The sequence below is a fragment of the Bradyrhizobium centrolobii genome (assembly GCF_001641635.1).
Lineage (GTDB): Bacteria > Pseudomonadota > Alphaproteobacteria > Rhizobiales > Xanthobacteraceae > Bradyrhizobium > Bradyrhizobium centrolobii.
Map to the genome: position 1 here is coordinate 1 of NZ_LUUB01000102.1, position 42,276 is coordinate 42,276.

31 protein-coding genes and 5 pseudogenes are annotated in these 42,276 nt (G+C 64.5%); 22 read left to right on the plus strand and 14 right to left on the minus strand.

The window, feature by feature from the left end:
- Nucleotides 1-455, plus strand: a pseudogene (locus AYJ54_RS37105) (transposase); the annotation flags it as partial.
- Nucleotides 456-801: 346 nt separating this feature from the next.
- On the opposite strand, the gene AYJ54_RS37110 reads toward AYJ54_RS37105, so the two are convergent.
- A complete protein-coding gene (locus tag AYJ54_RS37110) occupies nucleotides 802-2,403 on the minus strand; it encodes an alpha-amylase family glycosyl hydrolase (RefSeq protein WP_063707135.1) in 1,602 nt (533 codons plus the stop codon).
- A gap of 169 nt (nucleotides 2,404-2,572) precedes the next feature.
- Between AYJ54_RS37110 and AYJ54_RS37115 the strand changes: the two genes are divergently transcribed.
- Complete coding sequence (locus tag AYJ54_RS37115; protein ID WP_063707136.1) at nucleotides 2,573-3,241, plus strand: MBL fold metallo-hydrolase; 669 nt, start codon at nucleotides 2,573-2,575, stop codon at nucleotides 3,239-3,241.
- 3 nt (nucleotides 3,242-3,244) lie between these two features.
- Here AYJ54_RS37115 and AYJ54_RS37120 read toward each other — a convergent pair whose 3' ends face one another.
- Nucleotides 3,245-3,619, minus strand: a complete 375-nt coding sequence (locus AYJ54_RS37120) for a winged helix-turn-helix transcriptional regulator (RefSeq protein ID WP_063707137.1) — start codon at nucleotides 3,617-3,619, stop codon at nucleotides 3,245-3,247.
- Between the two features lie 142 nt (nucleotides 3,620-3,761).
- Between AYJ54_RS37120 and AYJ54_RS37125 the strand changes: the two genes are divergently transcribed.
- Complete coding sequence (locus AYJ54_RS37125; RefSeq protein ID WP_245329222.1) at nucleotides 3,762-4,064, plus strand: hypothetical protein; 303 nt, start codon at nucleotides 3,762-3,764, stop codon at nucleotides 4,062-4,064.
- Nucleotides 4,065-4,453: 389 nt separating this feature from the next.
- On the opposite strand, the gene AYJ54_RS37130 is transcribed toward AYJ54_RS37125, so the two are convergent.
- A complete protein-coding gene (locus AYJ54_RS37130) occupies nucleotides 4,454-5,641 on the minus strand; it encodes an extracellular catalytic domain type 1 short-chain-length polyhydroxyalkanoate depolymerase (RefSeq protein WP_063707166.1) in 1,188 nt (395 codons plus the stop codon).
- Nucleotides 5,642-5,781: 140 nt separating this feature from the next.
- A complete protein-coding gene (locus tag AYJ54_RS37135; RefSeq protein WP_063707139.1) occupies nucleotides 5,782-7,194 on the minus strand; it encodes an MFS transporter in 1,413 nt (470 codons plus the stop codon).
- A gap of 390 nt (nucleotides 7,195-7,584) precedes the next feature.
- Here AYJ54_RS37135 and AYJ54_RS37140 point away from each other — a divergent pair, with 390 nt between their 5' ends.
- Complete coding sequence (locus AYJ54_RS37140) at nucleotides 7,585-8,820, plus strand: LLM class flavin-dependent oxidoreductase (protein WP_063707140.1); 1,236 nt, start codon at nucleotides 7,585-7,587, stop codon at nucleotides 8,818-8,820.
- 141 nt (nucleotides 8,821-8,961) lie between these two features.
- Nucleotides 8,962-10,340 (plus strand): annotated as a pseudogene (locus AYJ54_RS37145) (cytochrome P450).
- Nucleotides 10,341-10,459: 119 nt separating this feature from the next.
- Here AYJ54_RS37145 and AYJ54_RS37150 read toward each other — a convergent pair.
- Both AYJ54_RS37150 and AYJ54_RS37155 read right to left on the minus strand, forming a co-directional pair.
- A complete protein-coding gene (locus AYJ54_RS37150; protein WP_063707141.1) occupies nucleotides 10,460-11,014 on the minus strand; it encodes an ActR/PrrA/RegA family redox response regulator transcription factor in 555 nt (184 codons plus the stop codon).
- A gap of 103 nt (nucleotides 11,015-11,117) precedes the next feature.
- On the minus strand, nucleotides 11,118-12,440 hold the full coding sequence (locus AYJ54_RS37155; protein WP_063707142.1) for an ActS/PrrB/RegB family redox-sensitive histidine kinase: 1,323 nt from the start codon (nucleotides 12,438-12,440) through the stop codon (nucleotides 11,118-11,120).
- Between the two features lie 124 nt (nucleotides 12,441-12,564).
- Between AYJ54_RS37155 and AYJ54_RS37160 the strand changes: the two genes are divergently transcribed.
- The 4 genes from AYJ54_RS37160 (at nucleotide 12,565) to AYJ54_RS37175 (ending at nucleotide 16,694) form a co-directional block, all read left to right on the plus strand.
- The gene (locus tag AYJ54_RS37160; RefSeq protein ID WP_063707143.1) at nucleotides 12,565-13,371 is read left to right on the plus strand and encodes an ABC transporter ATP-binding protein; all 807 of its coding nucleotides are present in this window, start codon (nucleotides 12,565-12,567) and stop codon (nucleotides 13,369-13,371) included.
- The gene (locus tag AYJ54_RS37165) at nucleotides 13,368-14,186 is read left to right on the plus strand and encodes an ABC transporter permease (protein WP_063707144.1); all 819 of its coding nucleotides are present in this window, start codon (nucleotides 13,368-13,370) and stop codon (nucleotides 14,184-14,186) included. The genes AYJ54_RS37160 and AYJ54_RS37165 overlap by 4 nt, the downstream gene beginning before the upstream one ends.
- Before the next feature lie 121 nt (nucleotides 14,187-14,307).
- Nucleotides 14,308-15,636, plus strand: a complete 1,329-nt coding sequence (locus AYJ54_RS37170; protein WP_063707168.1) for a polyhydroxyalkanoate depolymerase — start codon at nucleotides 14,308-14,310, stop codon at nucleotides 15,634-15,636.
- 218 nt (nucleotides 15,637-15,854) lie between these two features.
- Entirely contained in the window at nucleotides 15,855-16,694 is an 840-nt protein-coding gene (locus tag AYJ54_RS37175; protein WP_063707145.1) for a M48 family metallopeptidase, read from the plus strand.
- Between the two features lie 279 nt (nucleotides 16,695-16,973).
- On the opposite strand, the gene AYJ54_RS50930 is transcribed toward AYJ54_RS37175, so the two are convergent.
- The 3 genes and pseudogenes from AYJ54_RS50930 to AYJ54_RS37190 form a co-directional block, all read right to left on the minus strand.
- The gene (locus AYJ54_RS50930) at nucleotides 16,974-17,732 is read right to left on the minus strand and encodes a calcium-binding protein (protein WP_063707146.1); all 759 of its coding nucleotides are present in this window, start codon (nucleotides 17,730-17,732) and stop codon (nucleotides 16,974-16,976) included.
- 373 nt (nucleotides 17,733-18,105) lie between these two features.
- A pseudogene (locus AYJ54_RS37185) lies at nucleotides 18,106-18,770 on the minus strand (hypothetical protein).
- A 514-nt stretch (nucleotides 18,771-19,284) separates the two neighbouring features.
- Nucleotides 19,285-21,501 (minus strand): transglycosylase domain-containing protein, encoded by a 2,217-nt coding sequence (locus tag AYJ54_RS37190; RefSeq protein WP_063707147.1) that lies wholly within the window; start codon nucleotides 21,499-21,501, stop codon nucleotides 19,285-19,287.
- A gap of 167 nt (nucleotides 21,502-21,668) precedes the next feature.
- Between AYJ54_RS37190 and AYJ54_RS37195 the strand changes: the two genes are divergently transcribed.
- The gene (locus tag AYJ54_RS37195; protein WP_063707148.1) at nucleotides 21,669-22,094 is read left to right on the plus strand and encodes a DUF1330 domain-containing protein; all 426 of its coding nucleotides are present in this window, start codon (nucleotides 21,669-21,671) and stop codon (nucleotides 22,092-22,094) included.
- Between the two features lie 283 nt (nucleotides 22,095-22,377).
- On the opposite strand, the gene AYJ54_RS37200 is transcribed toward AYJ54_RS37195, so the two are convergent.
- The 3 genes and pseudogenes from AYJ54_RS37200 to AYJ54_RS37210 all read right to left on the minus strand — a co-directional run bounded on the left by AYJ54_RS37200 (nucleotide 22,378) and on the right by AYJ54_RS37210 (nucleotide 25,544).
- Complete coding sequence (locus tag AYJ54_RS37200; protein ID WP_063707149.1) at nucleotides 22,378-23,604, minus strand: ABC transporter substrate-binding protein; 1,227 nt, start codon at nucleotides 23,602-23,604, stop codon at nucleotides 22,378-22,380.
- 223 nt (nucleotides 23,605-23,827) lie between these two features.
- Nucleotides 23,828-25,054, minus strand: a complete 1,227-nt coding sequence (locus AYJ54_RS37205; RefSeq protein ID WP_063707170.1) for an ABC transporter substrate-binding protein — start codon at nucleotides 25,052-25,054, stop codon at nucleotides 23,828-23,830.
- 134 nt (nucleotides 25,055-25,188) lie between these two features.
- Nucleotides 25,189-25,544 (minus strand): annotated as a pseudogene (locus AYJ54_RS37210) (DUF1304 domain-containing protein).
- Between the two features lie 93 nt (nucleotides 25,545-25,637).
- Here AYJ54_RS37210 and AYJ54_RS37215 point away from each other — a divergent pair.
- On the plus strand, nucleotides 25,638-26,168 hold the full coding sequence (locus tag AYJ54_RS37215) for a methylated-DNA--[protein]-cysteine S-methyltransferase (protein ID WP_063707150.1): 531 nt from the start codon (nucleotides 25,638-25,640) through the stop codon (nucleotides 26,166-26,168).
- 138 nt (nucleotides 26,169-26,306) lie between these two features.
- On the opposite strand, the gene AYJ54_RS37220 is transcribed toward AYJ54_RS37215, so the two are convergent.
- Nucleotides 26,307-29,096: a [protein-PII] uridylyltransferase gene (locus AYJ54_RS37220; RefSeq protein ID WP_063707151.1), complete on the minus strand. Its 2,790-nt coding sequence runs from the start codon at nucleotides 29,094-29,096 to the stop codon at nucleotides 26,307-26,309.
- Nucleotides 29,097-29,284: 188 nt separating this feature from the next.
- Here AYJ54_RS37220 and AYJ54_RS37225 point away from each other — a divergent pair, with 188 nt between their 5' ends.
- The 5 genes from AYJ54_RS37225 to AYJ54_RS37245 all read left to right on the plus strand — a co-directional run bounded on the left by AYJ54_RS37225 (nucleotide 29,285) and on the right by AYJ54_RS37245 (nucleotide 33,680).
- Nucleotides 29,285-30,259, plus strand: a complete 975-nt coding sequence (locus AYJ54_RS37225; protein WP_082906024.1) for an aliphatic sulfonate ABC transporter substrate-binding protein — start codon at nucleotides 29,285-29,287, stop codon at nucleotides 30,257-30,259.
- Between the two features lie 248 nt (nucleotides 30,260-30,507).
- Nucleotides 30,508-31,353: an ABC transporter permease gene (locus AYJ54_RS37230; RefSeq protein ID WP_063707153.1), complete on the plus strand. Its 846-nt coding sequence runs from the start codon at nucleotides 30,508-30,510 to the stop codon at nucleotides 31,351-31,353.
- A gap of 4 nt (nucleotides 31,354-31,357) precedes the next feature.
- Entirely contained in the window at nucleotides 31,358-32,143 is a 786-nt protein-coding gene (locus tag AYJ54_RS37235; protein ID WP_063707154.1) for an ABC transporter ATP-binding protein, read from the plus strand.
- 54 nt (nucleotides 32,144-32,197) lie between these two features.
- The gene (locus tag AYJ54_RS37240; RefSeq protein WP_063707155.1) at nucleotides 32,198-32,707 is read left to right on the plus strand and encodes an OsmC family protein; all 510 of its coding nucleotides are present in this window, start codon (nucleotides 32,198-32,200) and stop codon (nucleotides 32,705-32,707) included.
- A 172-nt stretch (nucleotides 32,708-32,879) separates the two neighbouring features.
- Nucleotides 32,880-33,680, plus strand: a complete 801-nt coding sequence (locus tag AYJ54_RS37245; RefSeq protein ID WP_063707156.1) for a hypothetical protein — start codon at nucleotides 32,880-32,882, stop codon at nucleotides 33,678-33,680.
- A gap of 97 nt (nucleotides 33,681-33,777) precedes the next feature.
- Here the strand turns inward: AYJ54_RS37245 and mutS are convergent, their stop codons facing one another.
- Nucleotides 33,778-36,516: a DNA mismatch repair protein MutS gene (gene mutS / locus AYJ54_RS37250; protein ID WP_063707157.1), complete on the minus strand. Its 2,739-nt coding sequence runs from the start codon at nucleotides 36,514-36,516 to the stop codon at nucleotides 33,778-33,780.
- Between the two features lie 339 nt (nucleotides 36,517-36,855).
- On the opposite strand from mutS, the gene pcaF reads away from it, so the two are divergent.
- From pcaF to AYJ54_RS50145, 6 genes and pseudogenes are all read left to right on the plus strand, one after another.
- Nucleotides 36,856-38,064, plus strand: a complete 1,209-nt coding sequence (gene pcaF, locus AYJ54_RS37255; RefSeq protein ID WP_063707158.1) for a 3-oxoadipyl-CoA thiolase — start codon at nucleotides 36,856-36,858, stop codon at nucleotides 38,062-38,064.
- A gap of 156 nt (nucleotides 38,065-38,220) precedes the next feature.
- Nucleotides 38,221-39,114 carry a dioxygenase family protein gene (locus AYJ54_RS37260; RefSeq protein ID WP_063707159.1) on the plus strand — a complete coding sequence of 298 codons (894 nt, stop codon included), beginning with the start codon at nucleotides 38,221-38,223 and terminating at the stop codon, nucleotides 39,112-39,114.
- Between the two features lie 124 nt (nucleotides 39,115-39,238).
- Complete coding sequence (gene pcaH / locus AYJ54_RS37265; RefSeq protein WP_063707160.1) at nucleotides 39,239-39,940, plus strand: protocatechuate 3,4-dioxygenase subunit beta; 702 nt, start codon at nucleotides 39,239-39,241, stop codon at nucleotides 39,938-39,940.
- Between the two features lies 1 nt (nucleotide 39,941).
- Nucleotides 39,942-40,532 carry a protocatechuate 3,4-dioxygenase subunit alpha gene (gene pcaG, locus AYJ54_RS37270; RefSeq protein WP_063707162.1) on the plus strand — a complete coding sequence of 197 codons (591 nt, stop codon included), beginning with the start codon at nucleotides 39,942-39,944 and terminating at the stop codon, nucleotides 40,530-40,532.
- Nucleotides 40,533-40,798: 266 nt separating this feature from the next.
- The gene (locus AYJ54_RS37275) at nucleotides 40,799-41,860 is read left to right on the plus strand and encodes a phosphotransferase (RefSeq protein ID WP_201724307.1); all 1,062 of its coding nucleotides are present in this window, start codon (nucleotides 40,799-40,801) and stop codon (nucleotides 41,858-41,860) included.
- A gap of 227 nt (nucleotides 41,861-42,087) precedes the next feature.
- Nucleotides 42,088-42,276: pseudogene (locus tag AYJ54_RS50145) on the plus strand (IS110 family transposase); the annotation flags it as partial.

A 42,276-nucleotide genomic window follows, 5' to 3' on the forward strand; every position in this document is an offset into this window, starting at 1 on the left:
GCGATCGAGGCCAAGCTTCTGGCCTGGCACCGCAACGATGCCATGAGCCGGCGCCTGGCGCAGATCCCGGGGTCGGGCCGGTCACGGCCGCCGCGCTGGTGATGAAGGCGCCGGACCCGCACGCCTTCCGCTCGGGGCGGCTGTTTGCCGCCTGGCTCGGCCTGACGCCGAAGGACCATTCCACCGCGGGAAAGACCAGGCTCGGCAAGATCACCCGGGCGGGCGACGAGCGACTGCGTCAGCTGCTGGTGGTGGGAGCGACCTCGGTCGTTAAGCAAGCGATGACAAACGCTCGTGGGCCGCGCTGGCTCATCGAGCTCTTGAAGCGCAAGACGCCGAAGCTTGCCGCGGTGGCACTGGCCAACAAGATGGCCCGCATCGCCTGGAAGCTGATGACGACGGGAGAGCAATATGACAACGCGCGGCTCGATATCCAAATGGCCGCCACCGCGTAGTTGAGGGATTCGGCCGACCGGCGGGGGCTAGCCCACCGGCCGAACCGGAGCTGCAAGAGCAGAGGAGATGGTGCGATCGATCGTTCAAAGATGCGAGCAAATCCGTGGGACCCATCGGCCGAACGAGGTCGCGTGGTTGATTGGAACTCGCGTCGCGGAAACCATCTTGGCCAGCGGCCCAACACGCCGCACCAACAGGCCGGACATATGGACGCAAGCGATCCGATCAAACCTCACAAAGCTCTTGTGCCACGGGGGCCGTCCACATATGGGTCCCGGATCTGCGCTCCGCTACGGGACAGCGCTACGCGCTGCCCGGCGCTGCGCTTGTCCGGGACGACGAGATTTAATGCGGCGGCACGACCAGGACGCCTTCATTGCCTCGCAAATCCAGCACGCCTTCGAGCCGTTCCCCTTCACGATCCAGAAACGTCGAAATCAGGATCTCGCTGCCGAAGCGGATGGCGCTGGTGGTGACGGCGATCGGCTCGGGGCCGAGATTGAGCGCGACGATCACCGCTTTACCCTCGAACTGGCGGCGATAGAGCAAGAGGTCGCCTTGCGCCGAGATCGGAACGTAATCGCCCGATACCAGCGGCGGGCAGGCTTTCCGCAAGGCGATGAGGCGCCTGTAGAGATTGAGGATCGAGCGTGCGTCGGCTTCGAAATTGGCGACGTTCTCATGGATATGATCCTCCGGCAGCGGCAGCCACGGCCTTGTGCCGGAGAAGCCGCCGGCCGGCGAGGAATCCCACTGCATCGGCGTGCGGCAACCGTCGCGGCCGACGCCGATGCCGGGCACGTTCTTCTCGAAGGGATCGCGCACGTCGTCGGGTGCGATCGCCACCTGATGCATGCCGATCTCGTCTCCATAATAGAGCGTCGGCGTGCCGCGCAACGTCAGCAGCAGCATCGCGGCGACGCGGGCCTGCTCCGGACCGACGCGGCTTGCAACGCGCGGGCGATCGTGATTGCCGAGCACCCAGTTCGGCCATGCGCCCTTCGGCAGCGCCTTCTCGTAATCCTCGACGATCTTCTCGATCGAACGCGCGCTCCAGAAGGTCGAGAGCAGCGCGAAGTTGAACGGCATCTGCGCGCCGGTGAGATCGTTGCCGTAGTAGGCCATGAGCCGGTGCAGCGGCAGATAGATCTCGCCGATCAGCACGCGCGCATCATAGGCGTTGGTGAGGTGCCGCATTTCGGCGATAACGTCATGCACCTCCGGCTGGTCGGTGGAATATTGTGTGAGGATCTTCTCATTCGGCGGCCGTCCCTCGACGTAATGCGGGTTCGGCGGGTTGTCGCGGAATTCGGCGTCCTTGATCAGGTGCCAGATCACGTCGACGCGAAAGCCGTCGACGCCCTTCTCGAGCCAGAACCGCATCACGTCGTAGATCGCGGCGCGGACTTCCGGATTGCGCCAGTTGAGGTCCGGCTGCTGGGCGAGGAAGGCGTGGTAATAGTATTGGCCGGTCGTCTCGTCGTAGGCCCAGGCACTGCCGCCGAACTCGGACAGCCAATTGTTCGGCTCGCTGCCATCAGCGCCGGGGTCGCGCCAGATGTACCAATCGCGTTTGGGGTTGTCGCGCGAGGATCGGCTCTCGACGAACCAGGGATGCCGGTCTGAGGTGTGGTTCGGCACGAGATCGAGGATGAGCTTCAGGCCGTTGTCATGCGCGGCGGCGAGCAGCGCATCGAAATCCTCCATCGTGCCGAACAGGGGATCGATGCCGGTGTAGTCGGAGATGTCGTAACCGAAATCGGCCATTGGCGAAGCGAAGATCGGCGACAGCCAGATCGCGTTGACGCCAAGGGATTTTACGTAAGGCAGCCGCCGGTGGATGCCGGCAAGATCGCCGACGCCGTCACCGTCGCTATCCTGAAAGGAGCGCGGGTAGATCTGATAGAAAATGCCGTCTCGCCACCAATTCTCGCAGCCCTGAGCCATTGGAAATACCATCCTGAGATCTGCCTTGCGCGAAAGAACGCGGAAGGAACTTCAGGGTTCAGACCAGCAAGCCATTGGGACGGCCGTGTGACCGCCCGAGTGGCTGTTTCCTGGGTCCGGGCACAAATCTTTTGCTTGGCGGCCTGGCAAAAATCGGCATTGTGCGGCCATGACCGAGCAAAATGACAACAAAGCCAAGGCGGGCGCGATCATCGTTCCCGTGACGCTGTTCGAGCAGAATTGCACCATCATCTGGGATGAGCCCGGCAAGAAGGCCGTGGTGATCGATCCCGGCGGCGACGTGCCGAAGATCCTGGAGGCGATCAAGCAGACCGGCGTCACCGTCGAGAAGATCTGGCTGACGCACGGCCATATCGACCATGTCGGCGGCGCGGCCGAACTGCGCGATGCGCTGAAAGTGCCGATCGAGGGCCCGCATGTCGCGGACAAATTCCTGCTCGACAATGTCGTTGAGAGCGGCGCGCGCTTCGGCATGACCGGCGGGCGCAATTTCACTCCCGACCGCTGGCTCGACGAGGGCGACACCGTGTCGATCGGCGGCCTGCAGTTCGATATCCTGCACTGCCCCGGCCATTCACCCGGCAGCGTGGCGTTCTTCAACAAGGAGCTGCGCTTCGCCCATGTCGGCGACGTCCTGTTCAACGGCTCGGTCGGGCGCACTGACCTGCCCGGCGGCAGTCACGCGACGCTGATCAACTCGATCAAGACCAAGCTGCTGCCGCTCGGCGATGACGTCGGCTTCATCTGCGGCCACGGCGCGGGCTCGAGCATCGGCCAGGAACGGATGACCAACCCGTTCATCACCGGCGAGCTGTAAGACCTACTCGGCGGCGTCCGCCAGCGCCGCCGCCTCGCCGAGGTGGCGCTCGCCCCACTCGCGGATCGCGGCGACGACCGGCACGAAGCTCTTGCCCTTGCGGGTCAGGCGATATTCGACCTTGGGCGGCACCTCGCCGAAATCCTTGCGGTCGATCAGGCCGCTCTCCGTCAGCGCCTTCAATTCGCGGCTGAGCACGCGCGGGGTGATCTCGGCGCTGCCGCTCGCCCCACGCAAGAGGCCGCTCCGGATCTCGCCATAGCGGCGCGGGCCGTCCTTCAGGTCCCAGACGATCCGGAGCTTGTACTTGCCGCTGATCATCTTCTGAAAGGCCGCTACGGGGCAGGTGCGCACCGGGGCCGCTTTTGTCTTCGCCATGTCGTCTCCTCCATGCCGCAGCCAGCTTGTGGCCGAGGATAGGAGCGACGGCGAAAAAGTCCATACTATCAATTTTGTCCATACTTGCAGGACCGCGCGCAAGCAGCAGATGATGACGCACATGACGAACAGGGAGCGTCACATGAAGCACTTCATGATCAAATATCAGTTCAAGCACGGCACGACGGAGGCCTGGCACCAGGAGATCGGCCGCTTCATCAAGGCGATCAACGACGATCCGGAGCTGAAGGGACGGATCGGCTATCGCTGCATGAAGAACCGCGACGACGGCAACTATTTCCATCTCGCCAGCGTCACCGACGACGTCGCGCAGAAGACGCTGCAATCGCGCGACTTCTTCAAGCACTATACCGAGATGACGCGGAAGGTCGCCGGCGGCGAGGTGACGGTGACGCCGATCGAGGTGATCGATCAGACCGCGTAATTTGGCTTTGCTTGCTCGGTGTCGTCCTGGCGAAAGCCGGGGCCCCCGCGCGAGCGCTTGCGCTCGTCGCGATGACCCCAGGGAGATGTTGTAGCGTGAGCCGGCAACAGCCAATCTTCGCCAAACTACAGCCTGTGGTCATGGGTCCCGGATCGGCGCTCCGCTTCGCTGCGCTTGTCGGGGACGACATTTTTTTGGATGAGCGGCGTCGCACCTTCTCGGTGTCGTCCCGGCGAAGGCCGGGACCCCCGCGCGAGCGCTTGCGCTCGTCGCGATAACCCCAGGGAGGAGTTTGGCGAAGAGTCGTCGTTCGGTACTCCTGCCGACAACATCGACAGATTCCGCGGTATGGGTCCCGGCCTTCGCCGGGACGACGAGTGGGGTAGGAGCTACTTCATCAGTCCCGCAGCCGTGAGCGCCCGCGTGATGACAGCGCCGATATCGAAGCCGCGGCCTTGCTTGCGCTTCGGCTCGGCCGGCTGTTCGGCCATGGCCGACTTTATCGATCGCGCGAGGTGCGGTGCCGGCGACAACGCCGCGGCCGGCTTCGCGGCAACGGCCGGCTTTGCCGTCGGCTTCTTCGTCTCGGCACCGCGGATCCAGTCGGTCAGGCCGAAGAACTTCGCGATGTGATAGGACGAAGAGATGCCGGCCTCGATCAGGAACGCGCCTTCCATGCCGTAGCGATGATCGTTGTCGGCGATGCCGAGCGGGGTGCCATGCGCCATGTCGGTGATGGTGTAGGACTCGACGAGGGTCTCGCCGTTCCTGTTCCACCAGGCCTGGCGCGGATAGCCATCGACATTGGTCTCCGCCATTGGCACTTCGGGCAGATCATGCAGGTCGAGCCACTGCTTGACGATCTCGTTGGCATTGCCGGGATTGACGGTGCGGTCGGCGCTGCCGTGCCACACCGAGATTTTCGGCCAGGGCCCGCGATGGTTCGATGCCTTCCGCACGAGATCGCCGAGCGCGGGCGCCGGCCGCTCCGGCGAATGGAACATGCCGTCCAGCGCCTCGCGCAGGTTGGACGCGATGCCATAGGGAAGTCCGGCGATCACCGCGCCGGCCGCGAAGATTTCGGGATAGGTCGCGAGCATCACCGACGTCATGCCACCGCCGGCGGACAGGCCGGTGATGAAGACGCGCCGCGCGCCGATGTCGTGCTTCTCGACCATGTGCGCGATCATCTCGCGGATCGAATGCGCCTCGCCGCTGTCGCGCGCGGTGTCCTCCGGATTGAACCAGTTGAAGCAGGTGTTGCCGTTGTTGACGCGCTGCTGCTCCGGCATCAACAGCGCAAAGCCGTAGTGACATGCGAGCGTCGACCATCCCGCGCCGAGATCGTAGGAGGCCGCGGTCTGGCCGCAGCCATGCAGCACGACGACGAGCGCGCGCGGCTGCTGCAACTGTGCCGGCACGAACGCGAACATGCGCAAATTGCCCGGATTGGCACCGAAGCCGGTGACTTCTTCCAACGGGCTGGATGAATCAGCGCTCCGGCCGAACTCGGCGAGGCGCAGACCGTCCCGCTTTGGCAGACGTCTTAAGAGATCGACATTTCTAGCTAACGACACGGCAACTTCCTGGTGGGCGACTTCAACGTTCACCCAAACCAAATAGTTGCTGCAGCGCAAAATAAAAAGACCGTGTGCTGTCGATACACTCGAAATCGCAGGAAAACCCGCAAGAATTCGCAAGTATTAACCGCAGTGCCTCAACTTCGTGCAGATGCGCGGCGCATCCACGCCAGAAATGCGGCGCAGATCGTGATTAACGTCGCAAACATGGCAAGCGACACGAAGAATCCTGCGCGCGCTGATTGCAGTGACTCGATTGCGAAGAAGACTGCGCCGATTGCGGCCACTCCGGCCGCATTTCCGATCTGCGCAGTCGTGCCATACATGCCGGATGCTGAGCCCGCGGCAGCGGGCTTCACTGTCGAGAGCACCGCGCCGGACAGCGGCGCCATCACGAGCCCCTGGCCATAGCCGAAGATGATCATGGTGAGCGCGAGCCAGATCGGCGTCGGCGCGTCGACATAGCTTGCAACGAGCGCAAGCGCCGCGAGCCCTACAATCTGCAACGCGCAGCCCTCGATCAGCACCTTGGTGCCACGGTGCCGCGCTCGCGCGCCGCTGTGGCGCGACGCCACCACGAAGGCGAGCGCAAGCGGAATGAAGGCCATGCCCGCCCACAGCGGCGGGATCTTCAACCCTCTCTGCATGAACAGCGTCATGACCAGATAGAACGAGAGATTGGCGACGAAGAAAAAGAACGCTGCGCCAAGGCCACGCAGGAAGCCCGCATCCGACAGCAGCGTCAGATCGATCAGCGGCGTGCCGCCTGCGCGCGCAACCGCATGTTCGAGCTTCAGGAACGCAGCGAGGATCACGCCGCCGATCGCCATCACGGCCCATAGCCACGGCGCCCAGCCGACATCGTGCCCGAACAGCAGCGGCCCGATCAGGCACAACAGCCCTGCGAACAGGACGATGCTGCCCCTGATGTCGAGCCGGGTCGTGGCGCGGCGCGGCACCGACGGCATGATGCGCCAAGCGGCGGCGGCGATGACGAGGCCGCACGGCACGTTGACGAAGAACACCGAGCGCCAGCCGGTGCCCGCAAGATCAATCGTGACGAGAAGGCCGCCGAGCAGGAAGCCCGCGGCGCCCGCAAGCCCCAGCACGATGCCATAGATGCCGAAGGCGCGGCTGCGCGACTCGTCCGTGAACAACAGATGCAGCGTCGCCAGCACCTGCGGCACCATCAGCGCGGCGGTGGCGCCCTGCGCCAGCCGCGCGATGATCAGCTCTGCACCGGATTGCGCGAGCCCACACCACAACGACGTGACGGTGAAGCCGAGCACGCCGGCCAGGAATATGTTCTTGGTGCCGTGGATATCGCCGAGCCGGCCACCGGTGACGACCAGCGTGGCATAGGCGATCAGATAGATCGCGATCACGGATTCGATCTGGGCGGGGGTCGCATGCAGATCGACCGCGATGGTGGGGATGGCGACGTTGACCACGAAGGCATCGACACCGAACATGAACTGGGCGGCCACCACGATCGCCAGCACCCACCAGCGGCGGGCTGAATCGATTTGTTGTGTGACGATCTGATGCATCGGTGCAGCGCTCTCCGAATTTCACGACCCGGATGGTCTCAGATCGAATACAGCGCCGCGATTACCTCGGAGGTAGGATTCGCGCGCTGTTCGACCCCGCCGCGGTCCCTTCGCCTCACCCCGCTTGCGGGGAGAGGCCGGATTGCATCGAAGATGCAATCCGGGTGAGGGGGAGCTTCCGCGAGTCCAGCTGTCACTGATTTTGCGGAAGCGGCCCCTCGCCCCGACCCTCTCCCCGTAAGAACGGGGAGAGGGAAAGGAAGCACCGTCGCTCTCGCCTCCCTGCATGCCCGCATTCCGCTGCGCGGGACATCGCGCGATTGCCTTCGCATCCGCCAGCACGTAGCCTCGCGCGGCCAACAAACAGAAAATCAAGCCGGAGAGAACGCCATGGCGCGCCTGAAATTCGGAGCCTTCCTTGCCCCGCATCACCCGATCGGGGAGCATCCGATGCTTCAGTTCCGGCGAGATCTCGACCTGGTCGAGCAACTCGATGCGCTCGGCTACGACGAATTCTGGTGCGGCGAGCACCATTCCTCCGGCTGGGAGATGATCGCCTCGCCCGAGATGTTTTTGGCCGCGGCCGGCGAGCGCACCAAGCGCATCAAGCTCGGCACCGGCGTGGTGTCGCTGCCCTATCATCATCCCTTCAACGTCGCCCAGCGCATGGTGCAGCTCGACCACATGACCGGCGGCCGCGCCATCTTCGGCTCCGGCCCCGGCGCGCTTGCCTCGGACGCACACACGCTCGGCATCGATCCGATGACCCAGCGCGACCGCCAGGACGAGGCGATCGGCGTGATCCGCCGGCTCTTCAGCGGCGAGCGCGTCACCGCCAAGAGCGACTGGTTCACCATGAACGATGCCGCGCTCCAGATCCTGCCGCTGCAGGAGGAGATGCCGTTCGTCGTGGCCTCGCAGATCTCGCCCTCCGGCATGACGCTCGCCGGCAAGTACGGCATCGGCATCATCTCGCTGGGCTCGATGACGACGCAGGGGCTGATGTCGCTGCAGCAGCAATGGCAGTTCGCCGAAGACGCCGCGAAAAAGCACGGCACCACGGTCAGCCGTGCCGACTGGCGCGTGCTCCTGACCTGGCACATCGCCGAGACCCGCGAGCAGGCGCGCCGCGAGGCCGGCGCGGGTCTGATGCGCTGGCACAACGAATATAATGTCGGAACGCTGATGCGGCCCGGCCTGACCGCGTTCTCCTCGCCCGACGAGGCCGTGGACAAGACCGCTTTCGTCGAGGGCGCCGCCTCCACCATCGGCACGCCCGATGATCTCGTCAAAACGATCAAGAACGTGATGCAGGTGTCAGGCGGCGTCGGCGCCGTGATCGGCTTCGTGCACGACTGGGCCAATCCGGAGAACACGCGCCGCAGCTGGGACCTGGTCGCGCGCTACGTGGTGCCGGAGATCAACGGCTATATCGACGGCCTGCGCAAGTCGCAAAAGTTCGTGATCGAGAACCGCGCGATCTTCGAGCGCGCAGGCCAGGCCGTGATGGCCAAGATCATGGAGAACGAGAAGGCCGCCGAGGCGCTCAAGGTGACCGGGCCCGGCCGCGTCGCGATTCCGGCCGTGAACGCACCGGATTTGCAGAAGGAAGCGGCGAAGCGGTAGGCAAGATCGCCGTCACGCGCGTGGCGGCGATCACACATGACAATGGCGGCCTGTGCTATGTTGCTCGCGGCAGCGTGGCGCGGGCCGCAATAAAGCCGCGGTCGCGCCGTTCCGTTCCGCCCGCCAACCGGAGCACTCGTCATGTCGCTGCAGAACGTCGCCTCGCCTGCGCTCGGCTACACCGCGCCGAGGCGCAACGAGCTGACGCATATCCCCGGCGATGAGGGCTGGCCGATCATCGGCAAGACCTTTCAAGTGCTGGCCGATCCGAAGGGGCATATTGAGCGGAACGGCGCCAAATACGGCCTCGTCTACCGCACCCCCATATCTTCGGCGAGACCAACATCGTGCTGCTCGGGCCCGAGGCCAACGAGCTCGTGCTGTTCGACCAGCAAAAGCTGTTCTCGTCGACCCATGGCTGGAACAAGGTGCTCGGCCTGCTGTTTCCGCGCGGCTTGATGCTGCTCGATTTCGACGAGCACCGCCTGCACCGCAAGGCCCTCTCGGTCGCCTTCAAGTCCGGGCCGATGAAATCCTATCTCAGCGATCTCGACCGGGGCATCGCGGCGCGGGTCGCGCAATGGAAGGCGAAGCCGGGCGTGATGCAGCTCTATCCGGCGATGAAGCAGCTCACGCTCGATCTTGCCGCGACGTCCTTCCTCGGCGCCGATATCGGGCCGGAGGTCGCCGAGATCAACCGTGCCTTCGTTGACATGGTGGCGGCCGCCGTCGCGCCGATCCGCCGGCCGCTGCCGGGCACGCAGATGGCGCGCGGCGTGAGAGGACGCAAACGCATCGTTGCCTATTTCCGCGAGCAGATTCCGCTTCGCCGCGCCAGGCAAGGCGGAGAGGACCTGTTCACCCAGCTCTGCCACGCCACCCATGAGGACGGCGCGCTGCTCTCCGAGCAGGACATCATCGACCATATGAGTTTCTTGATGATGGCGGCGCACGACACGCTGACGTCATCGCTCACATCCTTCATCGGCGAGCTCGCGGCTCACCCCGACTGGCAAAGCAAGTTGCGCGAGGAGGTATCGGCGCTCGGACTTTCCGCCGGCGCACCGACGAGCTTCGATGACCTGGGAAAGATGCCGCTGTCGGAAATGGCCTTCAATGAGGCGCTGCGGATCAAGCCGCCGGTCCCCTCGATGCCGCGCCGCGCCATGCGCGATTTCACCTTCGGAGGCTTCAGGATCCCCGCCGGCACGGCGATCGGCGTCAATCCGCTCTTTACGCACCACATGAAGGAGATCTGGCCGGAGCCGGATCGCTTCGATCCCCTGCGTTTCACCGAGGAAGCGCAGCGCAGCCGCCACCGCTTCGCCTGGGTGCCGTTCGGCGGCGGCGCGCATATGTGCCTCGGCCTGCACTTCGCCCACATGCAGGCCAAATGCTTCGCTCGGCATTTCCTGCAAAACATCGAGGTGTCGCTGGAGCCCGGCTACAAGCCGGACTGGCAGATGTGGCCGATCCCGAAGCCGAAGGATGGGCTGCGGGTGGTGGTGAGGGCGGCGTGAATTCGCCACACGGACAGTAGATCGTAGGATGGGTAGAGCGAAGCGAAACCCATCACTTCCGACGCAATCTGCGAAGAAGGTGGGTTTCGCTTCGCTCTACCCACCCTACGAGCCGAACGTTACCGCGGCGCGCGCTTCGCCAAAATGCGCTGCAGCGTGCGGCGGTGCATGTTGAGGCGGCGCGCGGTTTCCGAGACGTTGCGGTTGCACATCTCGTAGATGCGCTGGATGTGCTCCCAGCGAACGCGGTCGGCCGACATCGGATTCGCCGGCAGCTCTGACTTTTCCGTGCCGGTCGAAAGCAGCGCGGCGACGACGTCGTCGGCATCGGCGGGCTTGGAGAGATAGTCGATCGCGCCCATCTTCACCGCGGTCACGGCGGTGGCGATGTTGCCGTAGCCGGTGAGCACTATCGCGCGTGCGTCGGGCCGCTTCTTCTTCAGCGCGGAGACCACGTCGAGACCGTTGCCGTCGCCGAGCCGGAGGTCGACCACTGCGAACGCGGGCGCTGCCTTTCCGATCTGCGCCAAGCCGTCGGACACGGTGTCACACGACGTCACCGTAAATCCGCGCGTCTCCATGGCACGCGACAGCCGCTCCAGAAACGGCTTGTCGTCCTCCACGATGAGAAGCGAGCGGTCGGTCTGTTCATCCAGTTCGGCGATGGCGTTCAAGGTTTTGTCCTCTCTCCAGCGCGTCTACATATGGCGTCGCAATCAGGCAGTGCCAAGGCCGCCGATGGTCGATCGGCGGTCCTGTGCGACGCAAGGTCGCGGTCTATCCTATTGTTTCTTCAAACGTCTCGATAGCCTCAAAACGCTGCCTCGGCCACGCAATGTGCACCACTGCGCCGTGTTCCGGAAAGGTCCGATTGGTAAACGAGACCTTGGCGCCGGTGCGTTCGAGCAGGGTGCGCGCGATGAACACGCCAAGTCCGAGGCCGCGGCGCTCGCCGCCGATGTCATCCTGGGTGCGGCGCCGCGACAGATAGGGCTCGCCGATCCGGTTGAGGATGTCGGGCGGAATCCCGGGGCCGTCGTCGGAGATCACGAGCTCGATCGTCTCCTTATTCCACCAGGCATTCACCTCGACCGTGGTGTGAGCGAAGTCGACGGCATTCTCGACGATGTTGCCGACACCATAGAGGATTGCCGGATTGCGTGAGCCGACGGGCTCGGCCACGGCGGCAACCGCGATCCGCACTTTGATCGCGACGCCGAAATCGCGGTGCGGCGCCACCACCTCCTCGATCAGCTCCGACAATTTCATGCGGTCGAATGGTGCGCCGGTGGAGGAGAGCTGGGTGATCTTGCTCAAAATGTCGCGGCAGCGCTGCGTCTGCTCGCGCAAGGTTTTGAGATCGGCGGCAAAGCCCGGATCCTTCACCGTCTTTTCCAGTTCGCGCGAGATCAGGAAGATCGTCGCGAGCGGCGTGCCGAGCTCGTGCGCGGCGGCCGCAGCCAATCCGTCGAGCTGGGTCAGATGCTGCTCGCGCGTCAGCACCAGTTCGGTTGCAGCCAGCGCATCGGCAAGCTTCCGTGCCTCCTCGGTCACCTGGAAGGAGTAGAGGCTGGTGACGCCGATCGCGAGCACGATCGAGAGCCAGACGCCGACCAGGTAGATCGGCGGCAGCACCAGGGGATCGCCGGAGTCCCAGGGCAGCGGCAGATGGAAGAAGAACAGGATCGAGGCGCAGGCAACGGCAAGCAATCCAAGTCCGAAGGTGAGGCGAGCCGGCAGCGCCGTGGCCGAGATCAGCACGGGGGCAAGGAACAGAAACGAGAACGGGTTCTGCAATCCGCCGGTGAAGAAGAGGAGGCCGGCCAGTTCCACGATGTTCAGGGCCAGCAGTGCTGCTGCGTGAACCGGCTGCAGCCGCTGCATCGGATTGACCGCGGTCTGGAGCGCCAGGTTGAGCGTCGCCGACAGGGCGATGATGCTGACGCAGGGGATGATCTCGACGTTGAATTCCAGCCCCTGCGCTACGATGAAGATCGCGGCGAGCTGGCCAAGCACCGCGAGCCAGCGCAGCCGCAGGATCGTATCCAGGCGGATATGTCGCTGCGCGTGGCGAAAGTCGGAATCGGCAGTCTCGGTCATCTCGGCCAATCTAACGATGCGCGGGCCCGATCACAAACTGGCCGGCTCGCGCATTCCATCCGGTTACAAGCCCCCTACATCAAGCCTTGCGCTCGACCGCGCAATAGCCGAAGAACGGCCCAGCATGACCGGGAATGACAATGCTTCAAGCCGGCCGACTGTCGCGGATGGCGCGCCGTCCGCGGCGATCACGGTCGACCGTCTCGTCAAGGTCTACAAGCAGACCCGCGCCGTCGACGACATCTCCTTCTCGCTTGCTCGCGGCAGCATCACCGGACTCCTGGGCGGCAACGGCGCCGGCAAGACCACCACCATCGCCATGATCATGGGCCTGGTGCTGCCGACCTCCGGTCGCGTGCGCGTGCTCGGCCACGCCATGCCCGAAGAAAGCGCCGAGGTATTGGGGCGGATGAATTTCGAGAGCCCCTATGTCGATATGCCGATGCGACTCACCGTGCGGCAGAACCTTACCATCTTCGGCAAGCTTTATGCGGTGAAGAACCTGTCCGACCGCATCGCCATGCTGGCCGAGGATCTCGATCTCACCGACTTCATCGATCGCGCCAACGGCAAGCTGTCCGCCGGGCAGAAGACCCGCGTCGCGCTCGCCAAGGCGCTGATCAATCAGCCGGAGCTGCTGCTGCTGGACGAGCCGACCGCCTCGCTCGACCCCGACACCGCCGACTGGGTTCGGGCGCATCTTGAGCGCTACCGGAAGGACAACAACGCCACGATCCTGCTCGCCTCGCACAACATGCTCGAGGTCGAGCGGCTCTGCGACCGCGTCATCATCATGAAGCGCGGCCGGATCGAGGACGACGACACGCCCGATGCCATCATGACCCGCTATAATCGCTCCACGCTGGAGGAGGTGTTTCTGGACGTCGCGCGCGGCCGGGTGAACGGCCTCCGGGAGGAGGCGGCGCGATGAGCTCGCTCGCGCTTCACCGCGGCCTGTCGATGCAACGCATCGGCGCGATGATCCTGCGCTACTGGTACCTGCTGCTGTCGTCCTGGCCGCGGCTCCTGGAGCTGCTGTACTGGCCGGCGCTCCAGGTCATCACCTGGGGTTTCCTCCAGCTCTATATCGCGCAGAATGCGAACTTCTTCGCGCGCGCGGGGGGCACCCTGATCGGCGCCGTCATCCTTTGGGACATTTTGTTCCGCGGGCAGCTCGGCTTCTCCATCTCCTTCCTGGAGGAGATGTGGGCGCGCAATCTCGGTAACCTCATGATGAGCCCGCTGAAGCCGATCGAGTTTCTGCTCGCGCTCATGATCATGAGCCTGATCCGGCTCGCGATCGGCGTCATTCCGATGACGCTGCTCGCGCTGTTCCTGTTTCAGTTCAATGTCTACAGCCTCGGCCTGCCGCTGATCGCCTTCTTCTGCAACCTGATCTTCACGAGCTGGGCGGTCGGCATCTTCGTCTCCGGCCTGGTCCTGCGGAACGGGTTAGGGGCCGAGAGCATCGTCTGGACCCTGATGTTCGGGATCATGCCGCTCGCCTGCGTCTATTATCCCGTCAGCGTGCTGCCGGTCTGGCTGCAATACGTCGCCTGGTCGCTGCCGCCGACCTATGTATTCGAGGGGATGCGGGCGCTCCTGATCGAGGGCACCTTCCGGACCGACCTGATGCTGCATGCGCTGGCGATCAACGCCTGCCTTCTGGTGGCATCTTTTGGGGCATTTCTTGCCCTTTTGCGCAGCGCCAGGAAGCACGGTTCGCTGCTCTCGGCCGGTGAATGATGTAACTTTCTCGTGGATTCAGGCTGATTTGGTCGTTCCGGCTACGTAGATGTACGGAAGCATGCATTGACGCAATATTACGCATTCGGCAGTATGCTGCGATGCGAAGAGGAACATGACGATGCCCATTGGTGAGTTTGGCGGCGCACCTCCCCTGGCGACCGAAGGCAGTCCGGTCCTGACGACGCCGATGTACTGGATGTACGAGATGGCGCACGCCTCTCTCAATCCGGCGCGTGCCGTCACCGACGCCACCAAGATCCTGTTTCAGAATCCCATGAACCCCTGGGCGCACACCGAGGTCGGTAAATCGGTGGCTGCGGCCTGCGAACTGTTCGAGCGCACCACGCGCCGCTACGGCAAGCCGGAATGGGGCATCGACGACACCGAGGTCAACGGCATCCGCGTCCCCGTCGAGATCCGCCCGGTCTGGGAAAAGCCGTTCTGCAAGCTGCTCTATTTCGATCGCAAGTTCACCCGCCCGCTGCGCAGCCCGCAGCCGCGCGTGCTGATCGTTGCGCCGATGTCCGGCCACTATGCGACGTTGCTCCGCGGCACGGTCGAAGCTTTCCTGCCGGCGCATGAAGTCTACATCACCGACTGGGCCGACGCCCGCATGGTGCCGCTCAGCGAAGGCCGCTTCGATCTCGACGACTATATCGACTACGTCATCGAGATGCTGCACGTCCTCGGCGGCAACACCCATGTGATGGCGGTTTGCCAGCCTTCGGTTCCCGTCGTCGCAGCTGTCTCGATCATGGAAGCGCGGCGCGACCCGTTCGTGCCGACCTCGATGACGCTGATGGGCGGCCCGATCGATACCCGCCGCAATCCGACCGCGGTTAACAAGGTCGCCCAGGAGCGCGGCATCGACTGGTTCCGCAACACCGTCATCACCAAGGTGCCGTTCCCGCATCCGGGCATGATGCGCGACGTCTATCCGGGATTCCTGCAGCTCAACGGCTTCATCAGCATGAATCTCGACCGGCACATGGATGCGCACAAGCGGCTCTTCGCCAATCTGGTGAAGGGCGACGGCGACCTCGTCGACAAGCATCGCGACTTCTACGACGAATATCTCGCGGTGATGGACCTCCCGGCCGAGTATTATCTCCAGACGGTCGACACCGTGTTCGTGAAGCACGCCTTGCCGAAGGGCGAGATGACCCATCGTGGAACACGCGTCGATCCCTCGAAGATCACGCGTGTCGCGTTGATGACGGTCGAAGGCGAGAAGGACGACATCTCCGGTCTCGGTCAGACTGAAGCAACGCACGGATTGTGCAGCTCGATTCCCGATCATCGCCGCGTTCATTACGTCCAGAAGGGCGTCGGACATTACGGTGTGTTCAACGGTTCGCGATTCAAGTCGGAAATCATGCCGCGGATTCATGACTTCATGGTCTCGGCCGCAAATCCGAAGGCAGCGTTGGCTCTCGCTGCCGAATAGGCCGCGTTTTTCGGCTTTCCCGCTGGAAATTCGACCCCTTTTGGAGGGGTCGACAGGGGCGAGTTCCCGCCAGATTCGCGGTATTTGGATAGCTTTATAGGAGTGAGTCTTCCCTCAGCTCTTGGGGAGGCTGCATGCGCCAGGCGGGGGCGAAAAATTGGGGTTCCAACCCCAGTCTGTAGGGTCTCCCGGACGCCAGACCCCTGTATATTGGGCAAATGATTTGTTTTTGCGCCGAGCGCTTTCCCTGGCGGCGGTTATGGCAGAATCCGGGCGAACTCCTCCTCCCCGGACTGACAGACATGGCCACTCGCGCTCTCCTCTATCGGCGGCCCCACGAACCAAAGACCCTAGTGATCACCCACGGATCGCAATTTTTTGCGATCCGACTGCGCCGGCACCGCCGCGCGCGCCGCTACACGCTCAGAATTCATCCGAGCGATCGCGAAGCCATCCTCACCATGCCGCCGCGGGGCACGCTCGTCGAAGCGAAAGACTTCGCGCAGCGCCACGGCGCGTGGATCGCGGCGCGTCTCGGTCGCCTGCCGAAGGCAGCGCCCTTCCAAGCGGGCACAGTGATACCGCTTCGCGGCGTTCCCCATCGCATCGTGCATCGGGCCGGCATCCGCGGGACGGTGTGGACCGAGGTGCGCGATAGCGGCGAGCGCATTCTTTGTGTCGCCGGCGGCTTCGAGCATATCGATCGCCGCGTCCACGACTTCCTCAAGCGCGAGGCGCGCCACGATCTCCAGAGCTCGGCGGAAGCCTATGCCGCCGAGCTTGGCGTCAGGGTCAAGCGGCTCTCGATCCGCGATCAATCGAGCCGCTGGGGCTCCTGCACCTCGGCGGGCTCGTTGTCGTTCTCCTGGCGCCTGATCCTCGCGCCGCCCTACGTGCTCGACTATCTCGCCGCTCACGAAGTTGCCCATCTCGTCGAGATGAACCACTCGGCGCGGTTCTGGCGCGTCTGCGCCAGGATCTGTCCATCCGTCGAGCGCGCCAAGAAGTGGCTCGATACCCACGGCAACGATCTGCACCGGTATGGGATCGACGATTAGGCGAGGTCAGCGGAGGCATCGGCGCCGCTTAGGCCCCGTTGCCAGCCCAGCAAACACTGTCATCGCCCGCGAAAGCGGGCGATCCAGTATTCCAGAGGCCGTTGTTGTTAAACCGAGACGCCGCGGCGTACTGGATTCCCCGCCTTCGCGGGGAATGACAGCGGAGAATGAGGCGATTTCTGCGCGCTCGCGCATCCGGCCCTGCGTTCTGAAACGCCAACGACCGGCCAATCGGAGGGATTGGCCGGTCGCCGGGATTCGCAGATCGTATTCTCGCGGCTAGATCAGAAGATCGTGCTGTAGCGGGAGCGCGTGCAATTGCTGGACCTCCTGACCTCCGAATGAGACAGAGGTGTGGTCCGCCAAGGCAGCCTGCGACCCAGCCGCCTGTGCCTGAGGCGACGGCGACAGCAGCGTCCTCAGGTCATATCCGGCCCCGTCGCTGCCGATGGCGTATTCGATGACGTTGTTGCCGCCCAGGAAAAAGTTGTAGATCGACACGCCACTGTTGATGACTCCATCCGCGACGTCGGCCGCGTTGGTGACCAGCAGATCGTTGCCGTTCTGATACAACATCAAGGTCGATCCCGCACTGTCCAGCACGTGGATATAGTCCGCGGTTCCCCCGCCAAAGCCCGTAGCATTGGCGGCGCTGAGATCATCGGCGGCGGTGTCGATGCCGGCATTGCTGATCCGGATTTGGTACTCGTCGTCGCCTTGATTGCCGCGCACGACGTCGCTGCCGGCTCCGCCATCAAGGACGTCGTTGCCTGTCCCGCCGGTCAGGTTGTCGTTGCCGCCGTTACCGACCAGTGTGTCATTGCCGTCGCCGCCGAGCAGGATATCGGAAACGTTGCCGCCGGTGACTCGATCGTTACCGGCCCCGCCATCGATGATATTCGAAAGCGTGTTGCTCCCTTTGATCTGATCATCGCCGCCAAGACCGTTCATCGAGTGCCCGGTATCGCCGGTTCCATCGAGCGGATGCGTGCTCCAGTCGATGAGATCGTTACCACTGGTTCCAGTCCATACTGCCATGTGACCCTCATTTGCGAGTGACCGTGCAGTGGCTGGCACTTGCAAGCGCCCGATCCGAGGTGAAGTTCGTGCCTGACCACCACAGCGCGGATTTTGAATAATCGCGCGCGAAAGTGGCGTCAACCAGAAGTAGTTTAATCAATTCAATGCACGAGTTCTGTATTGGGAACGGCCACCGGATATTGCCTTCAATATCGATGCAATTCGTCCAGGACGATCCAAGCGAGCAGCTTGCATCGCGAGATGTCGCAGGGCGCGTCGAATGCCGACCATGGCTTGTTCGCTGCCCGCCTCCATCCGGGATTAATTTGCTTGATGTGTATTGGCAAAATCCGTTGCGGGGATGGGGCGCGTCCTCAAATCGTCTCTTTGGTCAGGCGCTCAAATCCGCGCTTGTTCCCGGCTGCGTGCGCGACGTGAGGTAGGACGATTGCCGCTGCGCGGTGGCCTTCTGGCCCTCGGCCAGCATCGCCTGGAAGGCCGCGTCGAGTTGATCGCGACTATAGGTCGCAGAACTGCTTTGCCGCGGTGTCCATTGGGATTGCGTGATGGCGGTGGGCGCCTTTTCGACGGTGCCGCCAAGGAGCGTGGCGTAGCTGTCGGCCCGCCACTGTGCCAGATCTGGTCCACTCAGACCGGGAGGATCCTGGAGATTGCCGATCTTTGCGGCCCCGCGTTGGTCATCGTCGAGGACCCGCCATTGTACAGAGTAGCCACCACCTTGCCGTCAACCTTCACCTGGGCATAGGTATTCTCAGGTGCATCGTCCGAGACGGCCGGTTGGGTCGCGCTCGCGCCGTGGGTCATCAGCCAGTTCGTCGCCATCAGGTCGCGCAGGGCAGGATCATCCGCCGCCGATATCGGCTTGGCACCTTGCAGCGGCTTGAGCTGCGAGACGTCAAACCGGGGACCGCTGGTCGCTGCGTCGGCCGCCGCCGATGTCTCCGCGTCGACATCCGATGTCGATGTCGCATTCAAGCTGGACGTTGATGCAGGGCGCAGATGAGGCGACGCCGGACTGAATAGACCTGAGATCATGGAACGCTCCTTTGCACTAAACCCGATTCTTCAGCACACAACCTAAGAGAGCAAAACCTGGGCCGATGCCGGGGGCTTGAAGAGACTGGTGTTTTAGCTTTCAGGGAGCTGCGGGCCTCGGTAAATCTTGCCGCCGTAGGCAGGACTTGCCCCTCCGAGCCGCGGATCGCAAGCTTGTGGCATCGCGCGAGATGTTCCGAGCGCGTGCATTGCAGCCGCATTCGTTCCACTGAATCGTCACCTCGAAATCAGGCGCCAGCCAAATTTCACGGATACGGTTTCACGGCGTCCGATTCCTGGGTCGGGTCCCCAGACCGGATCGTCCGGCTGCGCGGGGAATGACAACTGAAAATGCGGTGCTGTCAGCGCGCCTTGCGCGACGGCGACCGAATGATCCGACCCGTCAATAGCTTCGTAGAATCCACCCCGCATCGTGTCGGCAATCACCGGCTACTTTGCATGGGGTTGTTTTCGAGATTTTTGTTTTGGGGTTCGCAAGGACCTCAGGCCGAAGCTACCTGTTTCCGCCGAACAGGCGATCCATCAGCCAGCCGTCGAGCCCCGCCGCTGCCTCCGGCCGCACATTGGCGCGCGTGGGAGGCGGGCGATAGCCGCCAGTGTTCGCCGGTGCCGGTCCGGGCGCCACCGGTGTCGGCGGGGAGATCTGCGATGCGGCCTGCGCGAGGTTCGACAGACCCCAGGTCGCTTGCGAATTCGGTAAGGCTGCGACCGGCACGCCCTCGTGGGCCGTGCGCATGAAGCGGGACCAGACTTCCACCGGCAGGCCGCCGCCGGTCGCCTTCTTCGTCGGCGAGTTGTCGTCATTGCCGAGCCAGACGCCGGTGACGAGGTTGGCGGTGTAGCCGATGAACCAGGCGTCGCGATAATCCTGGCTGGTGCCGGTCTTGCCGGCCGCCTGCCAGCCGGGGATTTCCGCCTTCTTGGCGGTGCCGGAGATCAACGTCTCCCGCATCATCGTGTTCATCATCGCGACATGGCGCGGCTCGATCACCTGGTTATGCTCGTCGGGCTGGCGCATGTAGAGCAGCTTGCCCTCGAGCGTCTTGATCCGCCTCACCACATGCGGTGATACGGCAAAGCCGCCATTGGCGAAGGGTGCATAGGCGCCGACGAGCTCGACGACGGAGACCTCGGAGGTGCCGAGCGCGATCGAGGCATTGGGCTCGAGCTTCGAGGAGATGCCGAGCCGGTGCGCGGTGCGCACCACGTTCTTCGGTCCGACCTCGAGGCCGAGGCGAATTGCGACCGTGTTGAGCGACATCGCGAGCGCCTGCGTCAGCGTCACCGCGCCGAAATATTCATGCGTGTAGTTCTCGGGCTTCCAGCCCTTGACTTCGATCGGCGCGTCCTGGCGGACGGTGTCGGGCGTCAGGCCCTGCTCGAGCGCAGTCAGATAGACGAACGGCTTGAACGAGGAGCCGGGCTGGCGCTTGGCGGTCACCGCGCGGTTGTACTGGCTGTCGGAATAGTTCCGCCCGCCGACCATGGCGCGCACCGCGCCATCTGGCGTCATCGCCACCAGCGCGCCCTGGCTGACGTTGAACTTCACGCTCTTCGCCGCGAGCTCGTCGATGATGGCGGCTTCCGCCAGGCTCTGGAGTTTCGGATCGATCGTGGTCTCGACCGTGATGCTCTGGTCGATCTGGCCGACGAGATCGTCCAGCACCTCGCCGATCCAGTCGGCGACGTAGTTGACGGTGCCGGCGCCGACCGGTTTCACGTTATAGGAGGGGTGGCCGATCGAGGCCTGCGCTTGCGCTTCGGTGATGAACTTCGCATCGGCCATCGCCGCAAGCACGACCTGCGCACGCTGCTCGGCGCCTTCGGGGTTGCGGTTCGGCGCGAGCCGCGAGGGCGATTTGACGAGGCCTGCGAGCATCGCGGCCTCGGCAATGGTGACATTCTTCGCCGACTTGCCGAAATAGCGTTGCGCCGCCGCCTCGACGCCATAGGCGCCGGAACCGAAATAGACGCGGTTGAGATAGAGCTCCAGGATCTCGTTTTTGGAATGCTTGCGCTCCAGCCAGATCGCGAGCTCGGCCTCCTGCAGCTTGCGCTGCATGGTGCGCTCCTGGGTCAGGAACAGGTTCTTTGCGAGCTGCTGCGTCAGCGTCGAGCCGCCCTGCGACACGCCACGATGGAGCACGTTGGTGACCAGAGCGCGCAGGATGCCGACGGGGTCGATGCCGAAATGCGAATAGAAGCGGCGGTCCTCGATGGCGATGAACGCCTTGGGCAGGTAGGGCGGCAAATCCTTCAGCGACACGTTGGCGCCGGCCATCTCGCCGCGCTGAGCCAGCATGCTGCCGTCGATGCCGACGATCTGGATCGTCGGCGGGCGCTTGGGGATTTCCAGCGACTGGATCGGCGGCAGATGGGCGCCGACCCAGATCACGACGCCGATCACGGCAATCATGCCCCACAGGCCGAGCACCGCGCCCCAATAGATCAGGCGGCCGATGCCAAAACCTCCGCGCGACTTCGACCGGCGCTTTGCGCCGCCGCGGCTTGTCTGCGCCTTCCGCTCGCGCGGCGGCTCGTCGTCGGAATCCTCGGTCTTGCGCTTGACGGATGATTTCGCCGATTTCTTTGGCTGGTCGTCAGCGTTGGGGATGCGGTCCGCTGCCGTCAGGCGCAGATCGGCGAGGGCTGCGGGCAAGCCGAATAGCGGCTCTTTCCGTCCGCCGCCCTTTTTCTTTCCCCACGCCATACTTGAAACGCCCGGTCAGTCCGCCCCGCCGCACGCTAGCGGTCGCTGTTTAAGGCCCGGTTACCCAGAGCTTAACGCTCAATTAGGAGGTGCGGCATTCGTCTGCCTCAGTTCCGAAGGCCGCGCGGCGGAGTTAGGATCGGCGGCATGAAGAAGAGGGAACACACATGGGCCATATCGATCCGACCAAGGAAATCTTCGCGCAATTCCGAGACAATGACCGGCCGGGCCCGATCCACATGCTCAACCTGGTGCGCTTGCGGAAGGAGGCGGCCTATCCCGATGGTCGCAAGGCCACCGGCGCGGAAGCCTATGCGGCCTATGGTCGCGAGAGCGGCCCGGTGTTCGAGCGCCTCGGCGGTCGCATCGTCTGGCAGGGCAAGTTCGAACTAATGCTGATCGGTCCGCAGGAGGAGCGCTGGGACCACTGCTTCATCGCCGAATATCCGAGCGTTAGCGCCTTCGTCGAAATGATCCGCGACCCCGTCTATCGCGAGGCGGTGAAGCATCGCCAGGCGGCGGTCGAGGACTCGCGGCTGATCCGGCACGCGGTGCTGCCGGTCGGCAAGAATTTTGGCGAGATACCGAAGTAGGAGCTCGAGGAGCTGCAATCCTGTTTCGAAGAAGCTCTGCTCGAGCCCCGCACTCCGCTGCGTTCCCCCCTTGCGGGGGAGGGCCAGGGAGGGGGGTAGCCCCGGGAGAGGTCAGCGTCTTGGAACGCAAACGCTTGCAGCAATCGAAAGAGAGGAGAGGGAGTCTTCACGCCATCACGGATGGGTCTTGCCGTGTGGCGCCCCCCTCCCCAAACCCTCCCCCGCAAGAGGGGAGGGAGCGATAGAGCAATAGCCTTGGCTCAAGAAGGCTAGCCGAGGAGAACTAACCCGCCGCACCCGCGTCCTCGAGGATCGGGCCGAACAGTTCCCAGCGCTCGCCATTGAACTTCATCATCTGAAGCTGCTTGTTGACGCGGTAGTCGGTCGGCGAGGTGTTGGCCTTGATGCCGGGCAGCGCGACGTCGCCTGTCACGTCCCTCAGCGAAGCGGCCTGCTTCATGACGTTCTCGCGCGTCAGGTTGTCGCCGCACTGCTGCAGCACGTGAGCCAGAAGCTGCGCCGTGCTGTAGCCGTAGGTGTTGAAGTTCGAGTCCTTGTCGCCGTCCGGATAGTATTTGGCCATGAACTCGAAATACCGCTTCAGGCCGGCGTCGTCCTTCCAGGTCGGATCAAGCGGATCCTTGCCGTAATTGACGCTGATCACGCCCTTGGCGGCGTCAAGTCCCGCCGGCTTCATCACCGCGCCGACGGAGGTGGCGTTGATGTCGACGATCTGCACCGGATGCCAGCCGAGCTCCGCGATCTTCTTGATCGCCTGCGCTGCCTGCTTCGGCGTGGTGGCGCTGAAGAACAGGTCGGCGCCGGCGTCCTTGATCTTGAGGATCTGCGAGTCGATGGTCGGATCCGAGACTTCGTAGGATGCTTCCACCACGATCATCTTGGCGGCCTTGTCGCCGAGACCGGCCTTGATGCCGTTCAGGTAGTCCTTTCCGAGGTCGTCGTTCTGATAGAGCACGCCGATCTTGGCGTTCGCGTGCTCCTTCAGGATGTACTGACCGTAGATGCGGCCCTCGACGAAGTAGTTCGGGTTATAGCCCATCGTCCACGGGAAGTTCTTGGGGTCGGTGAACTTCGAGGCGCCGGTGGCCGCGAACAACTGCGGCACCTTCTTGGAATTGAGATATTTCTGGACGGCCGCATTCGAAGGCGTGCCGATGATCTGGAAAGTCAGCAGCACCTCGTCGCTCTCGACGAGCTTGCGCACCTGCTCCACCGCTTTCGGCGGCGAGTAGGCGTCGTCATACTGGATCAGCGTGATCTTGCGGCCGTTGATGCCGCCCTGGTCGTTGATCATCTTGAAATAGGCGGCCTGGGTCTTGCCGATCGAGGCATAGGCTGACGCCGGTCCCGAGAACGGCACGGTCTGCCCGACCTTGATCTCGGTGTCGCTGGCGCCCGGATCGTATTTCTTCTGGGCACTGGCCGCTGAGACCGACAGCGCCAAAGCCAGCGTTGTCCCCGTGACCAGGTTCAGAACTCCATTCCTCATTCGCAATTTCCTCGGATCGTTATTGGCGATGATCTGCCCGACGCGCTGTTACGCGCCGGACGCCATCGCTGCGCCGGAGTGTGGCGGAGCCGTTGCTGCAACGCAAGGTCGGCGCATGTTAAGAGTTCGTAGGGTGGGTTAGCGGAAGCGTAACCCACCATTTCTCGCGGCACGCTGGAAAGAAAGAGGTGGGTTACGCTTCGCTAACCCACCCTACGAGACACTAGCCCGACGGACCGGAGTCCTCGATGATCGGGCCGAACAGCTCCCAGCGTTCGCCGTTGAACTTCATCATCTGCATCTGCTTGTTGACGCGATAGTCGTTCGGTCCGGTGTTGATCTTGATGCCCGGCAGCGCGAAGCTCGGGGTGAAGTCCTTGATGTTGGCGACCTGTTTCATGACGTTCTCACGCGTCAGGTCGTCGCCGCACTGCTTCAGCACCTGGACCAGGAGCTCCGCCACCGAATAGGCATAGGTGTTGACCGTGTTGAGCTTGTCGCCTTCGGGGAAATACTTGTCCATGAAGGCGAAGAAGGCCCTCACGCCCGGATCGTCCTTCCACTGCGGATCACTGGGTTCCTTGCCATATTGGGTTGAGATGATCCCCTTGGAAATGTCGAGGCCCGCAGGTTTCAGCGTTGCCGAGATCGGGCTCGCGTTGATGTCGACGATGTGGATCGGCGTCCAGCCGAGATCGGCGAGCTTCTTGATCGCCTGCGCCGCGAATTTCGGCGTCGAGGCGTCGTAGAAGAGATCGGCGCCCATCGACTTCAGCTTGACCACCTGCGAATCCACCGTCGGATCGGTGACCTCGTAGGACACCTCGCCGACGATCATGCTGGCGGCCTTGTCGCCGAGGCCGCTCTTGAGCCCGGCGAGATAGTCGCGGCCCATGTCGTCGTTCTGGTAGAGAACGCCGATCTTGGCATTGGGGTGATTGGCGAGGATGTATTTCGCGTAGATGCGTCCCTCGGACACGTAGTTCGGATTGTAGGCGATGGTCCAGGGATAGTTCTTGGGATCGTTGAAGCGCGCGGCGCCGGTGGACGCCAGGAGCTGCGGCACCTTCTTGCCGTTGAGATATTTCTGCACGGCCGCGTTGGCGGCGGTGCCGATGAGCTGGAACGTGAACAGGACTTCGTCGCCTTCGACGAGCTTGCGCACCTGCTCGACGGTCTTCGGCGGCGAATAGGCGTCGTCGTACTGGATCAGGTTGATCTTGCGACCGTTGATGCCGCCCTGATCATTGATCATCTTGAAGTACGCGGCCTGCGTCTTGCCGATATTGGCGTAGACCGAATAGGCGCCGGAGAACGGCACGGTCTGGCCGATCTTGATCTCGGTGTCGCTGGCGCCGGTGTCGTATTTCTTCTGTGCGAGTGCCTGGCTGGCGGAAAACGCGAAAGCAAGCGCCGCCATGGCAGCTATGTAGGCTCTGCGATTGTTCATGTTGGGATGTTCCTCCTGACGGAATTTTCTGCCGATGGTCTTTTCCCGTTGAATGCAACGGTCGCCATCGCTGCCGAAGATTGTGGAGGAAGGCCAGGCGCCGCGCAAGGATCGCGACGCCGCGCCGTACCGCCTTAGGCGAGGAACAGTGTAACCAGCGCGATCGCCGCTGGCAGCGCCTGCACGATCAGGATGCGCGTGCTGACGGTCGCCGCGCCGAAGGCGCCGGCCACGATCACGCAGATCAGGAAGAACGCCTTGATCTGGAACGCGAAGGCCGGATTGCCGTGCACCAGGCCAAAGATCAGGCCGGCAGCGAGGAAGCCGTTATAGAGCCCCTGATTGGCGGCCAGCATCCTGGAGATCGCGGCCTTCTCCGGCGTCTGGCGAAACACCTTCAGGCCCAGCGGCTTGTCCCAGAGAAACATCTCCAGATCAGGAAGAAGATGTGCAGCACGGCGACCGGCGCCACCAGGATATTGGCGATCAAATTCAAGTTGAGCCCCAAGCGTCAGCTTTCGGGTGGACGCTAGCATGCCTGGTGTGGCACGTGCGACTATGTGTTCCCTGTAATGGTGTCGCAATGACCGCTCGATCGACACGTCAGTCCGAGAGTTTTGGCCTCGATTGCCTGAAGACGCCGATCGGGATCGCGCTGCTCGTCACCGATGCCGAAGGGGTGCTGCGCGCGCTCGACTGGGAGGACTATGAGCACCGCATGCGCGAGCTCTTGCGCCTGCATTACGGCGCAGTGGATCTGCGCAAGCAGCCGGCGCCGGCCGGAACGAGGTCCGCGCTGTCAGACTATTTCGACGGCGATCTTAAGCAGCTTGCAACGGTCACGTGGCGCGTCGCTGGCACGCCGTTCCAGCGCAAGGTCTGGACCGCGCTCGCGAAGATCCCCGTTGGCACCACGCTCAGTTACGGCGCGCTCGCCGCAAAGCTCGACATGGCAAAAGCCGTGCGCGCCGTCGGCCACGCCAACGGCTCCAACCCGATCAGCGTGGTGCTGCCCTGTCACCGCCTGATCGGCGCCGACGGCTCGCTGGTGAAGTACGGCGGCGGCCTCGAACGCAAGCGCTGGCTGCTGCGGCATGAGGGTGTGGAGGTTTGAGGGCGCGGCGCGCCAGTCTCTCGTCTCGTCATTCCGGGGCGATGCGCAGCATCGAACCCGGAATCCATTCATCCGCATAAGCGGTGGCGAGATGGATTCCGGGCTCGCCGCTACGCGGCGTCCCGGAATGACGAAACGTCACGCCGCCGGCTGGACGACCTTGTCGGCGGCCATCACATGGATCAGCGCGCTCTTGATCGCGGCCTGGCGCGTCGGGGCGTTGATCTGTGCGCCCAGGAGGTCGGTGACGTAAAACACGTCGCGCGCACGCTCGCCGAAGGTCGCAACATGGGCCGAGGCGATGTTGAGGTTGAGCTTCGAGATCGCGGTGGTCAGTTCGTAGAGCAGGCCGGGTCGGTCGAGGCCTGACACCTCGATCACGGTGTAGCGATCGGACCACTGGTTGTTGATGATCACTTCCGGTTCGATCACGAAGGGCCGCGCCTTGCTGCGCACGGTGCGCCGCGCCACCACCTCGGGCAGCCGCAGCTTGCCTTCCAGCACGTCCTCGATCATCTCGCCGATCCGGGTGGCGCGCCGGCCCTCGTCCTCGTCGCGGTCGTATTCCCGCGAGATCGAGATCGTATCCAGGGCGCGGCCGTCGGTCGTGGTGTAGATCTGGGCGTCGACGATGTTGGCGCCGGCGGAGGCGCAGGCGCCCGCGATGATCGACAACAGCCACGGATGGTCGGCGGCGAAGATCGTCAGCTCGGTGACGCCGCGCACCTCGTCGAAGCCGACATTGATCGCGAGCTTGTGGCCGGCCTGCTCGCTCGACCGGACGAAGCGGGCGTGGCGAATCTTGCGCGGCAGCTCGACCTTGAGCCAGTAGGCCGGATAGTGGCGGCCGATATAGGCATCGAGCTCGTCCTTCGGCCATTCGGCGAACGCCATGCGGAATTCGGCGTGTGCGGCCGCGAGGCGCTTGCCGCGGTCGACTTCCGAGAACCCGCCGGTCAGCACCGGCTCGGTCTCATAATAGAGAGAGCGCAACAGCTGCGCCTTCCAGCCGTTCCACACGCCCGGACCGACGCCGCGGATATCGGCCGTGGTCAGGATCGTGAGCAGCTTCATCTGCTCGACCGACTGCACCACGGCAGCGAAATTCTCGATCGTCTTGCGGTCGGAGAGGTCGCGCGACTGCGCGACCGTGGACATGGTCAGATGCTCCTCGATCAGCCAGGCCACGAGCTCGGTGTCGGCCGGGCTGAAGCCGAGCCGTGGGCAGAGGCGGCGGGCCACCTTGGCGCCAGCGATCGAGTGATCCTCGGGCCGTCCCTTGGCAACGTCGTGCAGCAGCGTCGCGATATAGATCACCGGCCGGTGCTCGGGCCGGGTCTTGCGCATCAGGTCGCTGGCGAGCGTGAACTCCTCGATGCCGCCGCGTTCGATGTCCTGGAGGAAGCCGATGCAGCGGATCAGGTGCTCGTCGACGGTGTAGTGATGATACATGTTGAACTGCATCATCGAGACGATCTTGCCGAAGGCGCGGATGAAATGGCCGAGCACGCCGGTCTCGTTCATCCGCCGCAGCACGATCTCCGCGTTGTCTGACGTCAGGATCTCCATGAAGAGACGGTTGGCCTCGGGATTCTCGCGTAAGGCTCCGTTGATCAGGTTGAGCGAGCGCGTGACATCGCGCATCGCATCCGGATGGAAGGCGAGGTTGTTCTTCTGCGCGAGGCGGAAGATGCGGATCAGGTTGACCGGATCGTGCTTGAAGACGTCGGGCGCGGCGACATTGATGCGGTTGTTGTCGACGATGAAGTCGTCGCTTTCGGGCACCCGCCGCTTCACCGCGCTCGGCCGCAACCGCGCCATCATCCGGCTCAAGACCGGCGCGGGCTTGGCCTGCTGGTCCTCGAGCTTGGCGCACAGGATGGCGGTGAGGTTGCCGACCTCCTTGGCCACCAGGAAGTAGTGCTTCATGAAGCGCTCGACGTCCTGCATGCCGGGATGCGAGGTGTAGCCAAGGCGGACCGCGATCTCGCGCTGGAGATCGAAGGACAGGCGCTCCTCGGCGCGGCCGCAATAGAAATGCAGATTGCAGCGCACCGACCAGAGGAAATCGGCGCAGCGGCGGAAGGTGCGGTATTCCTGGGCGTCGAACACGCCGCGCTCGACCAGCTCGCCGGTGTCGCGCACGCGATAGACGTATTTCGCGATCCAGAACAGCGTGTGCAGGTCGCGCAGGCCGCCCTTGCCGTCCTTGACGTTGGGCTCGACCAGATAGCGCGACTGCCCGCCGCGACGGTGCCGCTCTTCGCGCTCGGCGAGCTTTGCGGTGACGAATTCGGACGCGGTGCCCTGCACCACCTCCCTGTCGAAGCGGGCGACCAGCTCGTCATAGAGCGGCTTGTCGCCGGTGAGGAAGCGCGTCTCCAGGATCGCGGTGCGAATGGTCATGTCGCCGCGCGCCTGGCGAATCGATTCATCGACCGAGCGCGTGGCGTGCCCGACCTTCAGCCCCATGTCCCAGAGGCAATACAGGATGGCTTCCGCCACCTGCTCGCCCCAGGCGGTCTGCTTGTAGGGCAGGATGAAGAGCAGATCGATGTCGGACTCCGGCGCCATCAGGCCGCGGCCATAGCCGCCGGTCGCGACCACCGACATGCGTTCGGCCCCGCTCGGGATCGGCGAGCGGTAGAGATGTTGGGTCGCGGCCGCGTACAGGATGCGGATGATCTCGTCCTGCACGTGGCAGAGCCGCTCGGCGCAGCGCCGGCCGTGGCGGTCCTTCAAGAGGATCTTCTGCGCCTCCACGCGGGCCGCGATCAGCTCCGCCTTGAGCAGTTGCGCAAGCGCGGAGCGAAACGCATCCTCGCGCCCCTCATGTTTTTCCGCGAGCGCGTCGACCGCGGCGGTGGTCCGCGCGGTGTCGAAGCGATCATCCACCTCTGCCTTGTGCTGGGTTGCAACGGTGTCCATGCTTCACCGGATATAAGAGGTGACAGGCGCTGTCACCCGCCATTCTCAGGCAATAGTCGTTCCATGCTTGAAAAGGCTCCCTTTCGGCAAACTTGTTCTCGTCCGGCACGATTTCAAGGCAGGGATTTTCCTGTTGACCTCTCGATATAACTCATTGAAAAACAATGAAGTTTCCGAGGAGGCCGGGCATGACTGTACTTTCACGACGCGTTCTGTTGGCGGGGGCTGTGGCTCTCGCATTGACCCCTGAAGTGGCGCTGGCGGCGGAGCCGCTCAAGGAGATCCGCATCGACTGGGCGACCTACAATCCGGTGTCGCTGGTCCTGAAGCAGAAGGGGCTCCTGGAGAAGGAGTTCGCCAAGGACGGCATCAGCATTACCTGGGTGCAGTCGGCCGGCTCCAACAAGGCGCTCGAATTCCTCAACGCCGGCTCGATCGATTTCGGCTCGACCGCGGGCTCGGCGGCGCTGGTGGCGCGGATCAACGGCAACCCGATCAAGTCGATTTACGTCTATTCGCGTCCCGAATGGACTGCGCTGGTGACCAGCAAGGATTCCAGGATCGCTGATGTTGCCGACCTCAAGGGCAAGCGCGTCGCGGTGACCCGCGGCACCGATCCGCACATCTTCCTGGTGCGCGCGCTGCTTACCGCGGGCCTCACTGAAAAGGACATCACGCCGGTGCTGCTCCAGCACGCCGACGGCAAGACCGCCTTGATCCGCGGCGACGTCGACGCCTGGGCCGGTCTCGATCCGATGATGGCGCAGGCCGAGGTCGAGGAGGGCGCAAAGCCGTTCTACCGCAAGGCCGATGCCAACACCTGGGGCATCCTCAATGTGCGCGAGCAATTCCTGAAGGACTACCCGGACATCGTCCGCCGCGTGCTGGCAGTTTACGAGGAGGCCCGAAAATATTCGCTGGCGAACTACGATGATCTGAAGAAGACCTTCATCGCCGTGACCAAGCTGCCCGAAGCCGTTGTCGACAAGCAGCTCAAGGAGCGCACCGAGCTCACCCACAGCCGCATCGGCGCACCCCAGCGCGAGTCGATCCTCGCCGCCGGCCTCGCTCTGCAACAGGCCGGCGTCGTCGACGCCAAGGTCGACGTGAAGGCCACGCTCGACGCCCTGATCGACGACCAGGTCCCGCTGCCGACGAATTGATGGCGCGCAAGAGGCACGCGCGCTCGGCAAACTCCGCCGTCGTCCCGGGGCGCGCCAAGCGCGAGCCCGGGACCCATAACTCCAGGGAGCGGTTGCGGCGCGAACTGATAACCACGAGTCTTCGCCAAACCAAATCCTGTGGCTGGGTCCCGGATCTGCGCTCCGCTTCGCTCGCTTGTCCGGGACGACGGCTGAGGGCGTGGCGATAGTAGTGTTGCATTCCCACGCAAGACGCGCTTCGTACGGCCATGATCTCCGACGCCCCAGCCCTGCAACAATCTTCAGAACAAGCCGACAGCGCTGCCGCGCCGTCGCGACTCGCCCGCTATGCGCGGCCGATGCTCGGGATATTGCTGCCGCTGATCCTCGCGCTCGGCTGGGAACTCGTGGTGGGGTTGGGCTACTCCAACGGCCGGCTGGTGCCGCCGCCCTCACGCATCTTCGCGACCATTTTGGAGCTGGCCCGCTCGGGCGAATTGACGCGGCACATCGCCGCGACGCTGTGGCGCGTCGGGCTCGGCTTCGCGTTCGGCGTCGTCGCGGGCACGGTGCTGGGGGCCATCTCCGGCTATTGGTCGCTGGCGCGGCGATTGCTCGATCCGACCGTGCAGGCGCTGCGCGCGATCCCGTCGCTCGCCTGGGTGCCGCTGTTCATCCTCTGGCTCGGCATCTTCGAGACGTCGAAGATCGCGCTGATCGCGGTCGGCGTGTTCTTCCCGGTCTATCTCGGCGTCATGGGCGCGATCCTCTCGGTCGATCGCAAGATCGTCGAGGTCGGCCGCGTGTTCCGCCTCTCCGGGCCGGCCATGATCCGCCGCATCCTGCTGCCGGCGGTGCTGCCTGCCTATGTTGTGTCCTTGCGCGTCGGCCTGGGCTTGGGGTGGATGTTCGTGGTCGCGGCCGAGCTGATCGGCGCCTCCGAAGGCCTCGGCTATCTCCTGCTCGACGGCCAGCAGCTCGGCAAGCCCGCGCAGATCCTCGCCGCGATCGTGATCTTCGCCATCCTCGGCAAGCTCACCGACTGGCTGATCGAGGTCGCGGCGACGCCCTTCCTGCGCTGGCAGGACGCCTTCGGGCGCGCGAAGGGAGCTTGAGGCGATGCTGGCGCTCGACCGGGTCAGCAAGACCTATCCCAACGGCGTACAGGCGCTCGCGCGCTTCTCGGCGGAGATCAAGCTGGGCGAGATCATTGCCATCATCGGCGGCTCCGGCTGCGGCAAGTCCACGCTGCTCCGCGCCATCGCCGGTCTCGACCGCGCAAGTTCGGGGACCGTGACGCTCGACGGTGAGGCGATCACATCGCCCCATGCCAAGATCGGGATCATCTTCCAGGAGCCGCGGCTTTTGCCCTGGCTCAGCGTCGCCGACAATATCGGCTTCGGCCTCGCCGACCTGTCCGCAGGCGAGCGGCGCGAGAAGGTGGCGCGCGCGCTCGAACGCGTCGGGCTTTCCGATAAGGCGGAGGCCTGGCCGCGCGAGCTCTCGGGCGGGCAGGCGCAGCGTGTTGCGATCGCGCGTGCGCTGGTACCGCAGCCCGAAGTGCTGCTGCTCGACGAGCCCTTCTCCGCGCTCGATGCCTTCACCCGGGCTGACCTCCAGGATCACCTGCTCGACCTCTGGGCCGATACGCGTCCGACGCTGATCCTGGTCACTCACGACGTCGACGAGGCCGTGGTGCTGGCCGATCGCGTGCTCGTGATGCGGCCGCGGCCGGGCCGGCTGTTCGACCAGATCGAGATCAACCTGGCGCGGCCGCGCGACCGCAATTCGCCGCTGTTCGAGAACTTCAAGCGCAGCGTGCTGGCCGCGCTCGACCGTTCGCTTGATCGCAGCGTGCCTGACCGTGACGCAACCCAGGGTCCCGGCCAGGCCATGTGGTGGTGACAATCTCCCCTTAAGCCGGTACATCGAGGGGCGATTTTGCCGGGAGAGAACAAGATGGACGCCGCAGAGCTGCGCCAGATGCAGGCTCCGATCAAGGAGCGTTACAAAACCGACCCCAAGGCCGCGCTGATCACGCTGAAGGCGAAAGGCTCGACCGACAGCGACGGCATCGCCTGCAAGGTCGAGACCGGCCGCGCGCTCGCGGTCGCCGGTCTCCATCCCGCGACCGGCGGCTCCGGCCTCGAGCTCTGCTCCGGCGACATGCTGCTGGAGGCATTGGTCGCCTGCGCCGGCGTCACGCTCAAATCGGTCGCGACCGCGATCGAGGTGCCGCTCAGAAGCGGCAATGTCTACGCCGAAGGCGATCTCGATTTCCGCGGTACGCTCGGCGTCGACAAGGAGACTCCCGTCGGCTTCGCCGAAATCCGCCTGCGCTTCGAGGTCGACACCGACGCGCCGCAGGACAAGCTCGATCTGCTGCTCAAGCTCACCGAGCGCTATTGCGTGGTCTATCAGACCATCAAGAATGGCCCGAAGGTGTCGGTCTCGATGCGGAGGATGTAGCTGCCGACCTCTCCCATAGGGAGAGGTCGCGCCGGAGGCGCGGGTGAGGGGCTGCGCTGTCTCGTGGGACCTGAAGCCCTCACCCGATTTGCTGCGCAAATCGACCTCTCCCTACGGGAGAGGTGAACGAGCCCGCGGATAATTGGCTTCAACAAAAAACATCCCGCGCCAAATGCCCCCCGAACTCCACTTCATCCTTCTCCTCGTGTTGCGCATGGCGATCGCGGCGGCGTTCGTCGTGTCGGCGTCGATCATCACCGAGCGCTCGGGGCCGGTGATCGGTGCGCTGGTCGCCACCCTGCCGATCTCGGCCGGTCCGTCCTACGTCTTCCTCGCGCTCGACCACGACGCCGCCTTCATCGCGCAGGGCGCGCTGTCGAGCCTTCCAGTGAACGCAGCGACGATCATCCTCGGGCTCACCTATGTCGTGCTGGCGCAGCGGCACAGCCTTCTGGTGAGTTGCGGCGCAGCGGTTGGAGTCTGGATCGTGCTTGCCTCGATCATCCGCATGTTCGACTGGACGCTGACGGCCGGGCTCGCCGTCAACCTGGTCGCGTTCGGCATCTGCATTCCGCTGCTCGCGCGCTACCGCCATGTGAAGATGCCGCTGGTGACGCGCCGCTGGTACGACATTCCGTTCCGCGCCTCGCTGGTCGCAACCCTGGTCGCGATCGTGGTTTCGACCTCGGGCTGGGTCGGCCCGCGGGTCTCTGGCGTCATCGCGCTCTACCCGATCGTTTTCACCAGCATGATGGTGATCCTGCATCCCCGCATCGGCGGCCCGCCGACCGCCGCCGTGCTCGCCAACTCCGCCTGGGGGCTGCTCGGGTTTGGCATGGCGATCGCCGTGCTGCATGTCGGCGCGCTCAATTTCGGCTCCGCCATCGGCCTGAGCCTCGCGCTCGCAACCTGCATCACCTGGAACCTGACGCTGTGGTGGAACGGTCGGCGGAAGCGAATGGCGTCGGCGTAGGATTCGTAGGGTGGGTTAGCGAAGCGTAACCCACCTCTTCTTGTGCCGCGACAAAAGTGGTGGGTTACGCCTTCGGCTAACCCACCCTACGGCACCGTCACTGCTTCGGCAGCTTGGCCTTCAACGCATAGAGCGCATCCAGCGCCTCGCGCGGGGTCATCTCGTCGGGATGCAGCGCTTTCACAGCTTCCATCAACAAGTCGGCCTCACTCGGCGGCGCGACCTCGGCCGCGGCGCGCGAGGGCACTGCGAACAGCGGCAGGTCGTCGACCAGCGCACGCGCGGTCTGGCCGCGGTCCTGGGCCTCCAGCTTTGCCAGCACGGATTTCGCGCGCGTGATCACGGCCGGGGGGAGCCCCGCGAGCTTCGCGACCTGGATGCCGTAGGAACGGTCGGCCGAGCCCGGCAGCACTTCGTGCAGGAACACGACGTTGCCCTGCCATTCCTTCACGCGCACCGTTGCATTGAACATGCGCGGCAGCTTTGCCGAGAGCGCGGTCAGCTCATGATAATGCGTGGCGAACAGCGTCCGGCAGCGGTTGCTCTCGTGCAAATGCTCGATCGCGGCCCAGGCGATCGAGAGGCCGTCGAAGGTCGCAGTCCCGCGCCCGATCTCGTCGAGGATGACGAGCGAGCGTTCGCCGGCCTGGTTCAGGATCGCCGCGGTCTCGACCATCTCCACCATGAAGGTGGAGCGGCCGCGGGCGAGATCGTCGGCGGCGCCGACACGCGAGAACAGCCGGTCGATGATGCCGATCCGCGCGCGCGAGGCGGGCACGAAGCTGCCGATCTGCGCCAAGAGCGCAATCAGCGCGTTCTGGCGCAGGAAGGTCGACTTACCGGCCATGTTCGGACCGGTCAGCAGCCAGAGCTGGCCGGATTTCTGTCCCGGCGCCGGTGACAGATCGCAGGCGTTGGCGATGAACGGCTCGCCGTTGCGCTTCAAGGCCTGCTCCACCACGGGATGGCGGCCGGCCTCGATCGCAAAGCCGAGGGAGCTATCGACCTCGGGCCGTACGTAGTTCTCGTCGACCGCGAGTTTTGCCAGCGACGTTGCGACGTCGAGCAGCGCGAAGCCATGTGCCGCGGCACGCAGGTCCTCGCTGATATCAAGCGCCTTGGCACAGAGCCGTTCGAAGATTTCGAGCTCGAGCCCGAGCGCGCGGTCGCCGGCATTGGCGATCTTGGCCTCGATCTCGCCAAGCTCCGACGTCGTGAAGCGCACCTGGCCGGCCAACGTCTGGCGGTGGATGAAGGTCGCATTCAGCGGCGCCGACATCAGCTTGTCGCCGTGCTGCGCAGTCACCTCGACGAAATAGCCGAGCACGTTGTTGTGCCGGATCTTCAGACCCTTCACGCCGGTGTCGTCGGCGTAGCGCGCCTGCATCGAGGCGACCACCAGGCGCGAGGCATCGCGCAGATTGCGGGCTTCGTCGAGCGCGGGCTCATAGCCCTCGCGGACGAAACCGCCGTCGCGCTTGATCAGCGGCAATTGCTCGGCGAGCGCGGCGGCAAATTCCGCTGCCAGCTCGCGCGACGGCCGCTGCATCGCCGCCATGACAGCAGTGATTTCCTGCGGCGGCTGGGCGAGCTCAGAGAGCCGCGCCAGCACCTGGTCGGCGGCCACAATGCCGTCGCGGATGCCCGCGAGGTCGCGCGGCCCGCCACGGCCGACCGAGAGCCGCGCCAGGGCGCGCGACATGTCGGGCGCGCCGCGCAGGATGCTGCGCATGTCTTCGCGCGCGGCTGAGTCGGCAGCAAAGGCGCTGACCGCGTCGAGCCGCCGCGCAATGCCTGCCACATCCGTCAGCGGTGCCGCGAGGCGCTGCGCCAGCAAGCGCGAACCGGCCGAGGTCACCGTGCAGTCGATGGCGTCGAGCAGCGAGCCGCGCCGGTCGCCCGCGAGCGTCCGCGTCAGTTCGAGATTGGCGCGGGTGGCCGGATCGATCGCCATGGTCGCACCTGACGCCTCACGCGCGGGTGGCGACAGTGGCGGATGCTTGCCGACCTGGGTGCGGTCGACATAGGTGACGGCGGCGGCTGCGGCCGTTGCCTCAAGGCGCGTGAGTTGTGCGAGCCCGTCCATGGTCGCGACCGCGAAATAGTCGCACAGACGCTTTTCGGCGGTGGCGCCGTCGAAGACGTCGCGCGTTAGCGGCGTCACCGCCGGCAGCTCGCGCAGGGTTGGTCCGAGTTCGTTGTCGCTATACAGCGCGTCGGTGACGATCGCTTCGTTCGGATTGATGCGCGCGAGCGTCGCGGCGAGCTCGCCACCGCTGCACTCCGTCACCATGAATTCAGCGGTCGAGATGTCGATCCAGGCGAGCCCAAAGCGGTCGCCGCCGGCGGAGGAGCGGGCGCGCGCAATCGCCAGCAGATAGTTGTTGGCGCGCGCATCGAGCAGCGTGTCCTCGGTCAGCGTGCCCGGCGTGACCAGCCGCACCACGCCGCGGCGCACCACGCTCTTGTTGCCGCGTGCCTTGGCGGCTGCGGGATCCTCGGTCTGCTCGCACACTGCGACCCGGTGACCGGCGGTGATCAGGCGGTGCAGATAATCCTCGGCGCGCTCGACCGGCACGCCGCACATCGGAATATCGGCGCCCTGGTGCTTGCCGCGCTTGGTCAGCACGATGCCGAGCGCCTTTGAGGCGATCTCGGCGTCCTCGAAGAACAATTCGTAGAAATCGCCCATCCGGTAGAACAGCAACAGGCCCGGATGCGCCGCCTTGATCTCCAGATACTGCTCCATCATCGGCGTGACGCGCGTGGACGTCTCCGCTTGCGGCGCGGCTGCGGGTTCTGGGGCGGGCGCGGGGATGGGCTGCTGCAGTGTCATGGGCGGCGCAACCTACAAAATTTCGTCTGTGGGTCCTACCGCTTTGGCTGAGTGAGGTGGGTTTTCCACGTTGTCCGTGTTGTGGAACGCGGTCGACACATTTTTAGTCGTCATTCCGGGATGCGCCGCAGGCCCGGAATCCATAACCCCGATTGGTGGTTATGGATTCCGGGCTCGCCCTTCGGGCGCCCCGGAATGACGAACGAGGTTTCATGGCAAGCATGCGCCAAGCCACGCGGCCCCCGCGAAACCGTCAATTGACCTGCCGCGGGCGCCCTCCTAAAACTCCGCCGTCATTGAAGAATTTTGGCCGAACCGCGGCAGTCAGGGAGAACAACGATGCGTGACGTCTTTATCTGCGATGCCGTGCGGACCCCGATCGGCCGCTTCGGCGGCTCGCTCGCCAAGGTGCGCGCCGATGATCTCGCCGCCGCGCCGATCAAGGCGCTGATGGCCAAGCACCCCAATCTCGACTGGTCGCAGGTCGACGAGGTCTTCTTCGGCTGCGCCAACCAGGCCGGCGAGGACAACCGCAACGTCGCGCGCATGGCGCTGTTGCTTGCTGGGCTCCCCGATTCGGTTCCCGGCCAGACCCTGAACCGGCTCTGCGCCTCCGGCCTCGATGCGGTCGGTGCCGCGGGCCGTGCGATCCGCTCGGGCGAGATCGAATTCGCCATCGCCGGCGGCGTCGAATCCATGACGCGCGCGCCTTTCGTGATGGGCAAGGCGCAGGAAGCGTTCTCGCGCTCCGCCGAGATTTTTGACACCACCATCGGCTGGCGCTTCATCAATCCGCTGCTGAAGGCACAGTACGGCGTCGATGCCATGCCGGAGACCGGCGAGAACGTCGCCGAGGAATTCCAGGTCTCGCGCGCCGACCAGGACGCCTTCGCGATCCGCTCGCAGCAGCGTGCCGGTGCAGCGATCGCGGCCGGCTACTTCGCCGAGGAGATCACGCCGATCACGATTCCCGGCGGCAAGGCCGGTCCTGTTACCGTCGACAAGGACGAGCACCCGCGCCCCGAGACCACGCTCGAAGGCTTGGCAAAACTGAAGCCGATCGTGCGTAATCCCGGCACGGTGACGGCCGGCAACGCCTCCGGCGTCAATGACGGCGCTGCCGCGATGATTCTCGCCTCGGAAGCCGCGGTGAAGAAGCATGGTCTGACGCCGCGCGCCCGCATCCTCGGCCTTGCCTCGGCCGGCGTGCCGCCGCGCATCATGGGCATCGGCCCCGTGCCGGCGACGCGCAAGCTGATGGAACGGCTCGGCAAGAAGATCAGTGACTTCGACCTGATCGAGCTGAACGAGGCCTTCGCCTCGCAGGGCATCGCCTGCCTGCGTCAGCTCGGCGTCAAGGACGACGCCGACTTCGTCAATCCGCATGGCGGCGCGATCGCGCTCGGCCATCCCCTCGGCATGAGCGGCGCGCGCCTCGCGCTCACCGCCGTGCACGGCATGGAGAAGCGCGGCGGCAAGCTCGCGCTCGCCACCATGTGCGTCGGCGTCGGCCAGGGCGTCGCGGTCGCGATCGAGAAGCTGAATTAAGCTCTCTCCTCTCCCTCTCCCCGCTTGCGGGGAGAGGGTTGGGGTGAGGGGGAGTCTCCACGAGGACGGTCAGAGGTGGAAATCGCGGAAGGTCCCCCGAGGGACCGCCTCGACTGACAAGGTTTAGGTCACACACCTCGCTTCAGGGATCATTCCATGATCATCGAGCGTGAGCAGGACGTCACGGCCGCGGCATTGGCCGTGATGGAGCGGACATCCGATCCGCGGCTGCGCCAGATCATGGTCTCCCTGGTCAAGCACCTGCATGGCTTCGTCCGCGATGTTCGCCTGACCGAGGCGGAGTTCCGCGACGCCGCGGCGATCCTGGTCGAGCTCGGCAAGCTCACGACCGACACGCACAACGAAGCCGTGCTTATGGCGGGCTCGCTCGGCGTTTCCTCCCTCGTGTGCCTGCTGAACAATGGCGATCAGGGCAATACGGAGACGGATCAGTCGCTGCTCGGGCCGTTCTGGCGATTGAACCCGCCGCGGGTGGAGAATGGCGGATCGATCGTCCGCTCGGAGACGCCGGGTGCGCCGCTGTTCGTCAGCGGGCGCGTCGTGGACAAGGACGGTCGTCCCATTGCCGGGGCGGAGGTCGATATCTGGCACGCCTCACCGGTTGGTCTCTACGAGAACCAGGACCCCGAGCAGGCGGAGATGAACCTGCGCGGCAAGTTCACGACCGACCAGGAGGGACGCTTCTCCTTCCGCTCCGTGATGATGGTCGGCTATCCCATTCCGACCAATGGCGTGGTCGGCCGTCTCCTGAAGGCGCAGAGCCGGCACCCCTATCGTCCCGCGCATCTGCACGCCCTGATCTTCAAGCCCGGATTCAAGGTGCTGATCTCGCAGGTCTATGATCCCGCCGATCCGCATATCGATAGCGACGTGCAGTTCGGCGTGACACAGGCGCTGATCGGCAAGTTCCTGCGCCATGATTCGCCGCATCCGACCGCGCGCGATGTCGTGACACCCTGGTATTCGCTCGACCACACTTACCGACTCGAGGCCGGCGAGGCCGTGCTGCCGCGTCCGCCGATCAAATAGTGCGCTCAGGCCGAGTGCCGAGCGCAGGAGGCCGCTAAACCGCTTCCCCCGATTAGTTATATATTATAATGATTGGTGGAAGCGTTGACCGGCCGGACCAAAATGGCCGGGGAGGAGTTCGCCAATGACATTCGTTTATCCCGTCGACAGCAACAAGGCGCATCCGCTGCCGCTGTCGCCCGAGTACAAGAGCTCGATCAAGCGCGCACCGAACAAGCCGTTGATCCCGATGCGCCACACGCTGTCGGAGCTCACCGGCCCGGTCTACGGCCACGAGACCGTGCGCGAGGGCGACAACGATCTCACCCGCCAGCACGCGGGCGAGCCGCTCGGCGAGCGCATCATCGTGCACGGCCATGTCCTCGACGAGGACGGCCGCGGCGTGGCGAACTCGCTGGTCGAGATCTGGCAGGCCAATGCCTGCGGCCGCTACGTCCATGTCCGCGATCAGCATCCGGCGCCGCTCGATCCGAACTTCACCGGCGCCGGCCGCACCCAGAGCGATGCCTCCGGCTACTACCGTTTCGTCACCATCAAGCCCGGCGCTTACCCTTGGGGCAATCACCACAATGCGTGGCGGCCGGCGCACATCCATCTCTCGGTGTTCGGCCATTCCTTCGTCACACGGCTGGTGACGCAGATGTATTTCCCGGCCGATCCGCTGTTCCCGTTCGATCCGATCTTCAACTCGGTGCCGGACGAGAAGGCGCGCGCGCGGATGGTCTCGTCGTTCGATCTCGAGAACACCCAGCCGGAATGGGCGCTGTGCTACCGCTTCAACATCGTGCTGCGCGGCAAGAACGCCACGCCAATGGAGAACACTTAAAGTGCAGGACAACGGGATCACGCCATCGCAGACGGTCGGTCCGTTCTTCAAATACGGCCTGACGCCGAACGGCGAGTACGTCTGGAACGACGCGTTCACGAACAGCACGCTCACGCCTGACGTCTCCGGCGACCGCATCCGCATCGAGGGCCGCGTGTTCGACGGCGACGGCGTCGCCGTGCCGGATTGCATGCTGGAAATCTGGCAGGCGGATGCGCAGGGTCGCTTCTCCGATCCGCAGGACAAGCGCGCGCTGCCGAACGCGAGCTTCCGGGGCTTTGCCCGCTGCGGCACCGACAAGGACGGCAGCTACTCCTTCGAGACCATCAAGCCGGGGGTGGTGCCGGATCCTGACGGCAAGCCGCAGGCGCCGCACATCCTCGTTGCGGTGTTCGGCCGCGGCATGCTGCGGCATCTCTACACCCGCATCTATTTCAGCGACGAGGCCGGAAACGCCGCAGATCCCGTGCTGGCGCTGGTGCCCGCCGACCGCCGTGCGACGCTGACCGCAGTGCGCGAGGCCGGCAAGCCGGTCTACCGCCTCGACCTGCGTCTGCAGGGCGACAACGAGACCGTGTTCTTCGACGTGTAATTCCGCAGTCGTCCCGGCGAAGGCCGCGACCCCCGCGCAAGCGCTTGCGCTCGTCGCGATAACCCCAGGGAGGGGTTGTCGCGTGAGCTGGCAACCCCGAGTCTTCGTCAAACCACTTCCTGTGGCTATGGGTCCCGGATCTGCGCTCCGCTACGGGACAGCGCTACGCGCTGCCCGGCGCTGCGCTTGTCCGGGACGACGAGCGGAGCTTCTGGCGCTTCCGGGTGTGATCGTGCAGTATGGCCACGGCACCCGGGGCGCGTTTCATGACACCTCCACAACTGCCGGCGGTCGTTGAGCCCGCCCATCTGACGGCTGCGCTGCGCAAGGCCGGCGCGCTGGACCGCGGCGCTGTCCGCGAGGTGAAGGTGCTGCATCAGCACCCGGCCATCGTGTCGCACGTCATCCGCCTTGGGCTGCGCTATGTCGGGGAATCCGCCGGGGCCCCGCACTCCCTCATCCTCAAGATGCCGCATTCGGCCTACGCCAGGACGCTGGCCAATGCCGGTCGGCAGGAAGTGGCCTTCTACACCCGCCTTGCGCCGAACATGCCGTCGCAGATCGTGCCGCGCTGCTACGACGGTCATTTCGACGAGGAGAGCCAAGCCTGGCATCTCCTGCTCGAGGACCTCACCGACAGCCATGAGGTCGCAGCCGACTGGCCGTTGCCGCCCTCGCGCGATCAGGCGATGGCGATCGTGACGGCGCTCGCACGGTGGCATGCATCCTGGTGGGACCACACGAGCCTCGGCGAAACCGCCGGCACCTGGATGAGCATCGATGACACCACGGGTCTGATGGAGACCTTCGCCGGCCATTACGACCGCTTCGCCGATCTGCTCGGCGACCGTCTCAGCGAAGAGCGGCGTATCCTCTACCGGCGCTTCATCGAGAAGGCGGGGCGGCTGTTGCAGCGCTACCATTCGCATCGCCACGTGACCATCGCGCATGGCGACGCCCATACCTGGAATTTCCTGCTGCCCCGCGCGGGCGTCACGGACGCCGTGCGCATCTTCGATTTCGACCAGTGGCGCATCAACGTGCCGACGAACGACCTCGCCTACATGATGGCGACGCAGTGGTATCCGGAGCGCCGGCAGGCGCTCGAACGTCCCCTGCTCAACCGCTACTTCGACACGCTGATCGCGCACGGCATCAGCGGCTACACCCGCGGCGCGCTCGATCAGGACTATCGCTGGTCGGTGCTCTGGCACATCACCAAGCCGGTCTGGCAATGGAGCATCAACATCCCGCCGGTGATCTGGTGGAATAATTTGGAGCGGGTGTTTTCGGCGGTGGACGATTTGGGTTGCGAGGAATTGTTGTAGTAGGGGTGCCAATCACTCGATCTCGTGTGAGATGCGACGGCGCTTCAACCCGTTCAGTGTCGTCCCGGCGAAGGCCGGGACCCATAACCCCAGGGAGAAGTTGTGGCGCGAGCTCGTGGTTACGGGTCTTCGCCAAACTCGATCCTGTGGTTGATGGTGTGGACGGCCCCCTACGGCATCAGTGTGCCAGAATGAGGTTGTCAGAAACTCATTCGCAGGAGCCGTCCGTGAGCCAGATTATCCGCATTGGGATGGATACGTCGAAGTATATTTTTCAATTGCATGGGGTTGATGCATCGGAATCGGTCGTGCTTCGCAAGCGGCTGAGCCGCAAGGCGATGCTGGCGTTTTTTGCCAAGCTGCCGCCGACGGTGGTGGCGATCGAGGCCTGTGGGGCCGCCCACCACCTGGCGCGA

Excerpts from the sequence above, each read along its gene's own strand:
- AYJ54_RS37110 (WP_063707135.1), bottom strand. The coding sequence starts at position 2,403 with ATGGCTCAGGGCTGCGAGAATTGGTGGCGAGACGGCATTTTCTATCAG.
- AYJ54_RS37115 (WP_063707136.1), top strand. The coding sequence starts at position 2,573 with ATGACCGAGCAAAATGACAACAAAGCCAAGGCGGGCGCGATCATCGTT.
- AYJ54_RS37120 (WP_063707137.1), bottom strand. The coding sequence starts at position 3,619 with ATGGCGAAGACAAAAGCGGCCCCGGTGCGCACCTGCCCCGTAGCGGCC.
- AYJ54_RS37125 (WP_245329222.1), top strand. The coding sequence starts at position 3,762 with ATGAAGCACTTCATGATCAAATATCAGTTCAAGCACGGCACGACGGAG.
- AYJ54_RS37135 (WP_063707139.1), bottom strand. The coding sequence starts at position 7,194 with ATGCATCAGATCGTCACACAACAAATCGATTCAGCCCGCCGCTGGTGG.
- AYJ54_RS37140 (WP_063707140.1), top strand. The coding sequence starts at position 7,585 with ATGGCGCGCCTGAAATTCGGAGCCTTCCTTGCCCCGCATCACCCGATC.
- AYJ54_RS37155 (WP_063707142.1), bottom strand. The coding sequence starts at position 12,440 with ATGACCGAGACTGCCGATTCCGACTTTCGCCACGCGCAGCGACATATC.
- AYJ54_RS37160 (WP_063707143.1), top strand. The coding sequence starts at position 12,565 with ATGACCGGGAATGACAATGCTTCAAGCCGGCCGACTGTCGCGGATGGC.
- AYJ54_RS37165 (WP_063707144.1), top strand. The coding sequence starts at position 13,368 with ATGAGCTCGCTCGCGCTTCACCGCGGCCTGTCGATGCAACGCATCGGC.
- AYJ54_RS37170 (WP_063707168.1), top strand. The coding sequence starts at position 14,308 with ATGCCCATTGGTGAGTTTGGCGGCGCACCTCCCCTGGCGACCGAAGGC.
- AYJ54_RS37175 (WP_063707145.1), top strand. The coding sequence starts at position 15,855 with ATGATTTGTTTTTGCGCCGAGCGCTTTCCCTGGCGGCGGTTATGGCAG.
- AYJ54_RS50930 (WP_063707146.1), bottom strand. The coding sequence starts at position 17,732 with ATGGCAGTATGGACTGGAACCAGTGGTAACGATCTCATCGACTGGAGC.
- AYJ54_RS37190 (WP_063707147.1), bottom strand. The coding sequence starts at position 21,501 with ATGGCGTGGGGAAAGAAAAAGGGCGGCGGACGGAAAGAGCCGCTATTC.
- AYJ54_RS37195 (WP_063707148.1), top strand. The coding sequence starts at position 21,669 with ATGGGCCATATCGATCCGACCAAGGAAATCTTCGCGCAATTCCGAGAC.
- AYJ54_RS37200 (WP_063707149.1), bottom strand. The coding sequence starts at position 23,604 with ATGAGGAATGGAGTTCTGAACCTGGTCACGGGGACAACGCTGGCTTTG.
- AYJ54_RS37205 (WP_063707170.1), bottom strand. The coding sequence starts at position 25,054 with ATGAACAATCGCAGAGCCTACATAGCTGCCATGGCGGCGCTTGCTTTC.
- AYJ54_RS37215 (WP_063707150.1), top strand. The coding sequence starts at position 25,638 with ATGACCGCTCGATCGACACGTCAGTCCGAGAGTTTTGGCCTCGATTGC.
- AYJ54_RS37220 (WP_063707151.1), bottom strand. The coding sequence starts at position 29,096 with ATGGACACCGTTGCAACCCAGCACAAGGCAGAGGTGGATGATCGCTTC.
- AYJ54_RS37225 (WP_082906024.1), top strand. The coding sequence starts at position 29,285 with ATGACTGTACTTTCACGACGCGTTCTGTTGGCGGGGGCTGTGGCTCTC.
- AYJ54_RS37230 (WP_063707153.1), top strand. The coding sequence starts at position 30,508 with ATGATCTCCGACGCCCCAGCCCTGCAACAATCTTCAGAACAAGCCGAC.
- AYJ54_RS37235 (WP_063707154.1), top strand. The coding sequence starts at position 31,358 with ATGCTGGCGCTCGACCGGGTCAGCAAGACCTATCCCAACGGCGTACAG.
- AYJ54_RS37240 (WP_063707155.1), top strand. The coding sequence starts at position 32,198 with ATGGACGCCGCAGAGCTGCGCCAGATGCAGGCTCCGATCAAGGAGCGT.
- AYJ54_RS37245 (WP_063707156.1), top strand. The coding sequence starts at position 32,880 with ATGCCCCCCGAACTCCACTTCATCCTTCTCCTCGTGTTGCGCATGGCG.
- mutS (WP_063707157.1), bottom strand. The coding sequence starts at position 36,516 with ATGACACTGCAGCAGCCCATCCCCGCGCCCGCCCCAGAACCCGCAGCC.
- pcaF (WP_063707158.1), top strand. The coding sequence starts at position 36,856 with ATGCGTGACGTCTTTATCTGCGATGCCGTGCGGACCCCGATCGGCCGC.
- AYJ54_RS37260 (WP_063707159.1), top strand. The coding sequence starts at position 38,221 with ATGATCATCGAGCGTGAGCAGGACGTCACGGCCGCGGCATTGGCCGTG.
- pcaH (WP_063707160.1), top strand. The coding sequence starts at position 39,239 with ATGACATTCGTTTATCCCGTCGACAGCAACAAGGCGCATCCGCTGCCG.
- AYJ54_RS37275 (WP_201724307.1), top strand. The coding sequence starts at position 40,799 with ATGACACCTCCACAACTGCCGGCGGTCGTTGAGCCCGCCCATCTGACG.